We start from the raw sequence: 57,671 nt of genomic DNA on the forward strand, positions 1-57,671 counted from the left end.
CAGTTATACCAGTGATCATGCGGCTATCAGGATCGTAAGGAGCAAAGATTTCAGGATCAGGAATGTGGTGCTGGAGAAATTGTTCTTCGGAATATTTATAGAGAAAAGCACCCATGGAGAGATCTTGAATAACAGGATCAGTGGAGATGCAGAAAATGAATACAGTTCAGGTAACGGGATTCATCTGTGGTACTCAGACCATATTCGGGTGACAGATAATAAAGTGGAAGGAGTGAGAGACGGGATCTATCTCGAATTTTCTCATCATGTAAACATTTTCAATAATATCAGCACTGACAACCTGCGATACGGTTTGCATTTCATGTTTTCAAACAATGACTCGTATCGCAATAATGTCTTTCGCAACAACGGCGCAGGAGTGGCCGTGATGTTTTCAAAAGAGATAGAAATGATCGATAATCGGTTCGAAAAGAACTGGGGAACCGCTTCCTTCGGATTGTTGCTGAAGGAGATCAATGATGCGGTGATCAAAGGGAATACGTTTGAGCAGAATACTGTAGGCATTAACATTGAAGGGTCGAACAGGATCGTGTATGAAGGCAATGACTTCATACGGAATGGCTGGGCCCTCAAGGTACTGGGAGCCTGCTATACCAATACTTTTACGAAAAATAATTTTTTGAGCAACTCCTTTGATCTTTCCTACAACAGCCGGATGAACGATAACAGTTTTCACAAAAACTACTGGAGTGATTACACAGGCTATGACCTCGATGAAGACGGGATAGGAGATGTGCCCTACAGGCCGGTAAAGCTGTTTTCCTATATCGTGAACAATACCCCTGAAACGATCATATTGTTGCGTAGTCTCTTCGTCGATATCATCGATTTTTCAGAAAAGGTATCACCGGTGTTCACCCCCGATAACCTTTTAGATAATGCCCCATTAATTAGAAGAAGAAAATGATCAGAATTGAAAATTTATATAAGCGATTTGGCCGTAATGAAGTGCTCAAGGGAATTGATCTTCAGATCGAATCTCCCGGTATCTATGCGGTACTGGGACCTAACGGAAGCGGCAAGACCACTCTTATCAAGTCAATCCTGGGAATGGTGATTCCCGATAAGGGGGAGATCTTCTTTAAAGGGAACGACATAAGTAAGAGTCCTGATTACAGAAATGATATCGATTACCTTCCTCAGATCGCCAATTTCCCTGCAAATCTTACCGTTAAGGAGATCTTCAGTATGATAAAGGATCTTCGTGGAGGCCAGGCATCTGATCAGGAACTGATGGCTGCCTTCGGGTTGTCACCGTTTATGGATAAGCGACTCAATACGCTTTCCGGAGGAACCAAACAAAAGGTGAATATTGTACTCAGCCTGATGTTTAACAGTAAGCTGATCATTCTGGATGAACCTACCACCGGCCTGGATCCTGTCGCCTTGATTCGTTTAAAAGAACTGTTATTACAGGAGAAGGCAGCGGGAAAAACTATCCTTATCACGACCCATATCATGCAATTTGTTGAAGAAATGGCAGATGAGATCGTATTTCTGCTGGAGGGTAAGATCCATTTCAGGGGAAGTGTGAACGGCCTGAAGGAACGCACTCATACCAGCAATTTTGAAAAAGCTATTGCACAAACCTTAACCCATCACTATGCTTAAGATCTTAAAATACAGTTTTTTTGACCTGGTTCGCAGCCGCTGGAGCTATGTATATTTATTGTTTTACCTCCTCATAGGTTATGTGTTGCTATTTCTGAACCATGACCTTTCGAAGGCGGTCATTACCCTAATGAACATTATTGTGATCCTGGTGCCGCTGATCGGAACCATTTTCGGGATCATGTATTATTACAATTCCAGGGAATTCACAGAATTGCTGCTGGCTCAACCGGTAAAAAGGATGTCTGTCTTCCTGGGGCAGTACCTTGGAGTGGCACTTTCTCTCTCGCTAAGCCTGCTCATCGGTTTGGGCTTACCCTTTATAAGTTACGGGCTCTTTCAGTCTGATGCTGTCTGGGAATTCGGCTTGCTGTTGGTTAACGGCACCTTCCTGACCCTGATATTCACGGCACTTGCTTTTAATATTGCCATGATCAATGAGAACAGGATAAAGGGTTTTAGTTATGCGATTTTGATGTGGCTTTTTCTGGCGGTCATCTACGATGGTATTTTTTTGATGTCACTGGTGGTTTTTGGAGAATACCCATTAGACAATTTTTCGATCATTGCTACCATGCTGAATCCTATTGACCTGTCCAGAATTCTCATTCTCTTAAAGCTGGATATATCTGCCTTACTGGGATATACGGGGGCTATTTTTCAAAAGTTCTTCGGAACGCATACAGGAGTGTTGCTTTCGATGACCATTCTTACCCTTTGGGTGGCACTGCCCGTATATAATATCTACCGCAAGTCACTGAAGAAGGATTTTTAGAAAACAGGAAGTAAGGCCTAAGTCCAGAAGTTTCTAATTTTGTCTGAAGAATCAGCTGCAGGCTTATTTAACAACTGTCACTTTGATGTTTGAGAATGGTACTCGTTTCGGGACTTACGTGAGAACGGCCATAGCTTATTTTTTTATTGCCGTATTGGTTGGGTTGGTGTTGCGTGCCCTGCACCTGTTTGACTGGGGTCTGGATTACCGATACCTGGTTCATACCCATTCTCATGTGGCCCTATTGGGCTGGGTCTACCTGGCTTTGATTATCCTGATCACGAAGGCCTTTTTCCCGAAAGGAGAAGCGATGAAGCGGTTTCGAAGGGTGTTCCTGGTTACCCAGGTTCCGCTTTTAGGGATGTTATTCACTTTTCCTTTTCAGGGATATGCCCTGTACTCCATCATTTTTTCGACCTTGTTCCTTTTTGTTTCCTATTGGTATGCATGGGAGTTTTTTAAGCGTGTCAAAAAGTCTTCTTCAAGCAGGGGTTCTTACAGGTTCATCAAAGCAGCCCTTTTCTACATGGTCTTTTCAAGCCTGGGGCCCTGGGCTTTGGGTGCGATCATGGCAACGGCCGGTCCCGGGTCTGTATGGTACCGTGTCGCTATCTATTTTTATTTGCACTTTCAGTATAACGGATGGATGATGCTGGCCCTGGTGGGGCTGTTATTCTATATTCTGGAAGAGCAGGGTATTCCATTGTCCCGAAAGAACTCAAAGGGCTTGTATCTAACCTTAAATGCTTCGGTTATCCTGACGTTTTTTCTGTCTGTTCTTTTTACCAAACCACATGCGCTCTTTTATATAGCCGGTGGAGTGGGAGCATTGTTGCAACTTGTGGTATTCATCTGGTTGATCGTGGTGTTGCTAAGGCGACGGGATCGGTTAAAGAATATCAAAAGCCTCAGCAATCATTTGCTAATGGGCTTTCTGCTGCTTTTGGGTGTAAAATTCATGCTGCAGGCGTTAACTGCGTTTCCCTATTTCGCAGAACTGGCAAGCAACACCCTGCCGTTGGTGATCGGTTACCTCCACTGGACCTTTTTGGGCGTGGTGTCTTCAGGCTTGTTTCTTTTTCTGAAATACTTCCGGTTAATGAGGTTTCCTCGTTTTTTCCTGACGCTGTATGTGATTTGTTTTCTGGTTACCGAAGCGCTGATATTCTACAAAGGAGTGCTGATGTGGCAAAAGCTCAGTTCTCCTTTTGACCAGGACCTGATATTATGGGTTTTCAGCAGTTTTTTTCTGATCCCGGTAGTATGGTTGCTATATGATAATAGAAAATCCAATCATAAATGAAAAAAAGCGATCTACAGTGACCTCCTGTTATCGTCTTTATGGAAGCGTTCGTTGTTTCGAAGATCATTTTGAACCAAGTCATTATTTCAAATACTTCCTTATTATGACTCCTAGTGGATTAGTGATTTATTAATGAGTTAATAGATTGACTGGTTGATATTTAGTGAGTAAAAATTGACATTTTGTATAACTTTTATCTGATAAAGGCCTCAGAATATCGGAACTTTAAGTAGCTGGAGAATAATTTTTTTAGCTTGATTAATTGTCAGGGTTTTTATTCTGTTCTGTCAGCATTGACCTTTACAACATTCGAATTTTGAAAGGATGAAATCGAAGCAGATCGAGGTCGTGTAAACAGTTGTATTTATTGAGAATGGTAAAAAGGCAATTGATATACACGTGAACCAGTACATTTATTCTGATAATGGGTTTGTATATTGTTTTAAAGTTGAATTCCCGGACAGATTAATAAGACGAATATTACAGGATTTGATACAGGTCAAAATTTCAAAGTTAATCAGATCTTATCCATTTCATTTGCAACGCGCGATTACCTATGAGGAATAAGCCCAAACAGTGGATCATCAGAACCTTTCTGGCTTTAATTTTAGTAACGACCAATTTCCATGAGGTCGCAAGTCAGGTTCAAACTGTAGAAGCTGCACAAAGGATTCAGACAGACAGTACTTTAAAGAGTATTTCCTTTAGCGAAATATTCATAGCTGCCGGTGAATCAAGGGTAGAGGCTATGCGCATTACCAGTAATTTGCTGAGTGAAAAAGAGATTATAGAAAGGATCGATGCCGTTGACTCAAGTCTGATTCTCATAGACAAATCTTTGAGAGAATTTGAACAAAATTATTTCCCCGAAAAGAACCAGCGTTTTCTAACCAACCAAAGGGTATACTGGCAACGGGCAGACGACTATCTGAAAGAACAGAAGTTGATTTTTTCAAACCAGGTCAGACAGCTTCAGAGTCACAAACAGAAATTAGAAAGGGAGTTAAAAATATGGAGAATAACTGAGAAAACCCTCGATTCTCCCGCATCAACCGTGAGTGTTTATGAGGCCATAGAAGAAGTGACCACCATACAGGAAACCGTCATTAATGACATTCAAAGGCGCACTCAATTATTGATTAGCCCTTTAAACCGCCTTATTAGTATCTCTGCGGAAGTAGAATTGTTACTGGAGCAAATTGAAACAGCCTTGTCAATGGAAACCTCTGTGATCTATTCAAGATCAGCCCCTGCCATTTATGAGGTAGTTGATGATACTGATTCCGGACAAGGTTTTATAGGCCAAACCCTGGAGTCTTTACGTTTCGAATGGAATACAGTCAGGTTTTATTATCAGGGTAATAAAATGCGATTTTCTGTATACCTGATCTTTGTGATAGGGGTGTTTATATTATTTCTCTGGATCAGAAATCGACTGAATCTGATACGATCTGAGAGCCCAACCTACTATCAGCGTATGTTCTTTCTGATTCTTGACAGACCCTTGAGCACAGCAGCAGTATTCAGTTTGTTTTTCACACGGGTCATTTTTCCGGAAAGACCACCATTGCTTATTGACCTGACTATTTTGTTTTTATTGCTTCCCATTTTGAATTTGACCTTACGTCTCGCATCCGGCAGGAATCATAAAATTATTTATGCGTTTGCCTCGTTGATGATTCTTTTTTTAATAACCCATGTATTACAGGCCAATACATCGGTGTATCCTTTTATACTGCTTAGCTTAGGAATCATTGAATTGGTATTGTTAGTGAAGTTGCAAATTCAAAAGCATTATAAGCGTTTTGCAAGGCCTTTCTTTATCAGATTCGCTAAGTTTTTTATAGCTTTTCATCTGGTAATAGTAGCTTTGGGAGTAGCTGCCACCTTGATGGGGTTCACCAAATTCTCACAGGCAGCCCTTGAATCACCCCTAAACAATACCTTGCTCGCTCTTTTACTGTTTATTCTGCTTGTGACAATAATAGGTGCTTTACAATCATTTATCGACAGTGATTACGGGAAACGATTTCGTGTAATTGAAGAATACAATGATTTCCTCAAAAGTTGGGTTTCCAGATTAGTCCTTTTTTTTGTGCTGTTTATCTGGATAGATTCAGTCTTGCGAATATTCTACCTCAGAAACCCTGTTTATAATGCGATAAAATCTGTGATGACCAGAGAGATCGGTGTAGGCTCTATGACCTTACGCCTGTTAGATGTTTTAATGTTCATCGTTATTATCTGGTTGTCGGTGCTGATATCAAGGGTGATAAAGATTGTTCTCAGAGAAGATGTTCTCACCAAATTCCCTCTTGAAAAGGGAGTGCCCCGAATGATCATGGCGATCGCTCAATTCATGGCGATTACTTTTGGTGTAATTTTAGCAGTTAGGGCTATTGGTATGCCTGTTGACCAACTTACTATAATTTTCAGTGCTTTTAGTGTGGGTATTGGTTTCGGTCTTCAGAATATCTTTAATAATCTGGTGTCAGGAATCATTTTGCTTTTTGAAAGACCCGTGCAGATAGATGATACCATCGAAGTAGGTAATCTGATTGGAAAAGTACATTCTATGGGAATCCGATCCAGCCATATACATACCTTCGACGGGGCAGAAGTTATTATTCCGAACGGGCAACTGATCTCTCAGGAGGTGGTGAATTGGACCTTATCAGATAAAACCAGAAGAATAGAGATCTTGTCGGGGGTGGCTTATGGTTCAGATGTGTACAAAGTTCAGCAATTGTTGTTAGAGGCGGTTAGTAAACATCCCGATGTGATCAAGGTTCCGACTCCACTGGTGCTGTTTAATAATCTGGGTGAAAGTTCTCTTGATTTCAGAATTCTTTTTTGGACAGATCGTTTCGATGAGTGGATACGCATTCGTAGCGAAGTTATGTTTGCCGTTTATGATACGCTCACTTCTAATGGGATTAGTATTCCCTTTCCGCAACGAGACCTGCACCTGAAAAATTTTAATCTTAACGATTTTAAGGAGAACAACAACGAATCTGATTGAAGGTCGCCTCTATCTCAGGGGGGCTAAACTTCTTATATTTACCAAGTAGTCCGCCAATTTACTTGGAGTCTTATTAAATGCCCCGCAAAATTGCTGTGAGGGCTTTGTTGTGGTTCATAACTCAGTTAACTCAAAAAGAGAACTTTTATTCAGAGTGCTGTATGGAATTTCATTTGGTTTTAAGCTCCCCGGCTATGCTGTTGTAGTATTCGAGGGTGAGTTTCTCGGTCCAGGTAGTCGGTTGGCTGCCGCCATAGATGGCCAGGTACGTAACATCGCTTTCTTTGGAAGATGTATGCCAATGTTCCGTTTCCTTTGGACATTGTATCACATCTCCTTCTTTCATTCGAATCGGCGTCTTGCCGCGTTCCTGATAGTAGCCTTCTCCTTCAACGACTACCAGTACCTGGGGTGAGGAATGTCTATGCCAGTCTAAGGTTGAGTTAGCTTTAAATGTTGCTTTTGTTATTTCATAATCGAGATCGGCGTCCTCGCTCAACAATCCCAGAAGCCAGGCCTCTCCGATATAATGAGTGTTAGGTGCCTTGGTTCCTTCTTCTTTATAGGAGCTGATGGAGTAAGGAGAATCTTGGGCGAGCAGAAATAGCGGAAAGAAAAATACCAGGGTACTAATTGTTGCTTTCATGTTCTCATGTTTTTATAAAAATATGGAAATCACTGCAGACGTCAAATTGAAGGTGTACAGGTGAAACATAAACATCCTCATGGCAGGAGCTTCTCTTTTTTTCTATGCCGTTGATTGAATGATTGTATAGGATTGTCCTTATTATTACGATTGCTCCTACAATTATTTATCCTCAAAGATCCCTTGGAACTTAATTGTTTGTTCGAGCGTCTCTTGGACTCTCTTTACCAAAAGCAGTAATAGGATTGTAGTAACTGAAGTATATAACGGCAGCGCACCGGCTCGATCCCTACCCGATTAGCAGCGATCAGGCAGACTTACCTTGTCGCTAAACTCCTAGGGACGGGCTTCTCGCCAATTTTTATACGCTGCCGCGGACGTCCTCGTCCGTGGTGGACCGCTCTTGACCTTCGAGGGGCTGCCACAAATAAACATAGGAGAGTTGTATTAACCGAAGTGAAAAATTAGATGAATTACCCGCGCACCTGCTCGCTCTTCACTATCAAAGCTCCACTGGAAGATTAATTGACTAAAAGCCCACCCGCCAGTTTGCCCCCCTGTCTGCCGTCAGGCAGGTTCGCTAAAAACATCACCAAAAGCTGTGTGCAGCTTATTAAAACTCCTGGATAAGGCCGCATCTTTGTCGTGACCCCATCCCTGAATGTAGATCAACGACTTTTAGATTTCTGCATGTTCAGGGGTCATTTAGGTCGGATTAAAGGCGATATCAATTTTTGGTTTTAAGCGGATTAAGTTACGCAAGAATCATTATACGGAGTGGATTTCCCGGCTCTGGTCCACCTAAAAATTTGCAATCTCTGCAGGGGGGTTGTGTGATTAAAGTCTTCAAATTCGCTTTCCTGGGAAATGGCTCACCTCTTAAGGGGAATATTCATAGTTCGATCCAAGTTAACAAGATCGCTTGCGCGAAGCTTTCAGGAACATCCTTAAATTAGAAGGTACCGGATTACTTAAAGATAGTTTTGGAGTCTTCTTCATAATGTGCTATATTATAGTAAATTACGGAAAGAAAATTCAGTCTTCGCCAATTTGCAATAAGAGAATCGAAACTTCCATGTGAATCTGTTTTTTCAAGACCAAGCATGTTTAACCAGAACCAAAATAATATAGATGTTAAAGGACTTTACCAAGTCACAAGAACTTCATGAGAGAAGAAAGAACGCTGTAGCAAATGGTGTGGGTGTTTTTAACACGGCAACTGTTAAAGAGGCGAAAGGAGCAATCATTATTGATGCCGATGGCCGTGAACTTATCGATTTTGCAGGAGGAATAGGGGTGGTTAATGCGGGACATTGTCCCGAACCTGTCGTAGAGGCCATCAGAGAACAGGCTGGCAAGTACTTGCATACCAGCTTTAATGTAGTGACCTACGAACCTTATATTCAACTTTGCGAAGAGCTCGCTGAAATTCTTCCTCATGGTGAGAAAACAAAAGCCATGTTGGTGAGCACGGGTGCAGAAGCGGTTGAAAATGCCATAAAAATTGCCCGGCAGGCCACTAAAAGGCCAGCGGTAATTTGTTATACAGGAGCTTATCACGGGCGTACCATGATGGCCATGACACTTACCAGCAAAGTAAGTTACAAATATGACTGCGGGCCTTTTGCCCCTGAAGTTTACAGACTGCCCTTTCCGAATTTTTACCGCTATGCAGGAGAGCGAGACGAAGACACCTTTGTAAAGGATGAATTGAAACGACTTCATGAAAGTGCACTTAATCTTGTAGATACGAACAGTGTAGCTGCGATCATTCTGGAACCTGTACAGGGCGAAGGAGGTTTTAACCCTGTGCCTAAAAAGTATTTGGAAGGGTTAAGAACCTTTTGTGATGATCATGGAATTATGCTTATCATGGATGAAGTGCAGAGCGGATTCTGCCGCACAGGACATTGGGCCAGTTGGCAACATTACGGGGTGCAACCCGATATCAGTACCTATGCCAAATCTTTAGGGTCTGGCTTGCCCATTGCCGCAGTGGTCGGTCGGGCAGATATAATGGATGCCGCAGCTGTAGGGTCTATAGGAGGCACTTATATCGGCAGTCCCATATGCTGTGTAGCGGCTTCTGCCACCATACAATATATGAAGGATATCGATTTGAATGGAAGAGCCAGGGAGATCGGCAATGCCATAATGCACCGATTAAAAGGATTAATGAAAGAAATCCCTGAGATCGGGGACGTACGTGGTGTAGGTGCTATGATAGGTATTGAATTCGTTAAAAACGGAGACCCGAGGCAACCGTTTTCAGCTTTGTGTCCCCGGATTGTGAAAGGTTGTGCAGAAAATGGTTTGGTACTTCTCAGTGCGGGTACGCATAAAAATATAATCCGCATTCTATCGCCATTGGTTATTACCCAAGATCAATTGGAGCAAGGATTGTCAATTCTGGAAACTGAAATTAAAAAAGCCATAAATACCTCAGAGAGGTAATGAATATGCGCGTGATCTGAGGAAACATCAGTAGTGTTAAAGAATTTCCCGGGAGAAGGTGCGGTTGAGTGTTACGATTATTTTGCCGTAAATAGACTGATCACTCAATAACCTGGCACTGATTATGCATTAATAAACGGAAAATCCTTCAGGTAAACCCCTGAGAGTAAGGAATACACAAATTAATATGAACAATACAATATGAGACCATTCGCAATTGCAGGAATACAGATGAAAGTTTCGGCTGTAACTCCTAATGTGGAAATGATGAAGTTGAAACTCGATATTGCCATGAACCTGTACCCATGGATCGAAATGGTGATGTTCAGTGAACTTTGTGCCTATGGTCCTTTGACCCATACGGCACAGGAAATTCCCTGCTCCTTTGAAGAGGAAATGCAGGCTATGGCCAAAAAATATGGTATTTGGTTGCTCCCGGGATCGATCTTCGAAAAGAGTCACGGTAAAATTTACAACACAGCCACCGTTATTAACCCTGAGGGAGAGGTGGTAACGCGGTATCGAAAAATGTTTCCTTTCTACCCTTATGAGGTAGGGGTTACCCCCGGTTCTGATTTCTGTGTTTTCGATGTTCCTGACGTGGGAAGATTTGGGGTAAGCATATGTTACGATATGTGGTTTCCTGAAACCATCAGGACATTGGCAGTGATGGGGGCAGAGGTGATTTTACACCCAACCATGACAGGTACTATTGATCGTGAAATAGAATTATCGATCGTACGGGCAATGGCCTCTGTTAATCAATGTTATTTCTTTGATATCAATGGTCTGGATACCGGAGGTGGAGGTCGCTCCATCATCTGTGGCCCGGATGGCAGAGTCCTGCATCAGTCAGAAGGCACTGAAGAAATTATACCGTTGGAGATCAATGTAGCCCGCGCAAGGAGAAGTCGTGAGCGAGGTGTAATGAGACTGGGCCAACCACTAAAAAGTTTCAGGGACCATTTGGGGCAGTTTAACATTTATCAGCCTAATGTGCCTAAACCCTACCTCGATTCCCTCGGGCCACTTATCAAACCAACCCGTCTGGCCAAGTTAACAGAATTGCTTATAAAAGAAAATGCACTTGAGCACCCTGAAACACCACAACATTATAAGGGAGACGATATAACCTGAAAAAATCACAAGAAATGGGCGAAATAAGATCGAACAAGAAAATTAAGAAAACCGAAGAAAGAAGAGATTATGTGAGTTGGTTCGAAATTCCGGCGATCGACTTCCGGCAGGCGGTAGATTTTTATCAGCATATTTTTGGCATTACCATGCAGGAGAGCAATAATGAAGTCAATACCATGGCTTTTTTTCCTGCCGGCAACGGAATTGGCGGTGCCATAATTGCCGGACCCGGTTCCGTGCCCAGCGATACCGGCCCGTTGATCTATCTCAACGGGGGTAATGACCTTAGCCAGGTACTTGATAAGGTTGAAGAAGTTGGAGGGCGTATCATTATGCAGAAAACCGCCATCGGTGAAGACTCGGGTTACTTCGCCATTTTTATTGATTCCCAGGGGAATAAAATGGCTCTGTATTCTAAGAATTAATTGGTCAGGTCTGTATGACGCCTGCAGCCTTATTTTAGATCAGGGCAAAAAGCTCTTCTCTTCAGAAATACCCACATGGGTGAATATTCTTTGCCTCTGACCTTAAAAAGCCGGCTGTGCTGAGGTTAATCCAAATGTTGAGTCACCACAAAAAATAATTGAATGGCTAAAAACGAAAAAACATCAAAAAGTAAATCGAAAAGCTCACCGTATTACAACATTGGTCAGCTCAGGGTGGACTATTGGAATAAATTGAAAAAAGAAACCAGTGAGTTGGCTCATTGTCAGAATGGCTCCGCTAATGAAAAGAAGCACATACAGGCGACTCACAATCTGATAAAGGATCTTAAAGGCGTGGAATGTTTTTTCGCCTTCCCTGGAAAAGCACGGCTGCAAAAGTTGGAGAACCTTCTTTCTGATCATGAATACACTACCTTGTCACATTCGGTGGCAGATACCACAAAGCAATTGGTAGGTGACAGTTACAGGAGTAATCCCGATTATGTAGATTACGATGAGATTTCCATAGAGTCGGTTGAAGAACATGAACATTATAACAATGTTCGTAAAAATCATTTTGAGGTCTTGTTCATCGATAACATTTCTGAACAGGAAGAAGCCAGCCTAAAGCACAGATTCAGGTCATTGCGCTCTTCAAGTGATAAGTTTACCTATGGTGTGGTAGTACAGCGGTCTTTCCAGGATGCCATGATCACCTTGCTTTTTAATCATAACATTCAGGCGGTAGTAGTGCGATATGCCCCGCCCTATCATTCAAAAAGCATTACACCTCTTATAAAACCTTATATCGAACTGGTAAAAAAGATGGATTTTTCATCGCGGGCAGAAACCGATCTCGGTCCGATAATAGGAGAGTTGATCGCTAGATTCAGACCGGAACTGGATGCCTATTATATTACCGATACGGCATTAGGTCACCTGAAAGACAGTACTATTAAACAATTTGGACGAATTTTCTATCAAACAGAGGACCTGCAGGAATTACACCTTACCATTTTGCGGGGTATAGCAGATCGCTTTGAAACACCGTTCTTTTCTGCCCTTGTAGAGTATAGCCAAAAACCCACAGGGATATTTCATGCCATGCCGATTTCCCGTGGAAATTCGGTGTTCAAATCAAGGTGGATCCATGATTTTGGCGATTTCTATGGTCGTAATATGTTCCTGGCCGAAACGTCTGCAACAACAGGTGGACTTGATTCCCTGCTTCAGCCAACCGGGCCTATAAAAAAGGCGCAGGAAATGGCAAGTGATGCCTACGGCTCGCGACAAACGTATTTTGTGACTAACGGTACTTCAACGGCCAATAAGATTGTCATGCAGGCTATTGTTAAGCCCGGTGACGTGGTGCTTATAGACCGAGACTGTCATAAGTCACACCATTACGGGTTAGTGCTTGCAGGGGCTTATCCTGTTTATCTGGATTCTTACCCTATAGAAGAATATTCCATGTACGGTGCGGTGCCCCTGGAGCAGATCAAAAGCAAACTTCTGCAATTAAAGGAGTCGGGAAGGTTGGATAAGGTAAAAATGTTGCTTTTAACCAATTGTACTTTTGACGGTCTGGTTTATAATGTGGAAAGGGTCATGGAAGAAGTTCTGGCCATAAAACCTGACATGATATTTTTGTGGGATGAAGCCTGGTTCGGCTTTGCCAGATTTGCCTATAGCTACAGGCAAAGAACAGGTATGTACGTGGCCAAAAAGCTCTATGCAAAATATAAGAGTAATTCATACCGGAAAAAATACGATGCACACGTTAAAGGATTAAATAATGGAGATGTTTCGAAATTGCCTGATCCCGATAAGGTGCGCATTCGGGTGTATTCTACACAGAGTACCCATAAAACATTGAGCAGCTTCAGGCAGGGATCCATGATCCATATCTGGGACCAGGATTTCCGAAGAAAAAGTGAGAGTACTTTTTTAGAGGCGTATATGACCCACACCTCTACATCACCTAATTACCAGATGCTGGCTTCCCTGGATGTAGGTCGCCGCCAGGTACAGCTTGAAGGATTTGAACTGGTCGAAAAAGCTATCGAGATGTCTATGGTGCTTCGCGCCAAAGTAAACGGGAATCCACAATTGAGTAAGTATTTTGATATTTTGACGGTACATGATTTCATTCCGGACACCTATCGTGAGACAGGACTTAAAGAGTACTATACCAAGAACGAAGGCTGGAACCGGATGGACGAGGCCTGGGAAAAGGACGAATTCGTGTTGGATCCCACTAAAATAACCTTACATATTGGTAAAACAGGGGTTGATGGTGATACGTTCAAGAATAAATATCTGATGGACAAGTTCAATATCCAGATAAACAAGACCTCCAGAAATACGGTGTTATTTATGACCAATATTGGAACTACCCGTGGGAGTGTAACGTATTTAACCAATGCCTTGTTAAAAATTGCCGATGCGTTGGATGAAGAATTCAAAGCCTTTAACGAAAAAGAAAATGAAATCCGCAAACGCAAGATCCACTCCCTAACCAAGGAAGTACCACCCTTACCCGATTTCAGTTATTTCCATCATTCTTTTCAGGCCGTTCCGGGTATACCCGGAGGTAACCTGCGGGCAGCCTACTTTTTGGCCTACGATGAGGAGAATTATGAATATGTGCCTTTAGATGAGTGCCTTCCTGCCATGAAGAATGGCAAGACATTGGTAGCCTCGACCTTTGTGATCCCTTATCCTCCGGGCTTCCCCGTATTGGTTCCCGGTCAGGTGGTCAGCGAAGAGATCATCAATTTCCTCACCGTACTTGACGTTAGTGAAATTCACGGCTATCGCGCTGACCTGGGTCTCCGAGTGTTCCGGGAGAGCGTCTTAAACCGCCATAAGACCACAACGGCAATTGGAGCCATGGGTACAGGTAAAGGAAAAAAAGTGAATCAATAATCAATAATCAATATCAAAAAATTAAAATATGAGTGCAAAAAAAACGACCCCGGTCAAAAAAGATAAATCCGCAATCATGCTGAATGGGGTGCCGGATATCAGACGCTTCTTTTACAAGAACGAAGTGCCTCTCTATTTTATCAGTGCTACCAACTTTAACATGTTGGGTGCAGATGAATGGATCAAAGGATTTAAGTTTATTTGTCATATTGAGTGCTTTGATGGGCAGCATCCCAATGTTTTTTCACCTACGGAGGAAATTCCACACGATGAATTTACGAGCATTGAGGATATCAATAATTATCTTTTGCAACATCCTGAAGTTCAGGATTATTTAAAAACGAGAAAGAAAGGTAAAAATGCCGGCAAAGCTATGTTTCTCATGTTTGATGAGCAGACGGAAAAGCTCGCCAAAAAACTGGGATTAGAGATCATGTTTCCAAGTGCGAAAATGCGCACCTTCATGGATAATAAGGTAAATACCAACCGCATCGCTGAAAGAGCAGGAGTAGCCTGCGTGCCCTATGTGCTTTCTCCGGTCAAAGATTATCAACACCTAAGAGAAGTTTCTGAATCTTTAGGAGATGACCTGGTTATACAAACCCCATTTGGTGATTCAGGACACACCACTTTTTTTATTTCCAATGAAGACGAATTTAAGAAACACGAGGAAGAGATCGTAAAAGAGAAGGAAGTCAAAATAATGAAACGTATCAACTGCAGGGGCTCCGCTATTGAGGCTTGTGTTACAAGACACGGTACCATTGTGGCACCATTGATGACAGAGTTGGTCGGGTTTAAAGAACTTACACCCTATAAAGGGGGATGGTGCGGAAATGAGATCTATGCTGACGCGTTTACTCCGGAAATCAGGAGGAAAGCCAGGAAATATACCCAATTGTTCGGGGATCAATTAAGGGAAGAGGGCTATAAGGGCTATTTTGAACTTGATTTTCTTATCGATCAGGACAACGGTGAAATTTATTTGGGAGAGTTGAACCCAAGGGTTACCGGGGCCAGCTCCATTACCAACCATGCGGTTTTCGCCCTGGCAGATGCACCCCTGTTCGTATTTCATATTTTGGAGTGGATGGATGTGGATTATAAGCTGAGTGTGAAAGCCATTAACGATCGTTGGGCGAAACAGGAGAATATTGATGGATGGAGTCAATTGATCATTAAGCATACAGAAGATACCATCGAATATGTTACCGAAGCACCGAGGTCGGGTATTTATAAGATGTATGATACCGGTCATATTCAGTTTGACCGTATGGATACCCACCGTAGGGCTGTTGAAAGTGAGAACGAGGCATTTTTCCTTAGGATCCCGAAGTCCGGTGATTATCTGTACGAAGGTGCAGACATGGGTATATTGGTTTCCAGAGGCCGCATGATGACCGATGATTTCAAACTCAATGACAGGGCCAAAAAATGGATTAGCGCCATTCGCAGTAAGTTTGCCTCAAAGGTGGTTGAAGACAAGCGCGAAGAAGTACAGCTTACAGGAAGTCTGACCAAGTAGTGCTGAAAGAATTATCATAGAAACAACAGGGCAATTTTAAAAATGTATTGTTGTATTTTAGCAATGCATCAAGCCGCAATGTAAATTAAGTCGCTCTGACCTTATTTGTAAAGAGCGATCTTGTTGAAATGCGGGAATAATTTTCCGGAATTAACGGTTTGTGAAATGATTTTCGCTGATTATAAATATACATGCAACTACAGTTTAATGCGGTTTCCGAAACTGGCCTGCCGGGGAGAAAATGGAAGAACTTATTTAATGTGTACTGGCCGGCCTACAGGGCCTGGCTCAGTGCTAATGGTTTTGACTATGGGGCAGACCTGGATACCTCCCGGGCAGCATTAGAAAAATACATGCCCGAAATGGTACCGGTATATGACCGGTTTCGCAAGCTTGTCGGTGCCGACACGGTAGCAGCCCGTTTTCTTTCAGGATATAAACCACCTGCCTACATCAGTGCATGCTCACAGGCGGTACTCTCCGAAGATGAAATACAATTGGTGCGAAACTATGACTGTCATCCCGACCTTATGGAAGGTACGCTTTTAATGAGTAGCTGGCATGGAAAAAGGGTAATTGCCACCAGCGAATCCCTTATTGGGGCGGTAGATGGGATGAATGAAGACGGCCTGGCAGTTTCGCTCACTTTCGGGGGGCGTAAGATTGTAGGTGAAGGTTTTGGTATCCCGTTAATTTTAAGGTATGTACTTGAGTTTTGCAGTAATGTAGAGGAAGGCGTGGCAGCGTTATTGCGAATCCCTTCTCACATGTCATACAACGTAACATTGATCGACCGTAGCGGGGTCTTTAAAACTGTTCTTTTAGGACCGGATCGTACTCCGGTGGTTACAGATGCCGCTTTTACCACCAATCATCAGCTAAAGGTGGACTGGCCTGAAAATGCTGTGTTTAATAAGACAATAGAGCGGTCTGCATATCTGGAAAGGCTACTTTCAAAAAAAAGCATAAATGGTAAAACCCTTGCAAAAGCCTTTCAAAAGCCTCCGCTTTACAGCTCCCGCTTTAATGAGGGCTTCGGTACCCTTTATACGGCTGTTTATCGCCCTGCAGAGGGTGTCGTGCAAATGCGATGGGCAAAAGAAGAAATGCATCAATCTTTCAAAAGTTTTACGGAAGGCCATAAATACATCCGGTTCGATTCGATTCCAACTGAACCTGCGATTACTGACAACCACGACCTGATAAGAGGGGAGTTGGCAGGCACTTTTCCGAAAAAGGCCGTTCTGCAGGGTACTTCCCCGGTAAAGATGCCTGAGGCGGTGGCGGAAGCGGCAATACAATCAAATGCGAGGATTGTGCAACCGAAAGATCAGGTTAATGACATTACCGGTCCTGACATTGTTGAGAATAGACCTATAATTACTGGGGAATTACCCGCCGGATAATACATCAGCAAGATATCGGTGGGAAGTACAGGCCACATGTGGTTTCCGGGCCCTTTTAACTCAAGGAGTTACTATAAAAATTGAGGGTCATGAAATCCGCTTATTGTTTCATAACGACAAATTTGGTAAGATCGGGTACTGCTTTTTTATTTTGAGTTTTGGTCCGGAATAAAAAGTGCTAGCCAAAAAAAAAACTACGCAACACACTAATTTGAATAATATGGAATTTAAGAGTATTAATCCCTACAATGGTCAAGAGATCGCTCACTATAAATCACTGACAGAAGAAGAATTAAATGACAAGCTCAACCTGAGTCTGGAGGCATTTCAATCCTGGAAGAAAGTGCCCTTGACGGAACGTTGTGCACTTATTAAAAAAGCGGGGCAGGTTCTTCGCGATAATGTGGAGGAGTATGCCAAAATGATCACTTTAGAGATGGGCAAGCCCATAACTGAATCCCGGTCGGAGGTGAATAAGTGTGCCTGGGTATGCGATTATTACGCCGAGAATTCCGAAGACTTTCTGGCCAATGAGGTTATTGCTACCGATGCATCCCAAAGCTTTGTCAGGCATGACCCATTGGGGGGTGTTCTGGCCATAATGCCATGGAATTTCCCTTTTTGGCAGGTTTTCAGATTTGCAGCACCCACATTGACGGCCGGTAATACCGGACTATTAAAGCACGCTCCGAATGTCTTTGGCTGTGCCCGGCAAATAGAATCGGTCTTTACAAAAGCCGGGTACCCCAAGGGTGTTTTTCAAAACCTTTTGATACCGCATGAGCATACGGAAAAAATCATCGCCAATCATGCCGTAAGAGCTGTCACCCTTACCGGGAGTGAAGGAGCTGGATCTGCCGTGGCCGAAATTGCAGGGAAATACCTTAAGAAAACCGTTCTAGAGCTTGGTGGAAATAATGCCTTTATCTGTTGGAATGACGCCGATATCGACAAGGCTGTGAAAACAGCCGTTACGGCGAGGATGTTAAACTGTGGACAAAGTTGTATCGCAGCCAAACGTTTTATTTTGCTGGAGGATATTTATGAGGAATTTGTTACAAAATTCACGAGTGCTGTAAAGAATCTGAAATCGGGTGATCCTATGGATGAGGCTACCGGTATTGGTACTCTTGCGCGATTGGATCTGGCGGATCAGCTAAACAGACAAGTCAGAGAATCTATAGATCAGGGTGCCGAATTAGTACTCGGAGGTAAGCAACAGCAATGCTATCACGAACCCACCGTTCTTGGAAATGTTACCCCGGGAATGCCCGCATTTGATGAAGAAACTTTTGGACCCCTGGCTGCGATGATTAAGGCTAAAGACATTGACCACGCTTTCGCGCTGGCAGAACGATCAAAATACGGACTCGGGGTTACCGTATGTACCTCAAATGTTGAGAAAGCGATAAAAATGGCGGCCCGTGTTGGTGATGGCGCCTATTTCGTTAATGAATTGGTGAAATCCGATCCCAGATTACCCTTCGGCGGAACAAAAAATTCAGGATACGGTCGGGAACTGGCCAAGGATGGGATCATGGAATTTGTAAACAGGAAAACGGTTTATATTAACTAGTTATCAGACATTATTTTTTGACTGAACTCTTATTGTTGTCAGACTGCAAACCAAATGAAAAGCTTTCGATCTGATTTTAAGCAACGGTATAATAGCAGATTCGGATCCTTTGAAAATTCGTAACACGGCGTTACAGGTGATTTCCTTGAAATAGACCTAAAACCTTTTGAATTGTGGTAACCATAGGGTCTGAAAGCAAAAAAAGTCCAACTTTTTCAGGTTGGACTTTCTGTTGATTCTTTTCTGTAGCGTCAAGCTATCATGCCGACGAGCCTGCTTGCCCCCTTCAGTAAAAACATCCACAGGATATTTTTTTAACGCTCAGTCGTCTCTGGGGTTTACCTGCCGGTAGGCAGGCTCTTCTCGCCCTTCGAGGGGTCGCCAAATAAAAAAAGCCACACAAAGGTTATATAAATACGGGTAAATAATCGGGAGAAATGCCAACGCGCCAGCTCGCCCCTGCGCTAAAAAGGTCCACCGGACCTTTTCTTTGCGCTTGGTCGTCCCTCTTGGCCTCTGCTCACCCAAAAGGGTATAAAAGCAGAAAGCCAACCTTACGGCTGGCTTTCTGCTTTTAAGCTCCCCCTCTTGGGCTCGAACCAAGGACCCTCTGATTAACAGTCAGATGCTCTAACCAACTGAGCTAAGGAGGAGTGTTATGTCAATAACTTTTGCTGCTCTTTTTCCCTTTTCAGGGGCGCTGCAGCGGGGTATTAACCCCTTTTTGCGGATGCAAATATATCCCTTTTTTTATTTTCACCAAACAAAAAATATTGAATTTTTCGCCTATTCAAAAATTGCCCGGTAGATGTCATTTCCGTTGGCGTATAACAACAGGGCTATTAACAGGAAGAAGCCTACCATCTGTGCATATTCAAGGAATTTCTCACTGGGTTTTCTTCCGCTGATCATCTCGTATAACAAGAACATCACATGCCCGCCATCCAGGGCCGGGATCGGCAGTATGTTCATAAAGGCCAGGATGATCGAGATCAGAGCCGTCGATAACCAGAAGCCCTGCCAGTTCCAGGTATCAGGGAAAAGTTTGGCAATGGTTCCAAAACCGCCCACTTCTGTGGCGCCTTTTTTGGTAAAGATGAATTTCATAGACCGCACATAATCGGTCAGGGTGTGATACCCGAAAGTGATTCCCGCCGGGATGGCTTCCGCCAGGCTGTATTCCCGCTTGGTGTAGTCAACCCCAAGCTCCGGACTGTTGTATACCCCGATCACCTTACTTTCATTTGGGGTTATCATCAGGGTGTCGAGCCCTGTTTCATCACGGTCGATCACCACCTGCATGGGGTCTCCTTCATTGCTGCGTACCGCATCGGTAAATTCATCCCAGTAACCTGCACTCTGCCCATCAATACTAACGATCTTGTCACCGGGAAGAATTCCGGCAGCCTCGGCCGCAGAACCGGGTTCCAGACTGTCTATGACCGAGGCAAACCTCGGAGTGAGTGGAAACTGCGCTCCTGATTTAAATAAATAAGTACCTAAAGTGTCAGGCAGCTGTAATACCTCTGTCTTGCCGTCAAGATGACGCACTTCTACTTCGTCAGCTCCGCGAACCAGTAGTATCCGGTTGATGTCCAGTACAAAATCCAATGGCTTTCCGTCAACACTTATGATGTTATCACCATCCCGGAAACCGTATGGTTCTATTTGTTCTGCAGCTGCCAGTCCGTAAGGCAGATCCTCTGATTTCAATTCGTTGCTTCCCCAAACGAACAAGACCATTATATATATAAGGAATCCGAGCAACAGGTTTACGGTTACCCCGCCTAACATGATTATGAGTCGCTGCCAGGCCGGCTTCGAACGGAATTCCCACGGTTTGGGTTCCTGAGCCATTTGTTCCTTATCCATGCTCTCGTCGATCATTCCCGAGATCTTCACATAACCTCCCAGCGGAAGCCACCCGATCCCATATACGGTCTCGCCGATCTTCTTCTTGAAAAGGGCGTATTTTACATCGAAGAACAAAAAGAATTTTTCCACCCGTGTTTTAAAAAGCTTGGCAGGAATGAAGTGTCCCATTTCATGCAGGACGATCAGTATAGAAAGGCTTAAGAAAAGTTGTATCGTTTTTACGGCAATAGGGCCCATAGTATATTGTTAAATTCTGAAAACGCACAAAAGTAAGGTTTTATGCCAGATTACCATAACTAAAACCCTGCCTCTCCGGTATTTTATGATTCATTTAATAAAGAATTAGCAATCAAATCTATGTATGTTGTAATTTTGCAACCGCATGATGATTCCCGATATGTGATGAGACAATTTTTTGCCCGTTATAAATTCTTTTTTGTGTTCCTGGCCCTGCTGTCAGGGCTTATTATTTACCTGTTTTACAAGGCTCTGAAGCCTGAACAGAAACTTCCGGTATACCAGCCCTCCATGGTGAATCCGGAACTGGTCGATACCACCATACAATTCAAAAGAAAATACCACACCATCGCTCCCTTCCGCCTGGTGAACCAGAATGGCGATACCATCACAGAAAACGACTATCAGGATAAGATTTATGTGGCCGATTTCTTTTTTACCACCTGCCCGACCATCTGCCCCATTATGACCGATAATATGGTCGATATTCAAAAGGCTGTGGCAGACGATCCTGAGGTGAAACTGCTATCGCATTCGGTGACCCCTGATATCGATTCGGTCGCTCAGCTCAAGAAATATGCGATCGAAAAGGGAGTGGACGATCGTAAATGGAACCTGGTAACAGGTGACAAGAAACAGATCTATGAACTGGCGCGAAAGAGTTACCTGGCGGTGAAGACCACCGGCGATGGCGGACCCTTCGATATGATTCACACCGAGAATTTTATTCTTGTCGATAAAGAGAATCGTATACGCGGCTTCTATGACGGTACCAAAGAAGAGGAAATCGAAAAGTTACTGGAAGATCTGAAGATCCTGAAGCGGGAATATCGAAAATAACTGATCTTCAGTCGATTTTCAGAAATTCCTGATGTTTATAACTACTATTTTAGAATAAACATCGCGCAATGAAAAAGGTATTTGTTTTCGTCCTGTTGGGCATGCTATTTTCATCTCATGAACTTTTTATAAAATCAAAGAGTTACTTCCTGGACCCGGGAGACACTTATGAGCTTCAGCTCTTCAACGGAACTTTTGCAGTCAGCGAGAATAGTATTACTTCAGATCGCATTACCAATGCAAAGATCACAGGTCCTGATTATTCAAAAGCGATTTCTTCTGAAATCTTCAGTCAGGATGAAACTAAAACCTATTTTCCCTTTACCGCTTCCTCTGAAGGAACCTATGTGGTAGGGGTTTCCACACTTCCCAGGGAGATCGAACTGTCTGCAGAAGACTTTGATGATTACCTCGTACATGAGGGATTGCTGACCACGCGGCAAAGTCGAATGATGAATGGAGCCAATAAAAATCCTGTAAGGGAGCGTTACTCAAAACATGTAAAGACCCTTTTGCAAGTGGGAAACAGCAAGACAGAAAACTTTACAGCTATTATGGGATACCCCATTGAATTCGTGCCCAAGGATAACCCTTATAACACTGCTGTGGGAGACCAAATACGGTTTCAATTGCTCAGCTACGGAAAGCCTCTGGGAGAACAAATTGTTCAATATGGTTATATGAAGTACGGCAATATGGCTGAAGAACGAACCGCTGTGACCGATGAGAATGGCATGGTGAGCATAAAGGCCGATTCCTCCGGAGATTGGTATCTGGCTACTATTCATATGGAGGAATCTGAAGAGACAGAACTCGACTATGTGTCGAACTGGACTACGATAACCTTCGGTATGCGGTAATACTGCAAAGAAATCACGTTATCACCGCTTTTCTGATAACAGTTTTCAGTAAGTAAGTCTGTCGGCCTCCCGTATCTTAAACTCTCATTTATTTTCCCAAACCTATTTTTTGTGTTACTTTTGCTTACTTAAAATCAATCTAAATAAGCGTTGAAGTTGACGGTAGCACATCTGAAGCGGGGAGAAAAGGGAATTATCAGGCAAGTAGTGACCGACAAGGTGCCTATCAAGCTTTTGGAAATGGGCTGTCTGCCCGGCAATGAGGTAGAGCTTATTCAATTCGCCCCTTTTCAGGATCCCTTATATCTCAATATAAACGGATCGTTTCTGGCGATCAGGAAAGAAACCGCCCTTCACATCGAGATCGACCGGCTAAATGAATCCAGCTTGTAATGAGTAAACAGATCAATGTTGCCCTTATCGGAAACCCGAACACCGGAAAAACCTCTGTCTTCAATCAGCTTACCGGTCTCAACCAGAAAGTAGGGAACTATCCCGGCATTACGGTAGAAAAGAAAGAAGGCATCTGTAAGTTACCGCGCGGAGTAAAAGCGCATATACTCGATCTGCCCGGAACCTATAGCCTGAATGCCACTTCTCTCGATGAGAACGTGGTGATCGAACTTCTCCTTAATAAGAATGATAAAGATTTTCCTGACGTGGCCATCGTGGTTACCGACGTCGAAAACCTGAAGCGTAACCTCTTGCTGTTCACCCAGATCAAAGATCTGGAGATCCCCACTATACTGGTAATCAATATGGCCGATCGCATGTCGCGAAAAGGTATTACCATCGATCAGGAGATACTGGAGGAACGCCTCAACACCAAAATTGCCGTGGTGAGCACCCGAAAAGGTACAGGTATCGACCGTGTCAAGGAACTTATTGCCGATTACAAGCATCTTTCGACTGAGCCATGTGTGAATGCATCGCTGATCGATCCCGAGTACTTTAACGGTTTGCGCAAAGCGTATCCGCAACATAATATCTATAAACTCTGGCTGGTTATCACCCAGGATGTGAACTTCGCCAATGTAGACAGGAACCTGATCAAAGACCGCTCCGGGTTCTCTACCAAATCTGATTCTGAATTACGCCGTCTGCAGCAAAAGGAGACCATCCTCCGGTACCAGTTTATCAACGGGGTCTTAAAAGAAGGATATAAGGTCGACCGCTTTGCAGCCAAAGGGTTCAGAGCTACTCTTGACCGTATACTCACTCATAAGGTGTGGGGCTATGTCATCTTCTTCCTGATCCTGATGACCATTTTTCAGGCTATCTATGACTGGAGCAGCTATCCGATGGATTTTATCGATTCCCTTTTCGCTTCCATGAGCGAATGGGTGGGCGATAATCTTCCGCATGGAGCCTTTACCGACCTGATAGCCGAAGGAGTGATCCCCGGGCTGGGAGGTATCGTGATCTTCATACCGCAGATCGCTTTTCTCTTCCTCTTTATCGCCATCCTTGAAGAGACCGGGTATATGAGTCGCGTGGTATTTCTAATGGACCGGGTGATGCGCCGTTTCGGACTAAGCGGAAAAAGCGTGGTGCCCCTGATCTCAGGAACGGCTTGTGCCATTCCTGCCGTCATGGCGACACGTAATATCGAGAACTGGAAGGAGAGACTGATCACAATCCTGGTTACGCCTTTTACCACCTGTTCAGCACGATTGCCGGTCTACCTGATCATTATTGCCCTGGTCATACCAAATCAGCGGTTTTTGGGAATGAATGTACAGGGGCTCACCCTGATGGCACTTTACCTGCTGGGATTCGGGATGGCGGTATTCTCTGCCTGGATCCTGAACCGGGTGCTCGATATAAAGAGTCGCTCTTTTTTCGTGGTTGAGATGCCCAGCTATAAACTCCCCCTCTTCAAGAACGTTTTTATCACGGTGGTCGAAAAGACCAAGTCATTCGTTTTCGGAGCAGGAAAGATCATTTTGGCCATTTCGATCATATTGTGGTTCCTGGCGTCGAACGGTCCGGGTAAAGATTTCGAAGAGGCCGGAAGAATCGTGACCGAAAAAACGGCGGGTCAGAACCTTTCTGAAGACGAACTGACCACCAAGATAGCATCGTATAAACTTCAGAACTCCTGGATAGGGATCGCCGGAAAGGCCATAGAGCCTGCCATAGCCCCCCTGGGTTATGACTGGAAGATCGGGATAGCGGTGATCAGCTCTTTCGCTGCCCGGGAGGTTTTTGTCGGAACCCTGGCTACTATTTATAGTGTAGGTAGCGACGAAGAAGAAACCATTAAGAACCGCATGCGTTCAGAAGTGAATGAAGAGACCGGAGAGCCGCTTTTCAACCTGGCTTCAGGTGCTTCCCTGCTGCTGTTTTACGCCTTTGCCATGCAATGCATGAGTACACTTGCGATCGTGAAACGCGAGACCAACAGCTGGAAATGGCCCGTGATGCAATTGCTGGCCATGAGTGGTTTTGCCTATGTGGTGGCACTGATTGCGTATCAGTTGCTGAAATAGTTCCTTCTTTCCGCTTAGGGCTTTTTAGTATCTTAGTAACAAATACTGCCCTATGGCCCTGAATGCAAAGCGACCTCCATACTACGGGATGATCTTACTGGTGATGCTCATTTTCTTTGTCATCTCCTTCATGACCAATATTCTTAACTCGATCATTACCGCCGTCAAAGACAGCTATAATCTCTCTCTTACAGCTACCGGTTTTCTGCCTTTGTCCTTCTTTCTGGCTTACGGGGTCATGTCGATCCCCGGCGGATTCATGGCGCAGAAATACAGCAGCCGTCGTGTGCTGACTATCTCATTTTTGATCATGACCCTGGCTGCTTCAGTATTCGTGTTTTTCCCGGCTTACCCGAATTTTCTGTTCACCCTGTTTGTAATGGGCGGTTGTATGGCGGTACTTCAGGTGGTGATCAATCCGCTGCTGCGCATAGCGGGAGGAAAGGAGCATTTTGCTTTTTACTCGCTGGTGGCCCAACTGGTCTTTGGTCTGGCTTCGTTCCTGAGTCCGTGGGTCTACAGCAGTATGGTTCGTGAAAAGGAACTCGGTTGGTTTACTTCATGGGTGCCTTCTGATCTGCCCTGGGCGGGTATGTATGCATTGTTTGTGCTGATCTCTTTGGTGCTGGTACTGGTAGTGAGCAGTTTGAGATACCCCAAAATGACCCTGGAAGAAGACGAAAAGATGGGAGCACTGACTTCTTTTAAGAAATTGTTCGGCAGCAGGCTGACCTGGTTCTATTTCTTCGGAATCTTTGCTTATGTGGGAGTCGAACAGGGGGTGGGAAACTGGATCTCTCCCTTTCTAAAGACTTATCATATGGTCGACCCTCAGACCGGAGGGGCTGCCACTGTTTCCTATTTCTGGGGAATGCTGACCCTGGGTTGTTTGCTGGGACTGGTTCTGGTGCGTCTTTTCGACAGCCGACGGGTATTGACCGGTTTTACCTCCCTGGCGGTGGTCTCACTGGTAATTGCACTATACGGTTCAGCTGAGGTGGCGTTATGGGCCTTCCCCGCCGTCGGATTCTTTATTTCGGTCATGTGGTCGATTATCTTTTCCCTTGCGTTGAACTCGGTGAAATATCATCACGGAAGCTTTTCCGGTATCTTGTGTACCGGTATTGCAGGCGGGGCCGTTCTTCCATTTATCGTTGGCTTCCTTGGAGAAATTTTCGGACTCAAACCTGCCCTGCACTTTCTTTTTCTTCCTTTGATCTATATAGTGTACATCGCCCTGACCGCAAAACCGCTTGTGACCAATAAAACCTTGGTTAAGAAGGCAGAGGTAAAGTCTTAAATTGTCTTAAATCTCAGGCTGTGACGGTGTGAATGCTTATTTTTGCAGTATGATAACCAATGAGATCATACAACAAATACTGGTCTATGCCACCCTGCTGGCGGCTGCCGGCTATCTGGTAAAGAAATTCCTTTTGCCAAAGACTTTTCGTTCTCCCCTGAACGGTAAAAAGAAAGCCTGCGGCTCCGACGACTGCGGTTGTCACTGAGGTTTCTGATTTTTCCCTTACTTCGTTCGTTTTGCAGCTTTGGTAGCTGAAGCATTTTTTAGTACTTTCCATCTCCATTAACCTTTACCTGTACTATTCATGAAATTGCTGCCAACCTTTTCAGCTCTTCTTTTGCTTAATTTTCTCAACGCTCAGGATACCCGGTTGTTGCGGGAACCCACTCTGAGTGACACGCACATCGTATTTGTACATGCCAATGATCTCTGGCGGGTATCTCGTTCCGGGGGAGAAGCCGTGCGACTCACCAGTAATGAAGGTCACGAAAGCCTGCCACATTTTTCTCCTGACGGAAAACAGATCGCTTTTACCGCCGAATATGAGGGCAATACTGATGTGTATCTCCTGCCTTCGGAAGGGGGAAGCCCCAGGCGTCTGACCTGGCACCCTGCTGCAGATTATGTGCAGGGGTGGAGTCCTGACGGAAAAATTCTCTTTCGTTCCAACCGTAAAGCACATCCTACCCGGTTGAACAAATTTTATACCGTTGATACCGAAGGAAATTTCCCGGAAGAAGTTGCTATCCCACGAGCAGCTTACGGAGAACTTTCGGAAGATGGATCGATGATCGCCTATGTACCCATTACTTTCTGGGATCCCGAATGGCGTAATTACAGGGGCGGACAAGCCATGCCGATCTGGATCGTGGATATGGAAACCAAAGAATTACAGCGTACCCCACAACCTACGGGAGAGAGGCACCTGGACCCTGTCTGGTACAAGGGAAAGGTGTTTTATATCTCTGAAAGGGACTATGCTGCCAATATCTGGTCGTATGACCCCAAAACAGCAGAAGAGAAACAACATACTTTTCATACTCAATTCGATGTCAAGAGCCTGGATGCAGGGAATAACGGGATCGTTTACGAACAGGGAGGTTACCTGCATTTCCTTGATCCGGATGGTGAGCGTACTGAAAAGCTGAGCATCACGGTGAGAGGAGATATGAATTTTTCTCGTCCGCGCTGGGAAGAGGTGAAGCCTGCAGACTTGTCGAACGCGAATATTTCACCTACGGGTCAGCGTGCCATATTCGAATACCGGGGGGAGATCATCTCTGTTCCCCGCGAGAAAGGCTCCTGGCGTAACCTTACCAATACCCCCGGGATCGCCGATCGAAGCCCGGTATGGTCTCCCAAAGGAGATAAGGTAGCCTGGTTTACCGATGCAGATGGAGAGTATAAACTTCAGATAGCAGATCAGTTCGGGAATCGGGAGAAGCTTATCACCCTCGATAATGCCACCTTTTATTTCGAACCGGCCTGGTCACCCGATGGTACATACCTGGCATTTACCGATACCGATTACAACATTATTACCGTTGAGGTCGCCACGGGAAAGCAACAGATCATTGCCACCGATCGCTACGCGCATCCGAACAGGGCGATGAATCCCGTTTGGTCGCCAGACAGTAAATGGATCGCCTATTCCAGACAGCTGGAAAGTCATTTTAAAGCTGTTTTTGCACATAATATTGAAACAGGAAAAACGTTGCAATTGACAGAAGGGATCGCCGATTGCATCACCCCGGTATGGGACGCCGGCGGGAAATACCTTTATTTTCTGGGCAGTACCGATTACGGTCTCAATTCGGGCTGGCTTGATATGAGTTCCTACGATCCCGATGTGAGTCGTAACCTTTATTGCCTGGTGCTTTCTGCTTCAGATAAGGCGCCGATTCTTCCCGAGAGCGATGAAGAGACTGCAGAAAAAGAAGAAGACAAAAAAGAAAACGGTAAGGATAAAAAGAAGGGAGCAGAAGAAACGCAGGCGGTGACTGTGAAGATCGATGAAAACGGTCTCTGGAACAGGATTATTCCGCTGCAGCTGCAGGCGGCTTCGTATACTGCCCTCTTTCCTGCTGAGGAAGGACAGGTATTCATTTCACAGGTATCTGAAGAGAATCCCGGTGGAGCGATTATGCACCTCTATGACGTGAAAAAGCAGGAAGCCGAAGAGTTTGCAGCCAATGTGAATGAAAGCGTAGTGTCTTCTGACCGTAAGCATATCCTTTTGCGACAGGGTGAGAGCTGGGGAATCTATAAGACCAAAGGTTCTGTGAAGGGAAGCACCGAAGGAAAACTCAGTATTGATGTTCGTCTCAAGGTAGACCCCCGGGCAGAGTATCACCAGATTTTCAGGGAAGGATGGCGCTTCATGCGGGATTTCCTGTATGTCGATAATGTTCACGGTGCGCCATGGGATACCATTTACGAATGGTATTCGCCATGGATCGATCATGTAAAACACCGTACAGACCTGAACTATGTGGTCGATATTATGAGTGGAGAGGTTTCAGTGGGGCATTCGTATGTTTCGGGAGGTGATATGCCAGACATAGACAGGGTTCCGGTTGGCTTGCTGGGATGCGACCTGGTTACAGACAGGGGGCGGTACCGGATCGATAAAATTTACGATGGTGGTCTTTGGAATCCCGGTGCAGACGCACCCCTGGCCCTGCCCGGACTGAATGTTAATCCGGGTGATTACCTGCTTTCGATCAATGGCAGGGAACTGGAAGCTGCAGATAATCCGTATCGTTTGCTGGAGCAGACAGCGGGGCGTACCATTCAGATAGAAGTATCGTCTTCTCCTGAAGGAAAGGACCGAAGAAAACTCATGATCAAGCCTGTTTCAAGTGAAAGGAGTTTGCGTACAATCGACTGGATCGAGTCGAACCGGAAGAAGGTAGACGAACTTTCAGGAGGGAAGCTGGCGTATGTATACGTTCCGAATACGTCGGGAAGCGGATTTACTTCTTTTAACAGATATTACTTTTCGCAACAGGATAAAAAAGGTGTGATCATAGACGAGAGGAATAATGGAGGCGGATCTGCAGCAGATTATATGATCGACATTATGTCAAGACAACTGTTCGGTTATTTTAACAGCAAGACCAATGATCACAGGCCCTGGACCACACCTATGGCAGGTATCTGGGGGCCTAAGGTGATGATCATAAATGAAAGAGCCGGATCGGGTGGAGATTTGTTACCCTATATGTTCAGGGCTGCTGAACTCGGACCCCTTGTAGGTACCCGTACCTGGGGAGGTCTCGTGGGAACCTGGGATACCCCGAGGTTCATCGACGGTGGCCGGATGGTCGCACCCAGGGGTGGTTTCTATGATATCGGTGGAGAATGGGCCGTTGAAGGAGAAGGAGTAGCTCCTGATATCGAAGTGATACAAACTCCTGCTGAAGTATTGAAAGGCAGAGACCCACAGCTCGAAAGGGCGGTTGAGGAAGCCTTGAGATTACTGGAAGGAAACGAATTCGAACCGAGGCCGGAGCCCGATGCACCCATTCGCTGGAAACGACCCGAAACCAAAGGGAAAGAATAAATTGCATGTCTAAGAAAGCACTGAAGAAATACCTGGAGGAACTGGATGAGCAACAACTCAGGGAACAGATCCTTCATCTCTATAAAGAGTTTAAAGAGGTCAAGGTCTACTATGATTTTGTTTTCAATCCACAGGAGGATAAACTGATCAATGAGGCGAAAACCAAAATCGCTGAAGAATATTTCCCCACCAAGCGACGCAGGCCCAGAGCCCGGCCTTCCGTAGCCCAGAAATACCTGCGGCATTTTATCAAGATAGGTGTTTCTCCCATGCTGGTGGCAGACCTGATGTGGTATAACCTGGAGATCGCTCAGACTTTTAATAAGGAAAAGCAGCTGAACAGGGATGCCTTTTATAACAGTATGGCGCGCTCATTCGATGAAGCTGTAAAATTTACCCTGGTACATGGATTGCTGGAACAATACAAAACGAGAATGATCAAGGTCTATTCAGAGGCGGGGGAACAAGAGTGGCCCAGTATGCCCCGCCTTGACCGAACCCTGGACCTGGTTGACCTCTAATCGTAATTCTAAAGGATATGAAAAAAGCGACTTTACTTATTTTAACCCTGTTCTTCACCGCAGTGGCAGTGAATGCACAACAATCCATTACTCGTTCAGACCGTGAAGCCATTATGGAGATTCTCGGGAACCAGCAGAAGGCATGGAACAAAGGTGATATACCCGAATTTATGGAAGGATACTGGAAATCAGACAGCTTATCGTTCACAGGTTCAGGTGGTCCGGTCTTCGGATGGCAGAATACCAAAGACCGGTATTTACGCAATTACCCCGATACCACCGCCATGGGGAAACTCGGTTTTACCGTTATAAGGTTACAGCAAGTAGCACCTTCTGTGGCTCAAATGATCGGTAAATTCGAGCTGAGCCGCAGCATTGGCGACCTCAGTGGGTATTTTACCCTGGTCTGGCGAAAATTCGGTGATGAATGGGTAATTATCAGTGACCATACTTCTGCGGCTGCTCCCTGATATCGATAATTTCCCGACTTACATCTATTTATCTGAAATTCAACCGATTAAATTGGTGTGAACCATACTTTTCGTTACCTTTACTCTCCTTTTTAATCACTCCATAAATCACTGCTTTGCTTTGGTGTTTTTCAAAACAACCAAAAACCAGTATTATGGAATTCAGACAGCCAAATTCCAGACGAGGATTCATGGAAACCATGGCCCTGGGTGCTACGGGAGTAAGTCTCTCCCTTTTAGCCGGGCCACTGATGGCAAAGGAAGCCTTGTCTGTAAAAAAAGAAGACCTGATCAACAGCGAAAGCTGGTTTGATAAGATCAAAGGGAGCCACCGTGTGGTCTATGACGGTTCTACTCCCCACCAGGGTTTGCCCATCGCCTGGACCTACGTTTTTTACATGACCAACAATATGACCGACACCCCCGATGAAGACATGACTGCCGTATGTGTGCTCAGGCATAGTGCCATACCATTCGCCTTAAATGACGAAGCCTGGAAGCAATATAAGTTAGGGGAGTTCTTTGAGATCAATGATAATCAGACCGGAAACCCGGCCCTGCGCAATATGGCCTATATGCCGCAAAAGGGCGATTTTCCCGTTGATGAAATTCAGGGAATCAAACAATTGCAGGAACGTGGTGCCATGTTCTGTGTATGTGACCTGGCATTGAAGGTGTATGGTGGTTTTGCTGCACAAAAGATGGGACTGGAGGCCGACAAGGTATACCAGGACTGGAAAGCAGCTGTGATACCCGGAATCGAGATCGTTCCTTCAGGAGTTTGGGCACTTACACGCGCCCAGGAAAAGAATTGTGGTTACATTTTTGCAGGTGAATAGTCTTAATGACAGTATGATGAGACAAGTAGTGCTATTATTCGTATTGATGATCGGTTATCACGCCTTTGCACAGGAGAGTGTAAGGCCCGTGAAGATCGTCTTTGACGTAACCAGTGATAATGTAAAGACCCAGGAATCGGCCGTTCGACATATTAAAATGATGTCGCAAGCCTATCCCGAATCAGAGTTCGAGATGGTCATGTACGGAGGTTCCATCGATATGGTATTGCCGGGAAAATCGACCGTAGCTGCCGATATTGAAGAGCTTTCCGGCCGTGATAATATTTCGTTCAAGGTCTGTGAAGGGACCATGAAACGTCATAAGATAGATAAGACCGCCCTTATACCCGGCGTAGAAACCGTTCCGGATGGAATACTGGAACTGGTGGCCAAGCAAAAGCAGGGATGGGGCTATATAAAAGAAGGGGGCAATTAAGCACCCCCCTCTTATCATTAGTTACAGATACAGGGGATATACCCTTGCATTGTCAGCATTTGTTATAACCTTCCAACTAAAAGGTTAACAAGACCCGGATAACATCCGAAACTGTTTAATTAATTTGATTTAGCGATTTGTTAATTAGACAAGGCTGACCACATGTAGGTATATCCCTTTTTTATTTTTTATACTTTTCAAACCAGGCCACTGTGTGTTTGATCTTCGTGATCAGGTTGCTGGGCCTGCTGGCTATTCCATGCGAAGCCTCAGGTATTTCGACCAGCACGGTCTCCTTTTTTCTGATTTTGAGGGCGTGATACAGTTGTTTGGCTTCGCTTGGCGGGGTGCGCAGGTCTTCCATACCCACCATCACCATAGTCGGAGTCTCTATATTTCCAACGAGGGAAATAGGTGAGAACTTCCAATAGGTCTCTACATTTTCCCATGGCTGACCCGGGTAGCGGTAATTTGCATACCCATAATAATTATCAGCTACCAGTGTTTTGCTGATCCAGTTCATAACAGGCTTGGCCACAACGGCGGCTTCGAAACGATTGTTCTTGCCGATGATCCAGGCAGTCATGATACCCCCGGCACTTCCCCCGGTAACGAACAGCTGGTCTTCACTGGTATAACCCTTGCCGATAAGATGGTCAACACCATCCATTACATCCTGGTAATCGTCGCCCGGGTAGTTGTTGTATAGGAGGTTTCCGAATTCTTCTCCGTATGAGGTGCTCCCGCGTGGATTCGGGTAAAATACCAGGTAGCCTTCGGAAGCGTATAACTGCATTTCTGCCGAGAACCGATCTCCGTAATTCAAAATCGGTCCGCCGTGATTTTCAACGATCAGCGGATAGCTTTTTCCCTCTTCGTAATGTGGGGGTTTTACGATCCATCCCTGAAGTTCCCTGCCATCAACCGAAGAGGTATAACGCACTTCTTCAACCTCTCCCAGCTTTCGGTGGGACAGAATATCGTCATTTAGTCCGGTGAGAATTTTGATTTTTCCTTTGCCCGAGGTAAAGGCAACCTCTGCCGGATGATGAGGATCGGTATAGGTGAAGGCGATCTCTCCCTCTTCATTAACAGAATAGGATCCGCCAGGGTACGGCCGTCCTATGCTGGTGCCTCCCAGGTTATCAGCGATCACTTCTGTCGACCCTTTAAGGTCGGTATAACCGACCTTACTGTTCCCGAAATCATCGTAGGTGAAATACAGGCCCTTACCGTTGGCAGCCCAGTTTACCTGGTCAATACTTCTGTCGAGATCACCCGTGAGGGATCGTATCTCGCCTGATTCCAGGTTCATCAGGTAAAGCTCGCTTACCTGGTAGGTCTGTACCCTGTCTTCAAAGCCGGTAAAGGCGATCATGCTCCCATCGGGAGATACCACCGGAGACTCAGCCGGGCCTTTACGATCGGTAAGTGCCGTTGTTTCTCCGGTTTGAACATCAAGCCGGTAAATCTCGCTGTTTACGAAATCATATTCCCAGTCTTCATTGAGGTTGGCAGAAAAATAGATCGATCTTCCATCGGGTGACCAACTCAGGGGACCCGAAAAATTTCGTTCACCCCGGGTGAGTTGCCGTGCACTGCCCCCGATGGCGGGGATGACAAACAGTTGCCTGTATCCCGGTTGCAGGTATCCTCTTCCGTCTGCTTCATGTTTGAGACGATCGGTTATTCGTGGGGTGCCTGCCCACTTAGCACCTTCGGGCTTTTCGGGCATTCCGGCGATCACCGGGGCTTTCTCATCAACCATCATGCTGAAGGCTATATGAGAACCGTCGGGTGACCAGGTAAGATGCGACGGACTTTCAGGTAATTGGGAGATCCTGGCTGAACGCCCGGCATCAACCCAGTAGATGAACAACTCAGCCCCTTCGTCGGTACTGCTGATATAGGCGATGCGGTCTCCCTCAGGGGACCAGGCCGGTGAAGATTCCCAATTTTGTCCTTCGGTCAGTTTCAGTTGGGTGCCTGAATCGGTATCTAATAACCAAAGTGTACCCTGCCGCCGGTCTTTCATGATATCGAACCCGTTGCGCACATAGACGATATGCTCTCCGTCAGGAGCGATCTGTGGGTCAGAGGCATATTCCAGTTTAAACACATCCAGGTAATCGAAATTTGTTTGTTGTTGTGCTGTTACATTCAGGCAGAACAAGCCCAGGTAAAGGAGTATAATCGTGTGTCTCATAAAAATCAGGTCTTTTTACAAATATAAAATCCTGTGGTGAATTGTAAGGTTTTATTGTTTTATAACTCAGGAAAACAGCTATAATTACCTATCTTCATGAGCTGAAGTAAAGCGTTTACAGCTGAATGAAAACCTATGATTATATCATCGCCGGCGGTGGCGCATCGGGCCTTTTGATGGCGTATCGGTTCGCCCGTGATTCGTGGTATGACGATAAAGAGATTCTTATCATTGAAAAAGGTGGTAAGCGTGAGAACGACCGTACCTGGTGTTATTGGGAGGAAGGAAAAGGTGAATTTGACTCCATACTCTTTCACACATGGGAGCAGGGGCTTTTCAGGTCTGATCAGGAACTGGAATTCGAATTCGCTCCTTACCGCTACAAAATGCTGCGTAGCAAGCCTTTTTATGAGTATATGCGATCGGTTATCGGCAAGCGAAATAACATCGAAATTCTTCAGGCTCATGTTGAAGGGATAGAAGAAAAGGAAAGCGGTGGTGTCAGGGTGAAAACTGATCAGGGATATCGGGAAGCACACAGGTGCCTCAACAGTATCCTGGATGCACGTCCCGTATTGAAACAGCAGCGTTATCCGCTGATCCTTCAGCATTTTATCGGATGGTTCGTCGAAACTGAAAAGCCTGTCTTTGATCCCGCCCGCATGACTTTTATGGATTTCTCTGTTCCGCAGAAAGGCAACACCCGGTTTATGTATGTGCTCCCTTTCAGTGCCAATTATGCGCTGGTTGAGTATACCTTGTTTTCTGCCGAAACGCTGGAGGAACAGGAATATGAAAACAGCATACGCGACTATCTGGATGATCTGGGAGCAGGGCAGTACACTATAGTCGAAAAGGAACAGGGCCGCATCCCGATGACCTGTTACCCCTTTGAAAAGGAAAACAGCAGGGATCTGCTGCATATCGGTACGGCAGGCGGATGGACCAAACCAAGCACCGGCTATACTTTTATGAATACGATCACCTATTCTGAAAGGCTTTCAGAATTCATGAAAAAAGACCTGCCGCTGCATCGTTTCCCGAAAAGGGATCGGTTCTGGTATTATGATCTCTTGCTGATTGATGTGTTATACCATCGCAACGAAATGGGAAAAAAGATCTTTGGAATGATGTTCAAAAACAATCCGGTATCAAAGATCATGAGGTTTCTCGATAATCGTACCCGGCTTTCAGATGAACTCCGAATTATTCTTACGACGCCAACACCTCCGTTTCTGAAGGCCCTACTAAAAAGAATTTCAGGTGGGTTCTAGACCTTGCGGGTCATCAACTGCTGAGCAAAATCTCTGAAACGCGATTTAGAGTCTTCCTCGCACTCAATAGAATCAAGTATGTCGAGAGCCTTTTGCGTATATGATTCGATGGCTTCGAGGGTAATCCGGTCAGCGCCGCTGCCCGTAACCAGCTCCTTTACCGAGATGATCTTCTGCTCGGGGTCGGCCGGTGCGATAGTGTAAAGGTGTTTTAGTTGATCGGCATCTTTCTGCGGAAGCATTTCAATAGCCTTCAGGTAGAGATAGGTCTTCTTATTTTCAATAATGTCACCCCCAACTTGTTTTCCGAACTTTTCAGGATCGCCGAAAGCATCGAGGTAATCGTCTTTTAACTGAAAAGCGATTCCGAGATTGAGGCCGAAAGCGTAAATGGATTCGGCGTTTTTTGGAGAAGCCCCGCCGATGATCGCACCCATTTTGAGAGCAGCAGCCAGTAAGACGGCTGTCTTATAGGTGATCATTTTCAGGTACTCACCGATACTTACATCGTCCCGGTTCTCGAAATCCATGTCGTATTGCTGTCCTTCGCAAACTTCGACTGCGGTCTTGCTGAAGAGGGCCGCCAGTTGCCGGAAGATCTCAGGCTCATAATTCTCAAAGAGCTGATAGGCTTTTATGAGCATTACGTCACCTGATAGGATCCCTGTATTGATGTCCCACTTCTCATGTACCGTCTCCTTACCACGGCGCAAAGGTGCGTCATCCATGATGTCATCATGTACCAGCGAAAAATTATGAAAGACCTCTACGGCCAGGGCGGCGTTCAATGCTTTCTGATAGTCGGAGCCAAACATCTCACAGGCCATCAGGGTAAGGGAAGGTCTGATGCGTTTCCCGCCGAGGTTCATGATATAGACCATGGGTTCATAAAGATTCAGCGGTTCCTGTCTGGCGATATTTTGATCCAGGTACCGGGTAAAGACCTCCCGGTATTCTGTTAAGGTCAGCATAGACTATTTTTTGTGCTAAAATACCATATTTCGATTCCCTTGCCATATAAACCGAATGTTAAAAAACTGTAAACCTTAGGAAACTTTTTTTGTTTTTAAAGTTTCCAATGTAGTTTTGTGCTTACTATGAAGAACGCCATACTGGATAAAAGTGCTGAAATGTTCCTGTCATACGGCTTTAAAAGCGTGACTATGGATGATATTGCCTCGGAAATGGGAATATCAAAAAAAACCATTTACCAGCATTATAACAATAAAACCAAGCTGGTCGAAGCCTCTGTGTTTCACATCTACGAATCGATATGTGATGGCATACAGGCGATACACGACACTGCGGAAAATCCGATAGAGGAGCTATACAATTTTAAGCGTTATATCATGCGCCATTTAAAGAACGAACGCTCTTCACCGCACTACCAGTTAAAGAAATACTACCCCCGCATCTACGATGAGCTTATGTGGAAACAATTTCAGCTTATGCTGAAGAACGTCTCTGAAAACCTGCAAAAAGGCATTGAAATGGGTATTTACCGGAGTACCCTCGATGTCGGTTTTGTGACCCGTCTTTATTTCAAGGGTATCAGCGGGATCAAAGACGAAGATGTTTTTCCGCCTGAGAGTTTTTCAATGGATTATCTGCAGGAAAGTTTCCTGGAGTATCATCTTAGGGCCATCACCACAGAGAAAGGCCTGAAAGTATTAGATGCAATTATGAACGAGCACAAATCAGTTACTAAGGAATGAAACGATATTTAAGTCTTATGCTGCTGCTGGCCGGTCTGGGTCTCAGTGCGCAGGAGAGAACCTATAGCTTTACCATTGAGGAAGCGGTGAACTTTGCAATTGACAGCAGTTATACCACCATTAATTCCCGCAGGGATATTGCCCGCGCCTTAAAGCAGAAATGGGAAACCACCGCCACCGGTCTTCCGCAGATCGACGGGGCTGTCGACTATCAGAACCAGTTAAAGCAACCCGTGACCCCGCTTCCTGCAGAGATCATTGGGGGTGAGCCGGGAACCTTTGTGCCTGTGGTCTTTGGCGTGAAACAACAGATGTCGCTTACAGCTACCCTTAGACAACTTATTTTCGACGGGTCTTACCTGGTAGCTCTGGAAGCTGCAAGCACCTTTCTGGACTATAGCCAGAACTTTAATGAAAAGACCATGCTCGAGGTACGCAAAGGGGTGATCAATGCCTACGGAGGAGTGCTGGTTGCGCAAGAGAATGTATCTATCCTTGAAAGAAACCTGAACACCCTGGCCGATAACCTTGAAGAGACCCGTATAACTTATGAGAACGGCTTTGCCGAGGAGGAAGACGTAGAGCAGTTGCAGGTCACCTACCTGCAGGTGGAAAATGAGCTGAATAACGGAAAAAGGTATCTTTCAATTGCCAGGCAGATGTTTAATCTTGCTTTGGGGATACCCGTTGAGGCTGATGTGATATTCGAAGACGACCTGAACTCCCTGGCGATCGATAACGTAAGTCTCCAACTGATTGACACTACTCTTGATTTCGAGAACAACGTCGATTATAAGATCGCAAGAAATCTCAATGAACAGAGGGCCCTGGAACTAAAGCTTGAGAAAAGCCGTGCCCTGCCCACTTTGAGCGGATTTGTGAATTACGGCACCCAGGCTTTTGATAATGACTTTATATTCTTCGATACGGAAACCCGCTGGTATCAGTCGTCGATACTGGGGGTAAGCATGAATATTCCTATTTTCAGTTCCCTTCAGCGAAGTGCACGAACCCAGCAGGCTAAAATCGCTTATGAACAGGCGAAGACGAGTTTTCGTGAGACAGTACAGCAGATCGAACTCGAACTGAATACCGCAAGAAGTGACTACCGTTATGCCATAGAAAATTACCAGATATCAAAACAGAACCTTGACCTGGCAGAACGCATCGAAAAAAAGAATCAGATCAAGTTTCGCGAAGGAATTGCGAGCAGCTTTGAACTTCGGCAAGCCCAGACTCAGTTGTATACCGCGCAGCGTGAGTATATCGAATCGATGTTCGAGCTGATCAAAGGCAAAGCGGAACTGGAAACCATATTGAACACCCCCGATTTTAGAAATACCCAACTGGATTAAGATCAATAACACGACAATGAAAAAGATAACTATTATAACCCTGGCATTCATCACATTCGTTTCATGCGGAGACAGTAAACAGGCATCGTTTGAAGACCTTATTGAGCAAGGTAACCTTTCGGCCCTGAAAGAAAAGAGACAGGCGCTGAGTGAGCGTTACGATGCCTTACAGGCCGACCTTCGCAAGATCGACCAGGCGATCAGCGATCTGGATACGATTCAAAACCTGCCCCTGATAACAACTCTGACTGCCAGAGATACTGTATTTAATCATTTCATCGAACTTCAGGGAAATGTGAATACCCGAAAGAATATCGTGATCAACGCAGAATACAGCGGGATGATCGAACGGGTGCTTGTAGATGAAGGTGAGGCCGTAAAGGCAGGCGAACTGCTGGCTGAGATCGACGATGGCGGACTTTCGGCACAATTGGCACAGATGCGAGTGCAGGCAGACCTGGCCAGGACCACCTTTGAACGTCAGAAAAATCTGTGGGAGCAGAATATCGGTTCAGAAATGCAGTACCTGCAGGCAAAGTCTCAGTATGAATCCATGCAGAATTCCCTGGATCAACTGGAAAGTCAGTTGTCAAAAACACGCGTAACAGCTCCCTTTGCCGGTACCATTGATGAGGTTATCAGCGAGGAAGGAAGTAACGTAGGGCCCGGAACACCGATGTTCAGGCTGGTGAATCTTGATGATATGCATATCAATATCGAAGTGCCTGAAACCTATATTCCGGATATTCAAAAAGGAACCGAGGTGAAAGCTTTCTTTCCGGTTCTGAACAAGGAAATCGAGACGCAGGTGAAGCAGGCAAGTAATTATATCAATCCTGAGAACCGCTCGTTCAAGGTCGAAGTGGCTGTTCCGAAGGAAGGAGACAATATTAAACCCAATCTTACAGCAAGAGTTAAGCTTAACGATTATACCAATCAAAACGCTATCCTGATCCCTCAAAGCATTATTATCGAAAATGCAGCCGGAGAACAATTCGTTTACCTGGCCGGTGAGGTAGATGAGAAAGGAGAGGCCGTGGTGAAACGTACCGTGATCGAAACCGGAAAGACACAGGGTGACCTTGTAGAGGTGGTTAAGGGCATAGAGCCCGGAGACCGCGTAGTCGAGGAAGGAGCCCGTAATGTACGGGAAGGACAGCGTGTTAAAATCTTAAACAGATAGGCTTATGAGTAAGATGAAGAAAAATGCAGATAAGGAATTTAGTCTGTCAAGTTGGGCGATCGATAACAGCACGACAATTTATGTGCTGATCGCGGTATTCCTGGTTCTGGGAATATCAGCCTATTACACGCTTCCGAGGGAGAACTTTCCTGAGGTAACCGAGACCAAGATCTATATCAGTACGCCTTATCCTGGCAATACGGCTGAGGATATAGAAAGGCTCATTACCGATCCGCTCGAAGATGAATTGAAGAATCTAAGCAACGTGGTCGAGATCGTCTCCACCTCACAGGAAGATTATTCGATCATCACGGTTGAATTCGATGAGAATATTACGGTTGAGTTAGCCAAGCAAAGAGTAAAAGATGAGGTAGACGCCAAGACAGCCGGTGAAGACTGGCCTATATTTAACGGGGCCAAGGTAGAGCCGAATGTTTTCGACCTGACCCTTTCTGAAGAGATTCCGATACTCAACATCAATTTTAGCGGGAATTACCCCGTGGATCGCTTAAAGGAATTTGCCGAATATCTGGAAGATAAGGTAGAAGACCTGCCGGAGATCAAGGAAGCAGATATCAGGGGCGCCCAGGAAAAGGAGGTTGAGGTAGCCGTTGATGTGTATAAGATGATGGCTGCCAATGTCAATTTTGATGATGTTCTCAATGCCATAAGAAACGGGAACGTAACCATGTCTGCCGGAAATATAGTCAGCTCGGGGCAGCGCCGAATTATCAGGATTATGGGTGAGATCGAGAAGCCCTCAGAGCTTGATAATTTTGTGGTAAAATCACAGAACGGTGCAGTTTACCTGCGCGATATTGCCAACGTATATTTTCATGAAGAAGATAAAACCACCTATGCCCGTGAGTTCGGTGAGAGCGTGGTTATGCTCGATGTAAAAAAACGATCAGGGAAGAACATGATCGATGCGGCAGAGAAGATCGCCGACCTGGTCGAGGAGGCAAAAGCTTCTTACTACCCGCCCGATCTGAATATCAGTATCGCTAACGACCAGTCAACCAAAACGCTGAACCAGGTAAACGACCTGGTCAACAACATTATTTTCGGGGTACTGCTGGTGGTGATCGTTCTTATGTTTTTCCTCGGTTTCAGAAATGCTCTTTTCGTGGGCTTTGCCATACCCATGTCGATGTTCATGTCGTTTATGATACTGCAGGGACTTGGATATACCCTTAATACCATGATCCTCTTCGGACTCATCATGGGTCTCGGGATGCTGGTGGATAATGGAATCGTGGTTGTGGAAAATGTATATCGCCTGATGGATGAGGAAGGAATGTCAAGGACCGAAGCTGCGAAAAAAGGTATCGGTGAGATCGCTTTTCCCATCATAATATCAACGGCTACAACGGTAGCGGCTTTTGTACCCCTGGGGCTTTGGCCGGGAATCATGGGTGATTTCATGATCTTTTTCCCTATTACCCTCTCGGTAGTGCTGGGTTCTTCCCTGTTCGTGGCCATATTTATGAACTCCATGCTGGTCTCACAGTTCATGGAGACAGGTGAAAAGGTACTCAGCAGAAAGCAGCTGATCAGGCTAAGTCTCTTTTTAGGAGTCCCCGGCTTGTTGATACTCATTTTCGGCGGACCCATGCGAGGCCTTGGATCTGTTATGATAGTCACCGCAGCTTTGTTCTGGGCATACCGCTATGGTATCAAACAATGGGCGAATCGCTTTCAACGCGTGACCCTGAATAAACTCGAAAGCAGTTACCAGAATTTTCTGAAATATGCGCTTCGGGGATATAAGCCGCTATTTTTCGTCGGGGGAACCTTTGCTATACTGATCGTGGTGTTCATGTTGTTCGGATCGTCTCTGGGCAGCGGAAGAACTAAGGTCGAATTCTTCCCTGACAATATTCCGAATCAGATCATAGTCTATATCGAATACCCGGAAGGGACAGATATTGAAAAGACCAATCGCATAACTGAGGAGATCGAAGATAAGGTATACGAGGTTATCAACTCTGATGAATATACCAATGGTGATTATAATGTTCTCACCGAATCTGCGGTGTCTCAGGTGGGGGAAGGTGCCGGAAACCCCATGACAGATGGAGGTTCGGCTGCCGAAATGCCGCACAGGGCCAAGATCAAGGCCACCATGAGAGAATACAAATTTCGCGAAGGCAAAGACAGTGAAAAGCTGCGTCAGAAAATACAGGAAGCCCTGAAAGGAGTTTATCCCGGGGTGGCTATTTCAGTAGAGAAAGATGCGGTCGGACCACCGGCAGGTTATCCTATCAACATCGAACTGAAAGGCTCAGATTATGATGAACTGATCAATACCGCTGAAAGAATGCGGGAGTTTATCAATACCCGCAATATCGCAGGTATCGAAGAATTGAAGATCGATGTGAACAAGAACAAGCCGCTTATGGTGGTCGAGGTAGATCGTCAGAAGGCAGGAGAACTGGGCGTTGCCGTGGGGCAGGTCGGGAACCAGCTTCGACGCTCGCTTTTCGGTGAAAAGGCGGGAGTGTATAAGAATGAAGGCGAAGACTATGACATCTATGTGCGGTTCAACGAAGATCTGCGGTATGACAAAAGTGCCCTGTTCAACCAGGATATCATCTTCAGGGATCCTGCAACCGGTCGCCTGAAACAGGTTCCTGTGAGTACGGTGGCCAGACAGAAGAACACCTCTTCATTCAGCGCTATCAAGCACCGGGATCTGAAAAGGGTCGTTACCGTCTATTCAGGTCTGGCTCCCGGCTTTACCGATGCCCAGGCCATTGTGAATAAAATAGAAAGTGAAATGCTCAACTTTGATAAGCCGGAGGGGATCGATATCGATTATACCGGACAAATCGAAGAACAGAACAAACAGATGCAATTTTTGCTTGGAGCGTTCTTTGCCGGTCTCGGATTGATCATGTTCATTTTGATATTCCAGTTCAGTTCGATTTCGAAACCCACTATTATAATGCTGGCCATATTTCTGAGTCTCATAGGGGTTTTCGGCGGGTTGATGATCACCGGATGGTCTTTTGTGATCATGATGACCATGATGGGTATTATTTCACTTGCCGGTATCGTTGTGAACAACGGAGTGGTACTGCTTGACTATACCCAGATCCTGATCGACCGAAAAAAACTGGAACTCGGTATGGATGAAGATCAGCTGCTTTCAGATGAAGATATCAAAGATGTGATCGTTCAGGGTGGAAGAGCTCGTTTGCGTCCCGTTTTGCTCACGGCGATTACAACCATTCTGGGGCTTATTCCTCTGGCAATAGGTTTGAATATCGACTTCTTCTCCCTGTTCTCAAATTTTGATCCGGATATCTATATCGGAGGTGATAACGTGATCTTCTGGGGTCCTCTGGCATGGACGGTTATTTTCGGATTGTTTGTGGCGACCTTCCTGACCCTGATCATCGTTCCGACCTTGTTTTATATGAGTCACTGGCTGAAGCGAAAGATCTATGGCAGGGGTGTGGAAAAGGAAAAGAAAAATGAGGTGGAGAAGCCCGTTATGGCTCAGGCGCGTCAGTGACCGGTGATTACCAAAGGCTTAATTGATCCGGGTGATGGCGCAGCTTTTGCTTCATGGATTCGAAGCTTCCGTGATTGAGCTGTGGGGTTTCCGTATCTGAAAAATAGGTGTTCCTGGCGATCTCAAATTGCTTGTGAAGATGAGAGGCCAGCACCCCCTCACCCCGGTTGCGAATACCGAACCTGCTGTCGTTGAGTTGCCCGCCATGACAGGCCTTTATTTGGTTCAGTACCTTTTCGGCCCTCGCAGGCATCGCTTTATGAATCCAGTCAGTGAAGATGTCGGCGATGGCACCGTTTAACCGAACCACGGTAAACCCGATCGAGCTGGCGCCTTTGTCCTTTGCCGCTTTTGCAATCGGAAGTATTTCATGGCTGTTAATACCCGGAATAATGGGCGCGATCATCACCCTGACGGGTATGCCGTTACCCGAAAGCGTTTCAACCGCCTGCAGTCTTCTCTGAATACTGGCCGTACGAGGCTCCAGTAAGCGGCGGGTGCGTTCCTCGAGGGTAGTGACAGATATGTTTACCACAACCAGGTTTTTTTCTGCCAGCTTTCTTAAAATATCGAGGTCCCTTAATATGGCAGCGTTCTTGGTAATGATTCCCACAGGGTGTTCATACTTCAGGAATACCTCCAGGCAGGCCCTGGTTAAGCGGAATTTCTGTTCGGCTGGCTGATAGCAATCGGTATTGCCGGAAAGTACGATCGTTCGGGCTTTCCAGTTTCGACTTAACAGCTTTTTTTCCAGTAACTTCGGAGCATTCTTTTTGACAAGAATGCGGCTTTCGAAATCTACCCCGGCATCATACCCCCAGTATTCATGACTGTTTCTTGCATAGCAATATATACAGCCGTGTTCGCAGCCCTGGTAGGGGTTCAGGGAGTAGGTCATTCCCACGTCAGGGCTGTTCACCTTATTGACGATACTTTTAGGGTATACCTCCAGGTATTTCGTTTTTACCTTTCTCGGGTCTTCCTCACCTTCTTTGTAACAATGTTCCAGGAATTCTGTTTCCCATTGATGCAAATGCTTCTCAAATCGGTTGGGGGCTTTCTGCTGGGCACCTCTTCCTTTAAAATCTAATAATTCGGACATATTCCAAAATTATGGAAAAATTACGAATTGAGATAATTATTTTGAAGCTCTGAGAATTTTGTAACTTCCAGATCATTAACCTTCACGCTAACTCAATTATGAAAAGACGTTCTTTTATCAGGAAGGCATCTGCTGCGGCAGGTACATTTTATATCGTGCCTTCTTTTGTACTAGGCGGTAATAATCACACCGCTCCCAGTGATACCCTTTACATGGCCACCATAGGAGTCGGAGGTCGTGGCAATGGCGTTCTGCGGGAACTTTACAAGACCAACAAGGTGAAATTTGTGGCTTTCTGTGATGTTGACGATCGACGGGCAAAACAAACCTATGAACAATTTGAAAAGGTACCAAGATATAAAGACTTCAGAAAGGTCTATGAAAATCACCTCTCAGAAATCGATGCCTTTTCGGTAGCCACTCCTGATCATACACATGCTGCCATTGCCTTGCCTTTCATGCAAGCCGGAAAGCATGCCTATGTTGAAAAGCCGCTGACTCACAATATCAGTGAGGCCCGAATGATGACCAGGGTAGCCAGGGAAAGAGGTATTATAACCCAGATGGGGAACCAGGGGAGTTCTACCGATGGTATAAGAACTGCCAGGGAATGGATGGAAAGCGGCGTAATAGGAAAAGTTCACAAGGTCGATTGCTGGACGAACAGGCCTGTCTGGCCTCAGGGTATGGGGAAGGTCCCTCAGCCTGAAGCCGTACCGGAGGGTCTGAACTGGGATCTCTGGCTGGGCCCTGCAGCATATCGTCCCTACAGTCCGGCATATCTGCCGTTCAAATGGCGTGGCTGGTGGGATTTCGGAACCGGCGCACTTGGCGACATGGGATGTCACATAATGGAAACCCCTTTTAATGCCCTCGACCTGAAATATCCTTATGAAGCTGAAGCCAGCTGTACCACCGTCTGGGAGGGAGATTTTGTGGAAGCAGATTTTGATCAGTCTCCACCTCCTTCTTCTGTGGTGCGCTTAAAGTTTAAAAGCGATAAACATGGCGATGTAGCCCTGAATTGGTATGATGGAGGATTGATGCCTTCGAGACCGGAACATATGGCCGATGATGAGACGATGGGAGATTCAGGAGGAGGAAGTATATTTTACGGTGACCGGGGTGTGATGGTAGTAGATACCTATTCAGAAAACCCGAGAATCCTTAAGTACTATGAAGACAAGATTGCCCCAAGGCCAAAGCCTTATCTGAAACGGGTAAAGAAAGATCATTATCATAATTTCGTAAATGCATGTATGGGCAAGGAAGAGGCTTCATCTCCCTTCTCATATGCAGGGCCGCTTACTGAAGCTGTGCTTATGGGGAATCTGGCAGTACGTGCTTATCAGTATAAGGAACTGAAGGAAGGCAAGGGTCCCAATGACTGGGATCCATATCATTACCCGGGAAGGAAAGTGCTGAAATGGAATGGTGAGGCCATGAATATCACTAACTATGACAAAGCGAATCAGTGGGTGAACGGATCCTATCGCGACGGATGGAAAGTTACGCTATAATGTCAGGAACTATTTCCCTAAAAATAAAAAGCCGGTTTTACAACCGGCTTTTTTTGCCCCAAATCTTACCATGAACTTAACCTACTTATGTTATGGTGATGTAAATGTATATCACCCTGTATTCGGCGCCTCAAAAACCAGTTTAAAAGTCTGAAAATCAGATAAATGGATTTTATCAGGCTAGATGAACAAATATAGGAGGGGAGAGCAAAATTATTCAGATCAAAAACGGATATAAATAAAAAGGCCGGTTTAGTAACCGACCTTTTTTGCCCCAAATCTTACCATGAACTTAACCTACTTATGTTATGGTGATATAAATGTATAATCCTTGATAATAACGAAATAATTATCTTGATTAAATGTCTTAAAATCAGGTGAATGGATTTTTATGATTTAGGGTTGGAGAGGGTGTGTGGCGGAAGGCCGGTTGAAGTGCTCCTGGTATAAAATAAAAAAGGCCGGTTTGTTAACCAGCCTTTTTTGCCCCAAATCTTACCATGAACTTAACCTACTTATGTTATGGTGATATGAAAGTAGGCATAAGGGATTGTCCGGGAATAATTTTATGGTTTAAACGCGCTTATATCAGCTGAATGGTTGAAAGGGCTGTCAGGGGGAAAAGTTTGTTATGGATTTATTTATCCAATTATAAATTTTCAATTGGTGCCAAATAAAAAAGGCCGGTTTAGTAACCGACCTTTTTTGCCCCAAATCTTACCATGAACTTAACCTACTTATGTTATGGTGATATAAATGTATAGTCCTTGATATTAACGAAACAATTATATTGATTAGATGCCTTAAAATCAGGTGAATGGGTTTTGCTTCCAAACTCCTCTTAGGATATCAGGGAGTTCTTTTTCAGGGAGTAATTTTTAATGAGCAGGGCGGGTTTCCCATTTTAGGCAGAGAATTTTTGACGCCGTTTTGCAAAATCGGGAAAATGTATAAAATAAATAAGGCGGGAAGAACCCGCCTTATTTTGCCCCAAATCTTACCATGAACTTAACCTACTTATGTTATGGTGATGTAAATATAATATGACGTATTATTCCACGGATAATTTATTGGTTAAAATGCTATTATTGTAGATTAAAAGCATTGAAAATCAGCTAGTTAAGCAAATTTTAAGAAATTTGGAAGGTCAAAGGAAGTGACAGCTTTTCCTGCTGTTTTTATCGTATCAAAAAAGGCGGAAATTACTCCACCTTTTTCGCCCTAAATTTTACCATAAACTTAAACCTACTTGTGCTATGGTGCCTTAAAAATACCACAAAGTTTTAAAACGGACGAGTGATAGGGGTGAAAGTTGAAATAAAAGGGTTAAAAGAAGAATGCTTATCAGAAATACAGATCGGGTTTGGCAGAGGGTATAAAATAAAAAAGGTGGAAAAAATCCACCTTTTTTGCCCCAAATCTTACCATGAACTTAACCTACTTATGCTATGGTGATCTAAAGATACTACGAAGCATTTCGTTACAAATTATAATTCAGACGAAATGCAAAAATCACCGATAAAGTGCAAATCGCATTTTCCTAGTAAGCGCGTTCCTTGATCCCTTCGTAGAAGTTAATAAAGGCTCTGTTCACTACGCGGTTTCCACCCGGGGTAGGGTAGTCTCCGGTGAAATACCAGTCACCAAGATTATGCGGACAAGCCTTGTGAAGGTTGTCTACACTCTGGTAAATGATCTTGACTTCTGCCTTGATATCTTTTGGTGCCAGGAGTTCTGAGATCTTTTCAGAGATCTCTTCATCACTGAACGGAGCATAAACTTCTTTGACGGCATTGATAACATCTGTATCGTTGTAATCTACCTGGCCTTTACATTTATCATATACCTGGTCGACTATAAAGTAGGTGCCTCTTTCCTCGTGTAGTTTTAACGCAGCTTTAAAGGCTACCAGATCTTCGAGTCGTGCCATGTCAATTCCGTAACAGTCGGGGTATCGAATCTGAGGGGCAGAAGACACCACGATAATCGTTTTTGGGTGAAGGCGGTCGAGAATACGTAGTATCGATTTTTTAAGGGTGGTTCCCCTTACAATACTGTCGTCGATGATCACCAGGTTGTCAGTGGGTTTCACAGAACCGTAGGTGATGTCGTATACGTGGCGAACCAGGTCATCCCGGCTGCTGTCTTCAGTGATAAAGGTTCGCAGCTTGGCATCTTTGATAGCCACTTTTTCGATTCTCGGTCGCAGGTTGAGAATTTCGTTCAGTCGTTCCCTGCTGATATTTCCTCCTTCATTAAGGATCAGTTCTTCCTTCTGTTTGTTCATATGGTTCTCAGCTTCCTTAACCATTCCGTAGAAGGAAGTTTCAGCAGTATTGGGTATGTATGAAAAAACAGTGTTCTGAAGATCTCCGTCAATAGCTTTAAGAATCTTCGGCATTAACAGGCTGCCCAGATCTTTACGTTCTTTATAGATCTCGGCATCACTTCCTCTTGAAAAATAGATTCTTTCAAAGGAACAGGCTTTTCTTTCAAGAGGTTCAAGAATTCGTTTGGTATCGGTTTCACCGTTCTTTTTGATGATCAGTGCCTTTCCGGGATCGAGTTCTTTCACCTGATCAAAGTCGACATTGAACACGGTCTGTATAACCGGTCTTTCTGAAGCGACCACCACTACTTCATCATCCTGGTAGAAGTAGGTAGGTCTGATTCCCGCAGGATCTCTTAATACAAAGGCATCTCCGTGACCGATCAGGCCTGCCATGGCATAACCGCCATCCCAGTTTTTAGCTGCCTTTCTCAGGATTTTTGCAACATTCAGTCTTTCTGCGATCAGGGGAGAGGCTTCCATTTTGTTATACCCTTCCTTTTTGATCTTTTTATAAAGCTTTGCTACGGCATCATCGAGAAAATGTCCGATCTTTTCCATTACTGTAATGGTATCGGCTTTTTCTTTTGGATGCTGCCCCAGCAAGACCAGGTTGTCGAAAAGTTCGTTCACATTGGTCATGTTGAAATTCCCGGCCACGATCAGGTTACGGTGCATCCAGTTGTTCTGTCGCAGAAAAGGGTGTACGCTTTCGATGCTGTTCTTTCCGAAGGTGCCGTAACGAACATGTCCTAACATCACTTCGCCCACGTAGGGTACCTGCTGCTTCATGGCATCGATGTCATCCTGTAATCCGGGATTGTCAGCGATCTCCTGATTGATGCGGGTATTGATCTTGTTGAATATGTCCTGAATGGGTTGCGACTGGTTCGACCGCACACGGCTCATATAACGTTCTCCGGCTTTCATGTCCAGCTTGATGCTGGCAAAACCGGCGCCGTCCTGTCCGCGGTTGTGCTGCTTTTCCATCATCAGGTACATCTTGTTGATGCCGTAGAAAGCAGTTCCGTATTTTTCCTGGTAATACTCCAGGGGTTTTAGCAATCTAACCAGGGCAATGCCACATTCGTGTTTTATAGCGTCACTCATTGTACTGTTTCTATGAAATATGTAGGCTTAACAAATCTTAAGCCAGAGTTATATCAAATTGTGTTAAGGCTTTAAATTGCCTTAGTCTCTCATTTACCTGATCCCTTTCAAGAAATTCGATTCTTTTCGTTCCAAATTTTTCAACACAGAAAGAAGCCAGGTTAGAACCGTGAATTACCGCATTTTTCATATTCTCAAAGGAATAATTTCCGGTGGCAGCCAGGTGACCGGCAAATCCGCCGGCAAAGGTATCACCGGCACCGGTAGGGTCAAATATTTCCTTCAGCGGAAGCGCAGGAGCAAAAAAGATCTCCCCTTTATGAAATAAGAGCGCCCCGTGTTCTCCTTTTTTGATCACAACATAGGCCGGTCCCATCTGATGGATTTTCTCAGCTGCCCGAACGAGTGAATATTCACCTGAAAGTTGTCGGGCTTCTTCATCGTTGATGGTGATAACATCAACTCGTGCGATTACTTCGTCAAGCTGTTCGGGGGTGTTATCCATCCAGAAATTCATGGTGTCGAGTATGGCCAGGCGGGGTTTTTTGCTCATCTGGTCAAGTACCTGGAGCTGTACGTCGGGATGAAGATTGCCCAGCATAACTACTTCAGCATCTTTATAGGCATCGGGAACCTTGGGCTGGAAATCGGCCAGTACATTTAACTGAGTCTCCAGGGTATCCCTTGAATTCAGATCGTTGTGATACCGTCCGCTCCAGAAAAAGGTTTTTCCGTCTTTGACCACTTCAATAGCAGCAGTCTCGATATCGTGATCTTTTAACAGCTTGATGTATGAGTCGGGAAAATCATTTCCCACTACCGATACGATTGCAGCGTCAACGTCGAATTGTGAAGCGGCCAGACCTATAAAGGTACCTGCCCCTCCAAGTATTTTATCTGTTTTACCAAATGGAGTTTCAATAGCATCGAAAGCTACTGTTCCCACTATTAGTAATTTACCCATAAATATTTTTTTGCAAATATAAGGTTAGTTTTCCAGTATTAGTTTCAGATTCCTAAAAGAATCAAGGGGCATTTCGGTCAGACAGGCATTGAGTAACCAGGCGGGTATCGGACCGTTCGGATCCCCGTATAATTGTTGGGTGATCTCTACCTTTCCAGGGTCCAGCTCCCTGATGCTCCAGTGACCCTTGAAATTTGAAATGCGAATTACTTCATCAGAGCTGGGAATTTCAGACTCCTTGGCCGGATCGATGGTGATGTAGAATTCCTTATCATCGTTCTTACTGATAGTGATATGGCAAACATGCTCCCGATCCCTGATTGGCCAGGGCAGGTCATTGCGAATATAGAGAATCAATTCGTTGTCCGAGATCTTGCGAACCAGTTTGCTGCTCTTGGTGGCAGCATTCCATTGCCAAAGATTGTCGGCATCGGTGATCACCTGCAGGGCATGTGCGGCAGAGGTATTGGCTACCATTACCGCCTTGTATTCATTGATGTCGGTTGTGTCCAGTTTTCGGGTGAATACCCGAATATCTTTTTCATGCTTTCTGAGATCCCATGATTGGGCCCTGCAGTCGATGAAAACGGTTAGCAAACAGATAATGAATAAGGTTGTTCTCATTGCAGATTTGGGGTCAACAATTTGTGCAAATATATGAAAACCGCTGAAATTCAGGCTATTCGAACAGAGATTGTGATTCGTATCCTTCGTCTCTCCTTAAAGGGGTCTTTTTTGAGGCTTCCACCGCAAGCTGGTCACAACGCTCGTTTTGAGGGTGGTTATTATGGCCTTTGATCCATTCAAAATCCACCTGGTGACGACGAAATTCCTTCAGAAGATCTTTCCAGAGATCCGGGTTCTTTCGGTCTTTGAATCCTTTTCGTTCCCAGTTGAATACCCAGCCCTTCTTAACGGCATCAACCACATACTTTGAATCTGAGACCACTTTGACTCTGAGATTGTTTTTTTTGAGCTTTTTCAGAGCTTCGATCACTGCCAGCAGTTCCATGCGGTTGTTCGTGGTCTTTTGAAATCCTTCAGCGAATTCCTTGCGATACCCGCGGCCCACCCATTCCATAACAATACCGTAACCTCCCGGGCCGGGGTTTCCCCTTGAACTTCCGTCTGTGTAAATATAAACGTCGTGTTTAGTCATCAGATAGCAGGGATTCGATCACCTTGGGAAAATTCTCGTATTCCAGCTGGTGTATTTTTTCAGCCAGCGTCTCAGGGGTATCTTCAGTGTTGACGGCTACCGATTTCTGAAAGATAATTGCACCTTCGTCATAATGGGCATTGACATAATGAATGGTGATGCCTGATTCTTTCTCTCCTTTTTCTATGACCGCTTTATGTACATGAGCTCCATACATGCCCTTTCCTCCAAACTTGGGGAGTAAGGCCGGGTGAATATTGATAATGCGGTCAGGAAAGGCAGAGATAACAGGTTCAGGTATTTTCCAGAGGAAACCGGCCAGAACGATCAGGTCAGGAGAAATCTCTTTCAGCAATTGCAGCACAATACCGTTATCGAGAGCAGTTCTGTTGAATGACAGGGCACTCACCTTAAGATTATTGGCGCGATCAAGCACCCCTGCTTCTTTCTTGTTACTCAGTACTAGGGAGACCCTGATAGTTGAATGGTCTTCAAAATACCTGATGATGTTTTCGGCATTGGTGCCGGAGCCTGAGGCCAGAATAACGATATTTTTCATGATCTGCTGTACTGCTTTTGCTTCATTGCTATATAAGGACAAAAAAACGAGAAAAAATCAGAAAGGGAAAGGAATTGACAAATTGTTGCTTTAAAAATCATTACCTTTAAAATGACATTTTGTGGTTAAAACCTTTTTTTAATGCAAAAGTTTTTATTTTTGCCAACAATTAAATTTTAAAACAAAAAATTATGTCAGACATTGCATCAAGAGTAAAGGCGATTATCGTGGACAAATTAGGTGTCGATGAGAATGAGGTTGTGCCAGAGGCTAGCTTCACTAACGATCTGGGCGCAGACTCACTAGACACGGTTGAGCTTATCATGGAGTTCGAAAAAGAGTTCGACATTCAGATTCCGGATGATCAGGCTGAAAACATTGCTACAGTTGGTCAGGCTATCAGCTATATCGAAGAAGCTAAGTAAACACAATTATATCATTCACTACCAAAAAATTTATTCATGCTTTTGCGTGAATAAATTTTTTTGGTAGATTACTTTTCCCTAAAGTATTTCAAAGTTTATTCCTATGGAATTAAAGCGAGTTGTTGTAACGGGTTTAGGAGCCTTAACTCCTATCGGCAATACCAAAGAAGACTATTGGAATGGTCTTAAAAATGGGGTAAGCGGGGCAGCACCCATCACCCATTTTGATGCTTCGAACTTCAAAACACAATTCGCCTGCGAGGTAAAGAATTTTGACCCCACAGATTTCATCGATCGTAAGGAAGTCAGACGTACCGACAGGTTTGCTCAATACGCCCTTGTGACGGCCGATGAAGCTCTGAAAGATTCCGGCCTGGAGTTGGAATCGCTCGATAAATACCGGGTTGGTGTTATCTGGGGAGCCGGTATCGGCGGCCTGGAAACCTTCCAGGAAGAGGTGGTCAAATGGGCTCAGGGAGATGGTCAGCCTCGATTTAACCCATTTTTTATACCCAAAATGATCGCAGATATTGCACCAGGCTTGATCTCTATCAAGTACGGGTTCATGGGCCCTAACTATACCACGGTTTCGGCTTGTGCCTCTTCGGCCAACGCGATCATCGATGCCCTTAATTCCATTCGTCTGGGCACTACCGATGTAGTGATCACAGGTGGGTCGGAAGCAGCGGTTACCGAAGCCGGAATGGGCGGGTTTAATGCTATGCACGCCATGAGTACCCGTAACGACGATCCGCAGAGTGCGTCAAGACCATTTGATGCCAATCGTGACGGTTTCGTACTTGGGGAAGGCTCAGGAGCCCTTATCCTTGAAGAGTACGAACATGCCAAGGCACGCGGTGCAAAAATCTATGCAGAAGTAGTAGGTGGCGGACTCTCGTCTGACGCTTACCATATGACCGCTCCGCATCCTGACGGGATTGGTGTAGTGGCCGTTATGGAAAACTGCCTGCGAAATGCCGGGATGAAGCCTGAAGATGTTGATCATATCAACACCCATGGTACTTCAACTCCGCTGGGTGATGTGGCCGAACTGAAAGCCATCGGGAAAGTGTTCGGTGATCATGCCAAAAACATTAACATCAATTCGACTAAGTCAATGACCGGTCACCTTCTTGGTGCTGCCGGTGCTGTAGAAGCTATTGCATCGTTATTGGCCATGCAACATTCATTGGTGCCGCCAACGATCAATCACTCGGCAGTTGATGAGAATATTGATCCAAAACTTAATCTCACCCTGAATAAAGCAGAGGAAAGAGAGGTTAAGGTTGCGATGAGCAATACCTTCGGTTTCGGAGGTCACAATGCCTGTGTGTTGTTTAAAAAACTGGACTAGTTGAAACGTGCTGAATGAGTTTCATTCGAAAAATATTAGATTCCCGCTCCGATGAGGAGGGGGAATTTTTTTTAGAAATCAGCCGTATTTTAGGATTTAAACCCAAGGAATTAAAATACTATCGCAAGGCATTTACCCACCGTTCAATGAATGAAAAAGATGCGAACGGAAATGCAATCAACTACGAAAGACTGGAATTTTTAGGCGATTCCATGCTGGGGACCATTATTTCTCACCACCTTTTTAACGAAGTGCCCTCGGGAGACGAGGGGTACCTTACCAAGATGCGTTCCAAGGTGGTAAGCCGCGAACATCTCAACGAGCTGGGAAAAGATCTGGGACTTCTGCAGTTCGTACGCAGTAAGATCGATAAGAATAACTTCGGTGAGAATATACACGGAAATATTTTCGAGGCCCTCATAGGTGCAATCTTCCTCGACAGGGGATATAAGTATTGCGAGAAATTTATCAGAACCCGGGTGATCGAGCCTTATGTTGATATTGACCGACTGGAGGGAAAGATCATCAGTTACAAAAGTCTTGTCATCGAGTATTGCCAGAAACAGAAGAAGAAATTCTTCTTTGATGTTTTCGAAGACGAAGGTAATGACCACATAAAGCACTTTGGAGTCAGGCTTTATATAGACGATTTGCTGATGGGTAAGGGTAGGGCTACTTCTAAAAAGAAGGCTGAAGAGATCGCCGCCAAGCGAACCTACTACGCACTGCAGTCGGAAATAGACGATGTGGTCTGACCTACTATATCGTTTGCGTAGATACTCTCGCCATAATCAGTTACTTAAAGTTGCTAAGTCGCCTGCAGAATTATATCTTTACACAGTTCATGTGAGCAATTATGGCCGTCCACAAGCTTTTTGAAGATGAGATCAGCGAGCACTCCTATTCACTGATCGCCGTACATAGTTCAATGGAAGATTACAGGTTGGCCTATTTCCTGAATTCCCGCGCAGCGACCAGGCTCAAAAGACTTAAGCAAGACCTTATGCTGGAGAACGATGTCGGCTTTCCCATTTTCGAGTGGATCGATGAAGCCAGCGATATCTGCTGGAACCTGTTGCGAAACAAGGTCAGAATCGCTCACGAAACAAAGCAGACTGACGATATGTTCGGCGAGGGAACGGCCTACCGGTCACATTACCTGATACCTGAAAAACAACAGGTTGATTATTTTGTCAAGATCGATAACGAAGGCCCTTACGCTCAAACGGAAAGGCTTATCAGAACCATAAAAGATATACCCCAGGTGATTACAGCCTATCAGCTCGATCCGGGGGACTTGAAATCTAAGAATAATTTAATTTTTTTAGTGAATGCCAAATAGCAAGAAAACAAAGATCGTCGCCACTCTCGGGCCGGCTACCAGTGATAAAGATACACTACGGGCCATGATCGAGGCCGGGGTGAACGTATTTCGTATAAATTTTTCGCATGCCGATTATGAAGACGTAAAGTCCCGAATTAAAATGATCAGGGAGCTAAGCGAAGAGCTCAACTATCATGCCGCCATCCTCGCAGACCTTCAGGGTCCTAAGCTGCGGGTAGGGGTTATGAAGGAAGATGTGGTCGTTAGCAAAGGTGATGAGATCACTTTTGTCACAGGGAAACCTTTTGAAGGTGACTCTGATAAAGTCTATATGAACTATAAAGAGTTCCCCAGAGATGTAAACCCCGGGGAAAAGATATTGCTTGACGATGGGAAACTGATCTTCGAAGTGGTTTCAACCAATAAGTCGAGCGAGGTGAAGGCTAAGGTATTACAGGGTGGTCCGCTTCGTTCAAAAAAAGGGGTAAACCTTCCCAATACAAATATTTCGCTCCCTGCACTAACTAAAAAAGATGTGGAAGATGCGATATTCGCGATTGGTCAGGAGGTAGACTGGATGGCACTCTCTTTTGTAAGACATGCCGCCGACCTCTTAGACCTTCAAAAACTGATCAAAGAGCACAGTAAATATAAAATCCCCATCATCGCCAAGATTGAAAAGCCCGAAGCAGTTGAAAATATCGATAAGATCGTGGCTTATTGTGACGGTCTCATGGTAGCCCGGGGGGATCTGGGTGTTGAGATACCCGCGCATGAGGTGCCGCTGGTACAGAAACAACTGGTGTTGCGGGCTAAAAAGGCGCGTATTCCGGTGATTATTGCCACACAGATGATGGAGACCATGATCAGCAGCCTTACACCTACTCGCGCTGAGGTTAACGACGTGGCGAATTCGGTAATGGACGGTGCTGATGCAGTAATGCTTTCCGGCGAAACTTCAGTAGGAGCATACCCGGTACAGGTGATCGAGAAAATGAGCAGTATCATATCAAGTGTTGAGCATTCTCACCTGATCAAAGTCCCACAGGAGCCCCCGCACATCAAAACCAAGCGATATATAACCAAATCGGTATGTTATCACGCGGCCAGTATGGCCAATGATATAAACGCACAGGTTATCACAACTCTTACAAACAGTGGTTATACGGCTTTTCAGATCTCTGCATGGAGACCCAAGGCACATATACTGGTCTTCACTTCAAACCGCCGTATTTTATCCCAACTCAGCTTGCTATGGGGGGTAAAGGCATATCACTATGATAAGTTTGTAAGTACCGATCAGACCATAGAAGATGTTACCCGCATTGCAGAAGAGAAAGGATTTCTGAAAGAAGGTGATATGATGATCAGTCTTGCGGCTATGCCGATCAAAGAGAAAGGAATGGTGAATACGCTTAGGGTAACCGAAGTGTGATCGTTCATTAAAAAAAACAAAAAAAGGATCAGCTTAAACTGATCCTTTTTTGTTTTATATAGGAGAGATTATAATTCCCGCAGCCAGATGTTGCGATAGCTTACCCCGCTGTTATCGTTATGATCCTGTAAAATGATCGGTCCTTTCCCGTGAGGGTTGTTCTTAGGCCACCCTATGTATTCGGTCGTGCCTTCAATGACTGCATGGTCCTGTATCAATACCCCGTTATGCAGTACCGTCATGGTAGCCGGTTGGGTCTTGTTTCCCGCAGCGTCCCATTCCGGTGCGTGATAAATAATATCATAGGTCTGCCATTCACCCGATGGTTTGCTGGCATTTACCAGAGGAGGGTGTTGTTTGTAAATGGCACCGGCCTGTCCGTTGACATAGGTTGAGTTATCATAGCTGTCGAGTACCTGTATCTCATACAGCCCCTGTAAGAAGATCCCGCTATTACCCCGATTCTGACCATCATTCCTGGGTTCTTCGGGATTTTTCCACTCAATATGGAGCTGGATATCTCCGAACTCCTGTTTGGTTTTGATATTGCCGCTGCCGTCTTTTACGGTTACGCTACCGTCATCGTTCAGTATCCAGGGAGCCGGGGCGCCCTCTTCTTTAGCGCTTTCCCAGGCCTCCAGGTCTTTTCCGTTCAATAGAACGATGGCATCTCCGGGAGGTGTGCCGGGCTCACCGGTGCTTACCTTTTCAGGAACCGGTTCCCAAAGCTCGGTGTCTTTTGGATCAGTGGGTTCTTCAGATTCATAGGCAGCCAATTCTTTTTCTTGCATAGGATCTGCTTTTTTGTTTTCAGATGATTGCCCGCAGGAGGTTATGATTCCTGCCGAGGCTATTAAGACAAGGGCTTTT

Annotated in this window: 45 protein-coding genes and 1 tRNA gene (2 of these 46 running past the window's edge); 34 read left to right on the plus strand and 12 right to left on the minus strand. The window is 45.1% G+C overall.

What is annotated here, in order from left to right:
• The 5 genes from K7R10_RS11775 to K7R10_RS11795 all read left to right on the plus strand — a co-directional run.
• Nucleotides 1-928, plus strand: the 3' portion of a protein-coding gene (locus K7R10_RS11775) for a nitrous oxide reductase family maturation protein NosD (protein ID WP_224484919.1). It extends 311 nt beyond the left edge of the window; only the last 928 of its 1,239 coding nucleotides appear in the window; its start codon lies beyond the left edge, outside the window; its stop codon occupies nucleotides 926-928.
• Nucleotides 925-1,632, plus strand: a complete 708-nt coding sequence (locus K7R10_RS11780; RefSeq protein ID WP_224484920.1) for an ABC transporter ATP-binding protein — start codon at nucleotides 925-927, stop codon at nucleotides 1,630-1,632. The genes K7R10_RS11775 and K7R10_RS11780 overlap by 4 nt, the downstream gene beginning before the upstream one ends.
• Nucleotides 1,625-2,407, plus strand: a complete 783-nt coding sequence (locus tag K7R10_RS11785; protein WP_224484921.1) for an ABC transporter permease — start codon at nucleotides 1,625-1,627, stop codon at nucleotides 2,405-2,407. Before K7R10_RS11780 ends, K7R10_RS11785 begins: the two co-directional genes overlap by 8 nt.
• Nucleotides 2,408-2,489: 82 nt before the next feature.
• Complete coding sequence (locus K7R10_RS11790; RefSeq protein WP_224484922.1) at nucleotides 2,490-3,710, plus strand: hypothetical protein; 1,221 nt, start codon at nucleotides 2,490-2,492, stop codon at nucleotides 3,708-3,710.
• 556 nt (nucleotides 3,711-4,266) lie between these two features.
• Complete coding sequence (locus tag K7R10_RS11795; RefSeq protein ID WP_224484923.1) at nucleotides 4,267-6,732, plus strand: mechanosensitive ion channel family protein; 2,466 nt, start codon at nucleotides 4,267-4,269, stop codon at nucleotides 6,730-6,732.
• A 169-nt stretch (nucleotides 6,733-6,901) separates the two neighbouring features.
• Here the strand turns inward: K7R10_RS11795 and K7R10_RS11800 are convergent, their stop codons facing one another.
• Nucleotides 6,902-7,378: a cupin domain-containing protein gene (locus tag K7R10_RS11800; protein WP_224484924.1), complete on the minus strand. Its 477-nt coding sequence runs from the start codon at nucleotides 7,376-7,378 to the stop codon at nucleotides 6,902-6,904.
• A gap of 1,131 nt (nucleotides 7,379-8,509) precedes the next feature.
• On the opposite strand from K7R10_RS11800, the gene K7R10_RS11805 reads away from it, so the two are divergent.
• The 7 genes from K7R10_RS11805 to K7R10_RS11835 all read left to right on the plus strand — a co-directional run bounded on the left by K7R10_RS11805 (nucleotide 8,510) and on the right by K7R10_RS11835 (nucleotide 18,829).
• Complete coding sequence (locus K7R10_RS11805; RefSeq protein WP_224484925.1) at nucleotides 8,510-9,832, plus strand: aspartate aminotransferase family protein; 1,323 nt, start codon at nucleotides 8,510-8,512, stop codon at nucleotides 9,830-9,832.
• Nucleotides 9,833-10,033: 201 nt separating this feature from the next.
• A complete protein-coding gene (locus tag K7R10_RS11810) occupies nucleotides 10,034-10,969 on the plus strand; it encodes a carbon-nitrogen hydrolase family protein (protein ID WP_224484926.1) in 936 nt (311 codons plus the stop codon).
• Between the two features lie 14 nt (nucleotides 10,970-10,983).
• On the plus strand, nucleotides 10,984-11,394 hold the full coding sequence (locus tag K7R10_RS11815) for a VOC family protein (RefSeq protein WP_224484927.1): 411 nt from the start codon (nucleotides 10,984-10,986) through the stop codon (nucleotides 11,392-11,394).
• 162 nt (nucleotides 11,395-11,556) lie between these two features.
• Nucleotides 11,557-14,322 carry an aminotransferase class I/II-fold pyridoxal phosphate-dependent enzyme gene (locus K7R10_RS11820; protein WP_224484928.1) on the plus strand — a complete coding sequence of 922 codons (2,766 nt, stop codon included), beginning with the start codon at nucleotides 11,557-11,559 and terminating at the stop codon, nucleotides 14,320-14,322.
• Between the two features lie 28 nt (nucleotides 14,323-14,350).
• Entirely contained in the window at nucleotides 14,351-15,847 is a 1,497-nt protein-coding gene (locus K7R10_RS11825; protein ID WP_224484929.1) for a biotin carboxylase, read from the plus strand.
• A gap of 191 nt (nucleotides 15,848-16,038) precedes the next feature.
• Nucleotides 16,039-17,253, plus strand: a complete 1,215-nt coding sequence (locus K7R10_RS11830; RefSeq protein WP_224484930.1) for a C45 family autoproteolytic acyltransferase/hydrolase — start codon at nucleotides 16,039-16,041, stop codon at nucleotides 17,251-17,253.
• Nucleotides 17,254-17,473: 220 nt separating this feature from the next.
• A complete protein-coding gene (locus K7R10_RS11835; RefSeq protein WP_224484931.1) occupies nucleotides 17,474-18,829 on the plus strand; it encodes an NAD-dependent succinate-semialdehyde dehydrogenase in 1,356 nt (451 codons plus the stop codon).
• 579 nt (nucleotides 18,830-19,408) lie between these two features.
• Here K7R10_RS11835 and K7R10_RS11840 read toward each other — a convergent pair.
• Nucleotides 19,409-19,482 (minus strand) — tRNA-Asn (locus K7R10_RS11840).
• A 133-nt stretch (nucleotides 19,483-19,615) separates the two neighbouring features.
• The gene (gene rseP / locus K7R10_RS11845; protein ID WP_224484932.1) at nucleotides 19,616-20,941 is read right to left on the minus strand and encodes an RIP metalloprotease RseP; all 1,326 of its coding nucleotides are present in this window, start codon (nucleotides 20,939-20,941) and stop codon (nucleotides 19,616-19,618) included.
• A gap of 165 nt (nucleotides 20,942-21,106) precedes the next feature.
• On the opposite strand from rseP, the gene K7R10_RS11850 reads away from it, so the two are divergent.
• The 11 genes from K7R10_RS11850 (at nucleotide 21,107) to K7R10_RS11900 (ending at nucleotide 32,267) form a co-directional block, all read left to right on the plus strand.
• Complete coding sequence (locus K7R10_RS11850) at nucleotides 21,107-21,781, plus strand: SCO family protein (protein ID WP_224485275.1); 675 nt, start codon at nucleotides 21,107-21,109, stop codon at nucleotides 21,779-21,781.
• A 68-nt stretch (nucleotides 21,782-21,849) separates the two neighbouring features.
• Nucleotides 21,850-22,641: a DUF4198 domain-containing protein gene (locus K7R10_RS11855; protein WP_224484933.1), complete on the plus strand. Its 792-nt coding sequence runs from the start codon at nucleotides 21,850-21,852 to the stop codon at nucleotides 22,639-22,641.
• Between the two features lie 150 nt (nucleotides 22,642-22,791).
• Complete coding sequence (locus K7R10_RS11860) at nucleotides 22,792-23,034, plus strand: FeoA family protein (RefSeq protein WP_224484934.1); 243 nt, start codon at nucleotides 22,792-22,794, stop codon at nucleotides 23,032-23,034.
• On the plus strand, nucleotides 23,034-25,133 hold the full coding sequence (gene feoB / locus K7R10_RS11865; protein ID WP_224484935.1) for a ferrous iron transport protein B: 2,100 nt from the start codon (nucleotides 23,034-23,036) through the stop codon (nucleotides 25,131-25,133). Before K7R10_RS11860 ends, feoB begins: the two co-directional genes overlap by 1 nt.
• Nucleotides 25,134-25,185: 52 nt before the next feature.
• On the plus strand, nucleotides 25,186-26,433 hold the full coding sequence (locus K7R10_RS11870) for an MFS transporter (protein ID WP_224484936.1): 1,248 nt from the start codon (nucleotides 25,186-25,188) through the stop codon (nucleotides 26,431-26,433).
• A 49-nt stretch (nucleotides 26,434-26,482) separates the two neighbouring features.
• Nucleotides 26,483-26,641 (plus strand): hypothetical protein, encoded by a 159-nt coding sequence (locus tag K7R10_RS11875; protein WP_224484937.1) that lies wholly within the window; start codon nucleotides 26,483-26,485, stop codon nucleotides 26,639-26,641.
• Nucleotides 26,642-26,740: 99 nt separating this feature from the next.
• On the plus strand, nucleotides 26,741-30,001 hold the full coding sequence (locus K7R10_RS11880; protein WP_224484938.1) for a S41 family peptidase: 3,261 nt from the start codon (nucleotides 26,741-26,743) through the stop codon (nucleotides 29,999-30,001).
• A 5-nt stretch (nucleotides 30,002-30,006) separates the two neighbouring features.
• Entirely contained in the window at nucleotides 30,007-30,522 is a 516-nt protein-coding gene (locus K7R10_RS11885; RefSeq protein WP_224484939.1) for a DUF6155 family protein, read from the plus strand.
• A 17-nt stretch (nucleotides 30,523-30,539) separates the two neighbouring features.
• Nucleotides 30,540-30,992 carry a YybH family protein gene (locus K7R10_RS11890; RefSeq protein WP_224484940.1) on the plus strand — a complete coding sequence of 151 codons (453 nt, stop codon included), beginning with the start codon at nucleotides 30,540-30,542 and terminating at the stop codon, nucleotides 30,990-30,992.
• A gap of 155 nt (nucleotides 30,993-31,147) precedes the next feature.
• Nucleotides 31,148-31,831: a Tat (twin-arginine translocation) pathway signal sequence containing protein gene (locus tag K7R10_RS11895; protein WP_224484941.1), complete on the plus strand. Its 684-nt coding sequence runs from the start codon at nucleotides 31,148-31,150 to the stop codon at nucleotides 31,829-31,831.
• A 13-nt stretch (nucleotides 31,832-31,844) separates the two neighbouring features.
• Nucleotides 31,845-32,267, plus strand: coding sequence for a DsrE family protein (locus tag K7R10_RS11900; RefSeq protein ID WP_224484942.1), 423 nt, complete (start codon nucleotides 31,845-31,847; stop codon nucleotides 32,265-32,267).
• A gap of 181 nt (nucleotides 32,268-32,448) precedes the next feature.
• Here the strand turns inward: K7R10_RS11900 and K7R10_RS11905 are convergent, their stop codons facing one another.
• Entirely contained in the window at nucleotides 32,449-34,473 is a 2,025-nt protein-coding gene (locus K7R10_RS11905; RefSeq protein ID WP_224484943.1) for an alpha/beta hydrolase family protein, read from the minus strand.
• Nucleotides 34,474-34,598: 125 nt separating this feature from the next.
• Here K7R10_RS11905 and K7R10_RS11910 point away from each other — a divergent pair, with 125 nt between their 5' ends.
• A complete protein-coding gene (locus K7R10_RS11910) occupies nucleotides 34,599-35,747 on the plus strand; it encodes a lycopene cyclase family protein (protein WP_224484944.1) in 1,149 nt (382 codons plus the stop codon).
• On the opposite strand, the gene K7R10_RS11915 is transcribed toward K7R10_RS11910, so the two are convergent.
• Complete coding sequence (locus K7R10_RS11915; RefSeq protein ID WP_224484945.1) at nucleotides 35,744-36,718, minus strand: polyprenyl synthetase family protein; 975 nt, start codon at nucleotides 36,716-36,718, stop codon at nucleotides 35,744-35,746. The genes K7R10_RS11910 and K7R10_RS11915 overlap by 4 nt on opposite strands.
• Nucleotides 36,719-36,844: 126 nt before the next feature.
• Between K7R10_RS11915 and K7R10_RS11920 the strand changes: the two genes are divergently transcribed.
• The 4 genes from K7R10_RS11920 to K7R10_RS11935 are packed head-to-tail and all read left to right on the plus strand — an operon-like array spanning nucleotide 36,845 to nucleotide 43,520.
• Complete coding sequence (locus K7R10_RS11920; RefSeq protein ID WP_224484946.1) at nucleotides 36,845-37,462, plus strand: TetR/AcrR family transcriptional regulator; 618 nt, start codon at nucleotides 36,845-36,847, stop codon at nucleotides 37,460-37,462.
• Nucleotides 37,459-38,817, plus strand: coding sequence for a TolC family protein (locus tag K7R10_RS11925; RefSeq protein WP_224484947.1), 1,359 nt, complete (start codon nucleotides 37,459-37,461; stop codon nucleotides 38,815-38,817). Before K7R10_RS11920 ends, K7R10_RS11925 begins: the two co-directional genes overlap by 4 nt.
• Before the next feature lie 16 nt (nucleotides 38,818-38,833).
• Nucleotides 38,834-40,000: an efflux RND transporter periplasmic adaptor subunit gene (locus K7R10_RS11930; protein WP_224484948.1), complete on the plus strand. Its 1,167-nt coding sequence runs from the start codon at nucleotides 38,834-38,836 to the stop codon at nucleotides 39,998-40,000.
• A gap of 4 nt (nucleotides 40,001-40,004) precedes the next feature.
• The gene (locus K7R10_RS11935) at nucleotides 40,005-43,520 is read left to right on the plus strand and encodes an efflux RND transporter permease subunit (protein ID WP_224484949.1); all 3,516 of its coding nucleotides are present in this window, start codon (nucleotides 40,005-40,007) and stop codon (nucleotides 43,518-43,520) included.
• 7 nt (nucleotides 43,521-43,527) lie between these two features.
• Here the strand turns inward: K7R10_RS11935 and K7R10_RS11940 are convergent, their stop codons facing one another.
• Complete coding sequence (locus tag K7R10_RS11940) at nucleotides 43,528-44,622, minus strand: PA0069 family radical SAM protein (RefSeq protein ID WP_224484950.1); 1,095 nt, start codon at nucleotides 44,620-44,622, stop codon at nucleotides 43,528-43,530.
• Nucleotides 44,623-44,720: 98 nt separating this feature from the next.
• On the opposite strand from K7R10_RS11940, the gene K7R10_RS11945 reads away from it, so the two are divergent.
• Nucleotides 44,721-46,142, plus strand: coding sequence for a Gfo/Idh/MocA family protein (locus tag K7R10_RS11945; protein WP_224484951.1), 1,422 nt, complete (start codon nucleotides 44,721-44,723; stop codon nucleotides 46,140-46,142).
• A gap of 1,540 nt (nucleotides 46,143-47,682) precedes the next feature.
• Here K7R10_RS11945 and K7R10_RS11950 read toward each other — a convergent pair.
• Genes K7R10_RS11950 through purN form a run of 5 tightly spaced genes read right to left on the minus strand, consistent with a single transcriptional unit; the run spans nucleotide 47,683 to nucleotide 52,263 of the window.
• Nucleotides 47,683-49,581: an amidophosphoribosyltransferase gene (locus K7R10_RS11950; RefSeq protein ID WP_224484952.1), complete on the minus strand. Its 1,899-nt coding sequence runs from the start codon at nucleotides 49,579-49,581 to the stop codon at nucleotides 47,683-47,685.
• Between the two features lie 37 nt (nucleotides 49,582-49,618).
• Complete coding sequence (locus K7R10_RS11955; protein ID WP_224484953.1) at nucleotides 49,619-50,545, minus strand: PfkB family carbohydrate kinase; 927 nt, start codon at nucleotides 50,543-50,545, stop codon at nucleotides 49,619-49,621.
• Nucleotides 50,546-50,569: 24 nt separating this feature from the next.
• Nucleotides 50,570-51,169, minus strand: a complete 600-nt coding sequence (locus tag K7R10_RS11960; RefSeq protein WP_224484954.1) for an START domain-containing protein — start codon at nucleotides 51,167-51,169, stop codon at nucleotides 50,570-50,572.
• A 55-nt stretch (nucleotides 51,170-51,224) separates the two neighbouring features.
• Nucleotides 51,225-51,704 (minus strand): ribonuclease HI, encoded by a 480-nt coding sequence (gene rnhA / locus K7R10_RS11965; RefSeq protein ID WP_224484955.1) that lies wholly within the window; start codon nucleotides 51,702-51,704, stop codon nucleotides 51,225-51,227.
• Entirely contained in the window at nucleotides 51,697-52,263 is a 567-nt protein-coding gene (gene purN, locus K7R10_RS11970; RefSeq protein WP_224484956.1) for a phosphoribosylglycinamide formyltransferase, read from the minus strand. Before purN ends, rnhA begins: the two co-directional genes overlap by 8 nt.
• Nucleotides 52,264-52,454: 191 nt before the next feature.
• Here purN and K7R10_RS11975 point away from each other — a divergent pair, with 191 nt between their 5' ends.
• The 5 genes from K7R10_RS11975 (at nucleotide 52,455) to pyk (ending at nucleotide 56,801) form a co-directional block, all read left to right on the plus strand.
• A complete protein-coding gene (locus K7R10_RS11975; protein WP_010519573.1) occupies nucleotides 52,455-52,688 on the plus strand; it encodes an acyl carrier protein in 234 nt (77 codons plus the stop codon).
• A gap of 103 nt (nucleotides 52,689-52,791) precedes the next feature.
• Nucleotides 52,792-54,042, plus strand: a complete 1,251-nt coding sequence (gene fabF, locus K7R10_RS11980; RefSeq protein WP_224484957.1) for a beta-ketoacyl-ACP synthase II — start codon at nucleotides 52,792-52,794, stop codon at nucleotides 54,040-54,042.
• A gap of 14 nt (nucleotides 54,043-54,056) precedes the next feature.
• A complete protein-coding gene (gene rnc / locus K7R10_RS11985) occupies nucleotides 54,057-54,797 on the plus strand; it encodes a ribonuclease III (protein ID WP_224484958.1) in 741 nt (246 codons plus the stop codon).
• 101 nt (nucleotides 54,798-54,898) lie between these two features.
• The gene (locus tag K7R10_RS11990) at nucleotides 54,899-55,384 is read left to right on the plus strand and encodes an IPExxxVDY family protein (protein WP_224484959.1); all 486 of its coding nucleotides are present in this window, start codon (nucleotides 54,899-54,901) and stop codon (nucleotides 55,382-55,384) included.
• Entirely contained in the window at nucleotides 55,374-56,801 is a 1,428-nt protein-coding gene (gene pyk / locus K7R10_RS11995; RefSeq protein WP_224484960.1) for a pyruvate kinase, read from the plus strand. Before K7R10_RS11990 ends, pyk begins: the two co-directional genes overlap by 11 nt.
• A 68-nt stretch (nucleotides 56,802-56,869) precedes the next feature.
• Here the strand turns inward: pyk and K7R10_RS12000 are convergent, their stop codons facing one another.
• Nucleotides 56,870-57,671 carry the 3' portion of a 3-keto-disaccharide hydrolase gene (locus K7R10_RS12000; protein ID WP_224484961.1) on the minus strand. 5 nt of this gene lie beyond the right edge of the window, so the window shows 802 of its 807 coding nt (coding positions 6-807); its start codon lies off the right edge, out of view — the gene reads right to left on this strand; the stop codon is at nucleotides 56,870-56,872.

Origin of the sequence: Robertkochia aurantiaca (assembly GCF_020166495.1) — a bacterium.
GTDB classification, from domain to species: Bacteria; Bacteroidota; Bacteroidia; order Flavobacteriales; family Flavobacteriaceae; genus Robertkochia; species Robertkochia aurantiaca.

Excerpts from the sequence above, each read along its gene's own strand:
- K7R10_RS11780 (WP_224484920.1), top strand. The coding sequence starts at position 925 with ATGATCAGAATTGAAAATTTATATAAGCGATTTGGCCGTAATGAAGTG.
- K7R10_RS11785 (WP_224484921.1), top strand. The coding sequence starts at position 1,625 with ATGCTTAAGATCTTAAAATACAGTTTTTTTGACCTGGTTCGCAGCCGC.
- K7R10_RS11795 (WP_224484923.1), top strand. The coding sequence starts at position 4,267 with ATGAGGAATAAGCCCAAACAGTGGATCATCAGAACCTTTCTGGCTTTA.
- K7R10_RS11800 (WP_224484924.1), bottom strand. The coding sequence starts at position 7,378 with ATGAAAGCAACAATTAGTACCCTGGTATTTTTCTTTCCGCTATTTCTG.
- K7R10_RS11805 (WP_224484925.1), top strand. The coding sequence starts at position 8,510 with ATGTTAAAGGACTTTACCAAGTCACAAGAACTTCATGAGAGAAGAAAG.
- K7R10_RS11810 (WP_224484926.1), top strand. The coding sequence starts at position 10,034 with ATGAGACCATTCGCAATTGCAGGAATACAGATGAAAGTTTCGGCTGTA.
- K7R10_RS11815 (WP_224484927.1), top strand. The coding sequence starts at position 10,984 with ATGGGCGAAATAAGATCGAACAAGAAAATTAAGAAAACCGAAGAAAGA.
- K7R10_RS11820 (WP_224484928.1), top strand. The coding sequence starts at position 11,557 with ATGGCTAAAAACGAAAAAACATCAAAAAGTAAATCGAAAAGCTCACCG.
- K7R10_RS11825 (WP_224484929.1), top strand. The coding sequence starts at position 14,351 with ATGAGTGCAAAAAAAACGACCCCGGTCAAAAAAGATAAATCCGCAATC.
- K7R10_RS11830 (WP_224484930.1), top strand. The coding sequence starts at position 16,039 with ATGCAACTACAGTTTAATGCGGTTTCCGAAACTGGCCTGCCGGGGAGA.
- K7R10_RS11835 (WP_224484931.1), top strand. The coding sequence starts at position 17,474 with ATGGAATTTAAGAGTATTAATCCCTACAATGGTCAAGAGATCGCTCAC.
- rseP (WP_224484932.1), bottom strand. The coding sequence starts at position 20,941 with ATGGGCCCTATTGCCGTAAAAACGATACAACTTTTCTTAAGCCTTTCT.
- K7R10_RS11850 (WP_224485275.1), top strand. The coding sequence starts at position 21,107 with ATGAGACAATTTTTTGCCCGTTATAAATTCTTTTTTGTGTTCCTGGCC.
- K7R10_RS11855 (WP_224484933.1), top strand. The coding sequence starts at position 21,850 with ATGAAAAAGGTATTTGTTTTCGTCCTGTTGGGCATGCTATTTTCATCT.
- feoB (WP_224484935.1), top strand. The coding sequence starts at position 23,034 with ATGAGTAAACAGATCAATGTTGCCCTTATCGGAAACCCGAACACCGGA.
- K7R10_RS11870 (WP_224484936.1), top strand. The coding sequence starts at position 25,186 with ATGGCCCTGAATGCAAAGCGACCTCCATACTACGGGATGATCTTACTG.
- K7R10_RS11875 (WP_224484937.1), top strand. The coding sequence starts at position 26,483 with ATGATAACCAATGAGATCATACAACAAATACTGGTCTATGCCACCCTG.
- K7R10_RS11880 (WP_224484938.1), top strand. The coding sequence starts at position 26,741 with ATGAAATTGCTGCCAACCTTTTCAGCTCTTCTTTTGCTTAATTTTCTC.
- K7R10_RS11885 (WP_224484939.1), top strand. The coding sequence starts at position 30,007 with ATGTCTAAGAAAGCACTGAAGAAATACCTGGAGGAACTGGATGAGCAA.
- K7R10_RS11890 (WP_224484940.1), top strand. The coding sequence starts at position 30,540 with ATGAAAAAAGCGACTTTACTTATTTTAACCCTGTTCTTCACCGCAGTG.
- K7R10_RS11895 (WP_224484941.1), top strand. The coding sequence starts at position 31,148 with ATGGAATTCAGACAGCCAAATTCCAGACGAGGATTCATGGAAACCATG.
- K7R10_RS11900 (WP_224484942.1), top strand. The coding sequence starts at position 31,845 with ATGATGAGACAAGTAGTGCTATTATTCGTATTGATGATCGGTTATCAC.
- K7R10_RS11905 (WP_224484943.1), bottom strand. The coding sequence starts at position 34,473 with ATGAGACACACGATTATACTCCTTTACCTGGGCTTGTTCTGCCTGAAT.
- K7R10_RS11910 (WP_224484944.1), top strand. The coding sequence starts at position 34,599 with ATGAAAACCTATGATTATATCATCGCCGGCGGTGGCGCATCGGGCCTT.
- K7R10_RS11915 (WP_224484945.1), bottom strand. The coding sequence starts at position 36,718 with ATGCTGACCTTAACAGAATACCGGGAGGTCTTTACCCGGTACCTGGAT.
- K7R10_RS11920 (WP_224484946.1), top strand. The coding sequence starts at position 36,845 with ATGAAGAACGCCATACTGGATAAAAGTGCTGAAATGTTCCTGTCATAC.
- K7R10_RS11925 (WP_224484947.1), top strand. The coding sequence starts at position 37,459 with ATGAAACGATATTTAAGTCTTATGCTGCTGCTGGCCGGTCTGGGTCTC.
- K7R10_RS11930 (WP_224484948.1), top strand. The coding sequence starts at position 38,834 with ATGAAAAAGATAACTATTATAACCCTGGCATTCATCACATTCGTTTCA.
- K7R10_RS11935 (WP_224484949.1), top strand. The coding sequence starts at position 40,005 with ATGAGTAAGATGAAGAAAAATGCAGATAAGGAATTTAGTCTGTCAAGT.
- K7R10_RS11940 (WP_224484950.1), bottom strand. The coding sequence starts at position 44,622 with ATGTCCGAATTATTAGATTTTAAAGGAAGAGGTGCCCAGCAGAAAGCC.
- K7R10_RS11945 (WP_224484951.1), top strand. The coding sequence starts at position 44,721 with ATGAAAAGACGTTCTTTTATCAGGAAGGCATCTGCTGCGGCAGGTACA.
- K7R10_RS11950 (WP_224484952.1), bottom strand. The coding sequence starts at position 49,581 with ATGAGTGACGCTATAAAACACGAATGTGGCATTGCCCTGGTTAGATTG.
- K7R10_RS11955 (WP_224484953.1), bottom strand. The coding sequence starts at position 50,545 with ATGGGTAAATTACTAATAGTGGGAACAGTAGCTTTCGATGCTATTGAA.
- K7R10_RS11960 (WP_224484954.1), bottom strand. The coding sequence starts at position 51,169 with ATGAGAACAACCTTATTCATTATCTGTTTGCTAACCGTTTTCATCGAC.
- rnhA (WP_224484955.1), bottom strand. The coding sequence starts at position 51,704 with ATGACTAAACACGACGTTTATATTTACACAGACGGAAGTTCAAGGGGA.
- purN (WP_224484956.1), bottom strand. The coding sequence starts at position 52,263 with ATGAAAAATATCGTTATTCTGGCCTCAGGCTCCGGCACCAATGCCGAA.
- K7R10_RS11975 (WP_010519573.1), top strand. The coding sequence starts at position 52,455 with ATGTCAGACATTGCATCAAGAGTAAAGGCGATTATCGTGGACAAATTA.
- fabF (WP_224484957.1), top strand. The coding sequence starts at position 52,792 with ATGGAATTAAAGCGAGTTGTTGTAACGGGTTTAGGAGCCTTAACTCCT.
- rnc (WP_224484958.1), top strand. The coding sequence starts at position 54,057 with ATGAGTTTCATTCGAAAAATATTAGATTCCCGCTCCGATGAGGAGGGG.
- K7R10_RS11990 (WP_224484959.1), top strand. The coding sequence starts at position 54,899 with ATGGCCGTCCACAAGCTTTTTGAAGATGAGATCAGCGAGCACTCCTAT.
- pyk (WP_224484960.1), top strand. The coding sequence starts at position 55,374 with ATGCCAAATAGCAAGAAAACAAAGATCGTCGCCACTCTCGGGCCGGCT.